Source organism: Streptomyces sp. NPDC085944, from assembly GCF_040686295.1.
Classification (GTDB): Bacteria; Actinomycetota; Actinomycetes; order Streptomycetales; family Streptomycetaceae; genus Streptomyces; species Streptomyces salinarius.
The window spans coordinates 1-56,548 of record NZ_JBFBJX010000022.1 but is presented as its reverse complement, the minus strand read 5'-3'; the positions used below and the strand labels follow the sequence as shown (position 1 = coordinate 56,548).

The 56,548-nt window shown below is 70.0% G+C and carries 52 protein-coding genes, 1 tRNA gene and 2 pseudogenes (1 of these 55 cut by a window edge); 17 read left to right on the top strand and 38 right to left on the bottom strand.

Going from position 1 to position 56,548, the window contains the following annotated elements; genetic code table 11:
• Together AB0P07_RS32165 and AB0P07_RS32160 are read left to right on the top strand one after the other, a co-directional pair.
• A protein-coding gene (locus tag AB0P07_RS32165) for a helix-turn-helix transcriptional regulator (protein ID WP_365556756.1) crosses the window boundary here: on the top strand, positions 1-240 show its 3' end. 1,152 nt of this gene lie to the left of the window's left edge; the window shows 240 of its 1,392 coding nt (coding positions 1,153-1,392); its start codon lies off the left edge, out of view; its stop codon occupies positions 238-240.
• 82 nt (positions 241-322) lie between these two features.
• A complete protein-coding gene (locus AB0P07_RS32160) occupies positions 323-730 on the top strand; it encodes a thioesterase family protein (RefSeq protein WP_365556754.1) in 408 nt (135 codons plus the stop codon).
• Between the two features lie 138 nt (positions 731-868).
• Here AB0P07_RS32160 and AB0P07_RS32155 read toward each other — a convergent pair whose 3' ends face one another.
• The 16 genes and pseudogenes from AB0P07_RS32155 to AB0P07_RS32080 form a co-directional block, all read right to left on the bottom strand.
• Complete coding sequence (locus AB0P07_RS32155) at positions 869-1,771, bottom strand: HEXXH motif-containing putative peptide modification protein (RefSeq protein ID WP_365556752.1); 903 nt, start codon at positions 1,769-1,771, stop codon at positions 869-871.
• A gap of 95 nt (positions 1,772-1,866) precedes the next feature.
• A complete protein-coding gene (locus AB0P07_RS32150; RefSeq protein ID WP_365556750.1) occupies positions 1,867-2,040 on the bottom strand; it encodes a hypothetical protein in 174 nt (57 codons plus the stop codon).
• A gap of 79 nt (positions 2,041-2,119) precedes the next feature.
• Complete coding sequence (locus tag AB0P07_RS32145) at positions 2,120-2,833, bottom strand: 2OG-Fe(II) oxygenase (protein ID WP_365556748.1); 714 nt, start codon at positions 2,831-2,833, stop codon at positions 2,120-2,122.
• Positions 2,830-4,701: a radical SAM protein gene (locus AB0P07_RS32140; RefSeq protein WP_365556746.1), complete on the bottom strand. Its 1,872-nt coding sequence runs from the start codon at positions 4,699-4,701 to the stop codon at positions 2,830-2,832. The genes AB0P07_RS32145 and AB0P07_RS32140 overlap by 4 nt, the downstream gene beginning before the upstream one ends.
• A gap of 32 nt (positions 4,702-4,733) precedes the next feature.
• Entirely contained in the window at positions 4,734-5,642 is a 909-nt protein-coding gene (locus AB0P07_RS32135) for a nucleotidyltransferase domain-containing protein (RefSeq protein WP_365556744.1), read from the bottom strand.
• Complete coding sequence (locus AB0P07_RS32130; protein ID WP_365556742.1) at positions 5,639-6,574, bottom strand: NAD(P)-dependent oxidoreductase; 936 nt, start codon at positions 6,572-6,574, stop codon at positions 5,639-5,641. The genes AB0P07_RS32135 and AB0P07_RS32130 overlap by 4 nt, the downstream gene beginning before the upstream one ends.
• 5 nt (positions 6,575-6,579) lie before the next feature.
• Positions 6,580-7,266, bottom strand: a complete 687-nt coding sequence (locus tag AB0P07_RS32125) for a TylF/MycF/NovP-related O-methyltransferase (protein WP_365556740.1) — start codon at positions 7,264-7,266, stop codon at positions 6,580-6,582.
• 2 nt (positions 7,267-7,268) lie between these two features.
• Positions 7,269-7,739: an NUDIX domain-containing protein gene (locus AB0P07_RS32120; RefSeq protein WP_365556738.1), complete on the bottom strand. Its 471-nt coding sequence runs from the start codon at positions 7,737-7,739 to the stop codon at positions 7,269-7,271.
• 103 nt (positions 7,740-7,842) lie between these two features.
• Positions 7,843-8,718, bottom strand: coding sequence for an isocitrate lyase/phosphoenolpyruvate mutase family protein (locus tag AB0P07_RS32115; protein ID WP_365556736.1), 876 nt, complete (start codon positions 8,716-8,718; stop codon positions 7,843-7,845).
• The gene (locus AB0P07_RS32110; RefSeq protein ID WP_365556734.1) at positions 8,715-9,377 is read right to left on the bottom strand and encodes a dTMP kinase; all 663 of its coding nucleotides are present in this window, start codon (positions 9,375-9,377) and stop codon (positions 8,715-8,717) included. The genes AB0P07_RS32115 and AB0P07_RS32110 overlap by 4 nt, the downstream gene beginning before the upstream one ends.
• A gap of 3 nt (positions 9,378-9,380) precedes the next feature.
• Entirely contained in the window at positions 9,381-10,130 is a 750-nt protein-coding gene (locus tag AB0P07_RS32105) for a hypothetical protein (protein ID WP_365556732.1), read from the bottom strand.
• 83 nt (positions 10,131-10,213) lie between these two features.
• Positions 10,214-11,419: a bifunctional class I SAM-dependent methyltransferase/NUDIX hydrolase gene (locus tag AB0P07_RS32100; RefSeq protein WP_365556730.1), complete on the bottom strand. Its 1,206-nt coding sequence runs from the start codon at positions 11,417-11,419 to the stop codon at positions 10,214-10,216.
• A gap of 27 nt (positions 11,420-11,446) precedes the next feature.
• Positions 11,447-12,349 (bottom strand): NUDIX domain-containing protein, encoded by a 903-nt coding sequence (locus AB0P07_RS32095; protein WP_365556728.1) that lies wholly within the window; start codon positions 12,347-12,349, stop codon positions 11,447-11,449.
• 125 nt (positions 12,350-12,474) lie between these two features.
• The gene (locus AB0P07_RS32090) at positions 12,475-13,740 is read right to left on the bottom strand and encodes a M15 family metallopeptidase (protein WP_365556726.1); all 1,266 of its coding nucleotides are present in this window, start codon (positions 13,738-13,740) and stop codon (positions 12,475-12,477) included.
• Positions 13,737-15,905 (bottom strand): methyltransferase, FxLD system, encoded by a 2,169-nt coding sequence (gene fxlM, locus AB0P07_RS32085; protein WP_365556724.1) that lies wholly within the window; start codon positions 15,903-15,905, stop codon positions 13,737-13,739. Before fxlM (AB0P07_RS32085) ends, AB0P07_RS32090 begins: the two co-directional genes overlap by 4 nt.
• Before the next feature lie 94 nt (positions 15,906-15,999).
• Positions 16,000-16,314: pseudogene (locus tag AB0P07_RS32080) on the bottom strand (ABC transporter); the annotation flags it as partial.
• 72 nt (positions 16,315-16,386) lie between these two features.
• Here AB0P07_RS32080 and AB0P07_RS32075 point away from each other — a divergent pair.
• On the top strand, positions 16,387-18,441 hold the full coding sequence (locus AB0P07_RS32075; protein WP_365556881.1) for an ISAzo13 family transposase: 2,055 nt from the start codon (positions 16,387-16,389) through the stop codon (positions 18,439-18,441).
• A gap of 15 nt (positions 18,442-18,456) precedes the next feature.
• On the opposite strand, the pseudogene AB0P07_RS32070 reads toward AB0P07_RS32075, so the two are convergent.
• The 18 genes and pseudogenes from AB0P07_RS32070 to AB0P07_RS31985 form a co-directional block, all read right to left on the bottom strand.
• A pseudogene (locus tag AB0P07_RS32070) lies at positions 18,457-20,115 on the bottom strand (ABC transporter ATP-binding protein); the annotation flags it as partial.
• A 233-nt stretch (positions 20,116-20,348) separates the two neighbouring features.
• Entirely contained in the window at positions 20,349-21,461 is a 1,113-nt protein-coding gene (locus AB0P07_RS32065) for a hypothetical protein (protein ID WP_365556722.1), read from the bottom strand.
• Between the two features lie 4 nt (positions 21,462-21,465).
• On the bottom strand, positions 21,466-23,511 hold the full coding sequence (gene fxlM, locus AB0P07_RS32060) for a methyltransferase, FxLD system (protein ID WP_365556720.1): 2,046 nt from the start codon (positions 23,509-23,511) through the stop codon (positions 21,466-21,468).
• A 27-nt stretch (positions 23,512-23,538) separates the two neighbouring features.
• Positions 23,539-24,609, bottom strand: coding sequence for a lanthionine synthetase C family protein (locus AB0P07_RS32055; protein ID WP_365556719.1), 1,071 nt, complete (start codon positions 24,607-24,609; stop codon positions 23,539-23,541).
• Complete coding sequence (locus AB0P07_RS32050; RefSeq protein WP_365556717.1) at positions 24,606-26,645, bottom strand: lantibiotic dehydratase family protein; 2,040 nt, start codon at positions 26,643-26,645, stop codon at positions 24,606-24,608. Before AB0P07_RS32050 ends, AB0P07_RS32055 begins: the two co-directional genes overlap by 4 nt.
• Before the next feature lie 89 nt (positions 26,646-26,734).
• Positions 26,735-26,920 (bottom strand): FxLD family lanthipeptide, encoded by a 186-nt coding sequence (locus AB0P07_RS32045; protein ID WP_164247210.1) that lies wholly within the window; start codon positions 26,918-26,920, stop codon positions 26,735-26,737.
• Between the two features lie 129 nt (positions 26,921-27,049).
• A complete protein-coding gene (locus AB0P07_RS32040) occupies positions 27,050-27,517 on the bottom strand; it encodes a DUF6082 family protein (RefSeq protein ID WP_365556715.1) in 468 nt (155 codons plus the stop codon).
• A 74-nt stretch (positions 27,518-27,591) separates the two neighbouring features.
• Positions 27,592-28,167, bottom strand: coding sequence for a DUF6624 domain-containing protein (locus tag AB0P07_RS32035; RefSeq protein ID WP_365556713.1), 576 nt, complete (start codon positions 28,165-28,167; stop codon positions 27,592-27,594).
• Positions 28,164-28,814, bottom strand: coding sequence for a hypothetical protein (locus tag AB0P07_RS32030; protein ID WP_365556711.1), 651 nt, complete (start codon positions 28,812-28,814; stop codon positions 28,164-28,166). Before AB0P07_RS32030 ends, AB0P07_RS32035 begins: the two co-directional genes overlap by 4 nt.
• The gene (locus AB0P07_RS32025) at positions 28,811-29,293 is read right to left on the bottom strand and encodes a DNA-binding protein (protein ID WP_365556709.1); all 483 of its coding nucleotides are present in this window, start codon (positions 29,291-29,293) and stop codon (positions 28,811-28,813) included. Before AB0P07_RS32025 ends, AB0P07_RS32030 begins: the two co-directional genes overlap by 4 nt.
• Before the next feature lie 129 nt (positions 29,294-29,422).
• A complete protein-coding gene (locus AB0P07_RS32020; protein WP_365556707.1) occupies positions 29,423-30,676 on the bottom strand; it encodes an acyl-CoA dehydrogenase family protein in 1,254 nt (417 codons plus the stop codon).
• Between the two features lie 54 nt (positions 30,677-30,730).
• Positions 30,731-31,363: a GAF domain-containing protein gene (locus tag AB0P07_RS32015; RefSeq protein ID WP_365556705.1), complete on the bottom strand. Its 633-nt coding sequence runs from the start codon at positions 31,361-31,363 to the stop codon at positions 30,731-30,733.
• Positions 31,363-31,947: an ATP/GTP-binding protein gene (locus AB0P07_RS32010; RefSeq protein ID WP_365556703.1), complete on the bottom strand. Its 585-nt coding sequence runs from the start codon at positions 31,945-31,947 to the stop codon at positions 31,363-31,365. Before AB0P07_RS32010 ends, AB0P07_RS32015 begins: the two co-directional genes overlap by 1 nt.
• 55 nt (positions 31,948-32,002) lie before the next feature.
• Entirely contained in the window at positions 32,003-32,416 is a 414-nt protein-coding gene (locus AB0P07_RS32005) for a DUF742 domain-containing protein (RefSeq protein ID WP_365556702.1), read from the bottom strand.
• Positions 32,413-32,925: a roadblock/LC7 domain-containing protein gene (locus AB0P07_RS32000; protein ID WP_365556700.1), complete on the bottom strand. Its 513-nt coding sequence runs from the start codon at positions 32,923-32,925 to the stop codon at positions 32,413-32,415. Before AB0P07_RS32000 ends, AB0P07_RS32005 begins: the two co-directional genes overlap by 4 nt.
• A 72-nt stretch (positions 32,926-32,997) precedes the next feature.
• The gene (locus tag AB0P07_RS31995) at positions 32,998-34,533 is read right to left on the bottom strand and encodes an ATP-binding protein (RefSeq protein ID WP_365556698.1); all 1,536 of its coding nucleotides are present in this window, start codon (positions 34,531-34,533) and stop codon (positions 32,998-33,000) included.
• An 11-nt stretch (positions 34,534-34,544) separates the two neighbouring features.
• A complete protein-coding gene (locus tag AB0P07_RS31990) occupies positions 34,545-36,455 on the bottom strand; it encodes a glycoside hydrolase family 15 protein (RefSeq protein ID WP_365556696.1) in 1,911 nt (636 codons plus the stop codon).
• A 228-nt stretch (positions 36,456-36,683) separates the two neighbouring features.
• Positions 36,684-37,079, bottom strand: a complete 396-nt coding sequence (locus tag AB0P07_RS31985; RefSeq protein ID WP_365556695.1) for a DUF6415 family natural product biosynthesis protein — start codon at positions 37,077-37,079, stop codon at positions 36,684-36,686.
• 378 nt (positions 37,080-37,457) lie between these two features.
• On the opposite strand from AB0P07_RS31985, the gene AB0P07_RS31980 reads away from it, so the two are divergent.
• Both AB0P07_RS31980 and AB0P07_RS31975 read left to right on the top strand, forming a co-directional pair.
• Positions 37,458-38,243 carry an aminotransferase class IV family protein gene (locus AB0P07_RS31980; RefSeq protein WP_365556693.1) on the top strand — a complete coding sequence of 262 codons (786 nt, stop codon included), beginning with the start codon at positions 37,458-37,460 and terminating at the stop codon, positions 38,241-38,243.
• Between the two features lie 18 nt (positions 38,244-38,261).
• Positions 38,262-39,170: an SUMF1/EgtB/PvdO family nonheme iron enzyme gene (locus tag AB0P07_RS31975; protein ID WP_365556691.1), complete on the top strand. Its 909-nt coding sequence runs from the start codon at positions 38,262-38,264 to the stop codon at positions 39,168-39,170.
• 68 nt (positions 39,171-39,238) lie between these two features.
• Here the strand turns inward: AB0P07_RS31975 and AB0P07_RS31970 are convergent, their stop codons facing one another.
• The gene (locus AB0P07_RS31970) at positions 39,239-39,628 is read right to left on the bottom strand and encodes an ATP-binding protein (protein WP_365556879.1); all 390 of its coding nucleotides are present in this window, start codon (positions 39,626-39,628) and stop codon (positions 39,239-39,241) included.
• Positions 39,629-39,995: 367 nt separating this feature from the next.
• Here AB0P07_RS31970 and AB0P07_RS31965 point away from each other — a divergent pair, with 367 nt between their 5' ends.
• The 7 genes from AB0P07_RS31965 (at position 39,996) to AB0P07_RS31935 (ending at position 46,353) form a co-directional block, all read left to right on the top strand.
• Positions 39,996-40,898 carry a helix-turn-helix transcriptional regulator gene (locus AB0P07_RS31965; protein ID WP_365556689.1) on the top strand — a complete coding sequence of 301 codons (903 nt, stop codon included), beginning with the start codon at positions 39,996-39,998 and terminating at the stop codon, positions 40,896-40,898.
• Positions 40,899-40,912: 14 nt separating this feature from the next.
• On the top strand, positions 40,913-41,122 hold the full coding sequence (locus AB0P07_RS31960; protein ID WP_078844744.1) for a DUF397 domain-containing protein: 210 nt from the start codon (positions 40,913-40,915) through the stop codon (positions 41,120-41,122).
• A 212-nt stretch (positions 41,123-41,334) separates the two neighbouring features.
• Positions 41,335-42,732 (top strand): XRE family transcriptional regulator, encoded by a 1,398-nt coding sequence (locus tag AB0P07_RS31955; RefSeq protein WP_365556687.1) that lies wholly within the window; start codon positions 41,335-41,337, stop codon positions 42,730-42,732.
• Positions 42,729-43,613: an aminoglycoside phosphotransferase family protein gene (locus tag AB0P07_RS31950; RefSeq protein ID WP_365556686.1), complete on the top strand. Its 885-nt coding sequence runs from the start codon at positions 42,729-42,731 to the stop codon at positions 43,611-43,613. Before AB0P07_RS31955 ends, AB0P07_RS31950 begins: the two co-directional genes overlap by 4 nt.
• A gap of 446 nt (positions 43,614-44,059) precedes the next feature.
• Positions 44,060-44,380, top strand: coding sequence for a MarR family transcriptional regulator (locus AB0P07_RS31945; protein WP_365556685.1), 321 nt, complete (start codon positions 44,060-44,062; stop codon positions 44,378-44,380).
• A 384-nt stretch (positions 44,381-44,764) separates the two neighbouring features.
• Positions 44,765-44,962 (top strand): helix-turn-helix domain-containing protein, encoded by a 198-nt coding sequence (locus tag AB0P07_RS31940; protein ID WP_365556684.1) that lies wholly within the window; start codon positions 44,765-44,767, stop codon positions 44,960-44,962.
• Positions 44,959-46,353: a tyrosine-type recombinase/integrase gene (locus AB0P07_RS31935; protein ID WP_365556682.1), complete on the top strand. Its 1,395-nt coding sequence runs from the start codon at positions 44,959-44,961 to the stop codon at positions 46,351-46,353. The genes AB0P07_RS31940 and AB0P07_RS31935 overlap by 4 nt, the downstream gene beginning before the upstream one ends.
• A gap of 260 nt (positions 46,354-46,613) precedes the next feature.
• Here AB0P07_RS31935 and AB0P07_RS31930 read toward each other — a convergent pair.
• Positions 46,614-46,689: transfer RNA gene (locus tag AB0P07_RS31930), tRNA-Arg, on the bottom strand.
• A gap of 329 nt (positions 46,690-47,018) precedes the next feature.
• Between AB0P07_RS31930 and AB0P07_RS31925 the strand changes: the two genes are divergently transcribed.
• From AB0P07_RS31925 to AB0P07_RS31905, 5 genes are all read left to right on the top strand, one after another.
• Positions 47,019-48,626 carry a dynamin family protein gene (locus tag AB0P07_RS31925; protein ID WP_365556681.1) on the top strand — a complete coding sequence of 536 codons (1,608 nt, stop codon included), beginning with the start codon at positions 47,019-47,021 and terminating at the stop codon, positions 48,624-48,626.
• 954 nt (positions 48,627-49,580) lie between these two features.
• The gene (locus AB0P07_RS31920) at positions 49,581-51,425 is read left to right on the top strand and encodes a YfjP family GTPase (RefSeq protein ID WP_365556876.1); all 1,845 of its coding nucleotides are present in this window, start codon (positions 49,581-49,583) and stop codon (positions 51,423-51,425) included.
• 223 nt (positions 51,426-51,648) lie between these two features.
• Positions 51,649-52,140 carry a single-stranded DNA-binding protein gene (locus AB0P07_RS31915; protein ID WP_365556679.1) on the top strand — a complete coding sequence of 164 codons (492 nt, stop codon included), beginning with the start codon at positions 51,649-51,651 and terminating at the stop codon, positions 52,138-52,140.
• A gap of 263 nt (positions 52,141-52,403) precedes the next feature.
• Positions 52,404-53,810: a Cys-Gln thioester bond-forming surface protein gene (locus tag AB0P07_RS31910; RefSeq protein WP_365556677.1), complete on the top strand. Its 1,407-nt coding sequence runs from the start codon at positions 52,404-52,406 to the stop codon at positions 53,808-53,810.
• A 4-nt stretch (positions 53,811-53,814) separates the two neighbouring features.
• On the top strand, positions 53,815-54,429 hold the full coding sequence (locus tag AB0P07_RS31905) for a hypothetical protein (protein WP_365556675.1): 615 nt from the start codon (positions 53,815-53,817) through the stop codon (positions 54,427-54,429).
• 571 nt (positions 54,430-55,000) lie between these two features.
• Here AB0P07_RS31905 and AB0P07_RS31900 read toward each other — a convergent pair.
• Positions 55,001-56,263: a tyrosine-type recombinase/integrase gene (locus AB0P07_RS31900; protein ID WP_365556673.1), complete on the bottom strand. Its 1,263-nt coding sequence runs from the start codon at positions 56,261-56,263 to the stop codon at positions 55,001-55,003.
• Complete coding sequence (locus AB0P07_RS31895) at positions 56,263-56,409, bottom strand: DNA-binding protein (protein ID WP_365556671.1); 147 nt, start codon at positions 56,407-56,409, stop codon at positions 56,263-56,265. The genes AB0P07_RS31900 and AB0P07_RS31895 overlap by 1 nt, the downstream gene beginning before the upstream one ends.
• Positions 56,410-56,548: the final 139 nt, after the last annotated feature.

Below are 56,548 nucleotides of genomic sequence, written 5' to 3'. Positions count from 1 at the left end.
GTGCAGCCTGCCACCGTCATCGCTCGTGTGCCGCGCGAGGCTGTACACGGCGCGTGCCTTGCCGAAGTACTTCGACTGGTACGTGCCGCACTGCCGGCCGGTGCGGACGCAGCTGCTGCTCGGATCGGTCGGCTCCTGGACGACCGTGCCACGGAGCAGCGTGTGCTCCGCGAGGTCCTGCGGCTAATCGAAGCTGGCGACCACGGCGAGACCGCGGCCGGGGACACAGACCAGCCCTGACGCTCTCGACAGGATCTGCCAGCGGCGGCACTCCCTCGACGCAGGTTTTCACTGCGTACCCTCCCCTGCATAGGAAGACCTCATGCCGAAGTTCACCTACCCCCTCCCGCTGCGCTGGGCCGACGCGGACAGCTACGGGCACGTCAACAATTCTCGCTACCTGACCTACCTCGAAGAAGCACGGACGAGGATGGTTCAGGAATTGCTGCCTGCCGATGAGGCCGAGCGCCGAAGGCACGCCTTCGTCGTTCAGCAGGCTGTGGTCGACTACAAGATGCCGTTGGACTACCGCGACCAGCCTGTTGACGTGGATGTCTGGGTCGTCGTTTGCCGCGGGGCGCGGCTCGAGCTGAGGTACACGATCAGGGACGGCGAGCACACGTACGCCGAGGCGACTACGAAGATGGCGGCCTTCAACCTGGAGACGGGGGCCCCGCGCCGCATCTCGGAGGCCGAGACCGACTTCTTCGCTCGCTATACGGAGAGTTGATCAGTTTCACAGTTCGGAGCGGCACGATCACCCCGGTCGGCTGACGCTCCGTGCTTACCGTCACGCTCGGGGTGTTCCCGTCGCATGATCACGGTCCCTGCAGCCGGAGCCTCGAAGTCGCTGCGGTCTATGCGCGGTTCAGAGCGTGCGGGCGTGCTGGAAAACGCTGTCGAGGCGTTCACGCAGCCCGGGGTCGGAAATCAACTTCACAGCGCGGATGAAGTCGTCCTGGGCGGCGACCAGCCGGGGTCGCTGCTGGCGTTCATGGTCGGCGAGGACTGCATTTCCGGCGCCGGTGGTGTGGAGCCGCGCCCGAGCGGCGTAGATCATCGTGAGGGGGAAGGCGAAGCATGCGTGGAGAAACCCGTACGCCGGCCGCTGGGTGCCACGCCACGGAGAGAAGTACGTCTCGTCGTCGGGGATGGTGATGTGAAGCGCGGCGAGGGCGTCGTTGAGCCAGTTGTGGGCGGCTTCGTGGACGAGGTCGCGGCCCAGCACGGCGGCGTCACCAGTGTGGTCGGTGAAGACGGTCGCCGGGAGCCGAGTGATCGCGAAGCTGCGCAGGGTCTGGTCGGGCCGGCGTCGGCCGGTCAGGCAGATCACGGCAGCGTGCGCGCCGACGAGCTCGTCGAGGCCGGTGACGGCGATGTGGCCGGAGGCGTCGTCGACCAGGGACGGGACGCCGCCGGTCGTGCCGGGGCCGAGGACGTAGTACGGAGTGTCGGAGTGCGGGCCGCGGATCATGTCGTCCTCGTCAGGGGCGACCACGATGCGCGGGCCAAGGCGAGTGGAGTAGGCCAGGCGAGCCAGGGCGGGACCGGCGGCGTTGCGGTACCAGTCAAGGGTGGTCGTGTCGCGGCGGCGTGCGGCGTTCTCTGCGCCTTCGAGCCGGTGGTGTGCCAGGGCGTAGGCCAAGGGCAGCGCCTCGTCGTCCGCCGGAATGACGGAACCGCGGTCGAGCAGGGTCAGCGTGGCCGCGGTGCGTTCGCGGCGGTGGACGGCGATAGCGTCCAGATCCAGGATGGCAGCGATGTCGTTCATGTCGGGAGGCTCCTTAGCAGCGGGCCCCGGTGCCGGGCCGTGGGGCGCCGGCACCGGGGCTGTGATGTGGGGTTGTCCGGAACGGGCCGGCCCGATCAGATGGCGCTGTCTGTCTCCGAAGTGACCGGAGCCGAATCGGCGCCGGTGGCGGGGGCGTTCCAGGCGTCGGCGGAGACGCTGGACGTGTGGGCGGTCAGGCGCACGGTGCCGCCCTCGTCGCGCAGCTGGTCCACGGCGGCGAGGAACTCGCCACACGCATCGGTCGTCATCTTTTCCTCCGTGGGTTGCAGGGGCTGGTCGGGTTGAGTGCCCGGGGGGCGGGCTGCGATTGGGCGGGGGCATGGTCGGTCAGGCTTCGTTGATCAGCCAGCTGATGAACTTGCGTTCGCGCCCCTTGCGGACCGGTTCGGTGCCATGGGTGACCTGGGATCCGTACAGGACCGCGGTGCCGGGCGTGGGGCGGACGTTCCAGCGGGTGCGCGGCATGGCGCGGAACCAGTCGGCGGAGTGGTCGGCGCCGTCGTGGGTGAACGCCATGGCTGGGTCGTATCCGTCGCCGCCCTTCTGCTCGCTCCACAGGGCGGGGTGGGAGGTGCTCTCGACGAAGAACTCCCCTCCTTCCCGGGCATGTTCGAGGACGACGCTGATTCCGGCGAGCTGGCGTACGGGATCGGTGGGGTGCGGGGCGATGCCGTCGACGTGCGCGGTGATGTGCTGGCCGGGCGCGTACTCGACGTACATCCATTCGCGGCAAGACGTCAGGGAAGGCAGGGCGCGCCGCAGGGCGGGCATCGCCCGCTCGACAGCCTGGTCGAGGACCGTGGCGGCGAGTGCGGGCGGCGGGTGGATCTCGAGGCGGCCTGCCGGCTCGTAGACGGCCATGGCCTGTTCGCTGGTGTGGCCGGGGATGGAGTGCAGGGTGGTGGTGCGCTCGGTGTCGAAGCGGCGGACGCCGTCGTTGCCGAGGACCTCGTCCACGGCGGTGATGAGGGTGGTGACCTCGTCGGAGGTGAGGAAGTTCTCGATACTGGAGACGGTGAGCGTCTCCGCGATGTGGATCACTGTGCCTCCCGGGAGGGGCGGGGCGGGCGGGATGCGCAGGCGCATTCGATGTCCGCGGGGGTGTGGCGGGCGATGTGGGTGAGGGTGCGCACGGCCTGGTCGAGGCCGGCGAAGTAGCGGGCCCACGTGCTGGTAGGGGACGGGGTGAGCGTCAGGTTGAGGACAGGGTGGCGACGGCCGGTTCGGTCGGACGTCAGCTCGGTGCGGACAGCCTCCGCGGTGATGGCTGCGGGCAGATAGCCGTCGGCGGAGGCGAGCACGTGGCACAGCCGGGCGGCGAGCGCTGCGTACTCGGCGCGGGTGCGTGGCAGGATGCCGACGCGGAAGACGGACGGGGCCAGGCCGGTGCCCTGGTGGGCGTGGCCCTGGCAGGAGTCGTAGGTGACAGCCCGCCAACTTCGCGTGATTGTGTCGAGAAGGGGCCACACCCGGTCCTCGATACCCTCGCGCCATTGGGGGTGGTGCGGGTCGAGGTCGTCGGCTTCGTGCCGGCCGGGCAGCCCGACGGAGTTGATGTTGCCGTGGTCGCTGATCCGGACCCGGGCCGGGTTACGGAGAGCTGTCGGATCGTCCCAGCGGGCGAGGAAGGCGTCGGCGTCGGCCATGACGTTCGGGGCGGCTGCTCGCCAGTGGGCGCGTAGGCAGTGCGCACCGGCCGGCTGGTCGGGGGCGGCGAGCAGGTGGGCCATGCCGTCGATGAGGCGGGCGCGGTGGTCGCAGTACGCGTCGTCGCTGCCGGTCGCCTTCAGCATGCGCCAGCGGGTCGCGGTGCAGCCGCCGCCGCACACCGTCCGGTACGGGCAGGAGGCGCACTTGGTCATCAGCTGCCGCCCGGCGGCGAGCAGCGGGTTGGTGTGTTGGGCGTCGGTGACGTCCGCCTCGCTGTGGGCAGATGTGAGCGGCAGCAATTTCGCTTGTGGCCAGGGGAGTTCGTCGCAGGAGCCGAAGCGGCCGTCGGGGTAGGCGGTGAAGACGTGGGAGCACTTATGGGCGCTGTAGTGGCAGTGGGAGGTGTCCAGGCCCTTGAGCCGGCGGATCGTGGCTACGGCCGGGTCGAGCTTGATGCGGCGGAAGTGTCCGGCGCTGATCCATTGGGCGGTGGCGTGGAGGGTGAACTCCGCGTACTGCACGGGTGTGATCGCCCAGGACGCGCCGTCGTCGCCAACCGCGTCAGCTTGCAGGCGGCGGCTCGGACTGGTGCGACGGCCGGTGGCCGGGAGCGTTGTGGTGACGGTGGCGTCGAAGGCGGGAATGAGGTGCACGGCGCGCACCGCTTCGAAGGAGGCGATGTGGTCGATGATCTCGGCGGCGCGTCCGAGGACGGTGGGGGTGACCACGGTGACGATGCCGCATGTGCGGTCGCGTTCGGCGAGCAGGTTCAGCGCGTTCACGATGTGCGGATAGATCGGGTTCCCGTCGTAACCGACACGCCAGGAGTTGCCCTGTTCGTCGCCATCCAAGGAGATGCCGATGTGCAGGCCGGGGTAGTGGGCGTCGAACAGGTCAAGCCATTCGCTGTCCAGGCGGACGGCGTTGGTCTGCAGGTGGACGCGGCGCACGGTGGGCTGGGCGGCTAGTTCGTCCAGGATCGCCGGCATGGCCTGCTTGCCGACCGTGAGCGGGTCACCGCCGTGCAGCTCGATCGCCAGCGGCCGACCGCCGAAGATCTGGCCGAGTCGGCGTATGTGCCCTGGGGTGATCTGGGCGCCGCCGGGGGCGACTTTGCGTTTCTCGAAGCAGTAGAGGCAGTCGGCATCGCAGGTCTCGCCGCGCAGTTTGAGGACGACGGAGACAGCGGCTTCTTGATCGGTGTCTTCCAGGGGCCGCCACATCTCTTCGCCGATGATTGTGGTGGGGGTGGTGGGCATTGGACCTCCCCGGTTGCGGGTCAACGGATGAGTCAGGTGCGGGAGCGGCCCGCCGCGTCCTGTTGCCAAGTGCGCATCTGCCCGTCGGAGAGCGGGCTGCGGACGTCGCCACGGCGCAGGAACCAGCCGTCGTGGTAGCGCTGGGGTAGCCAGCCGAAGCCGTCGAGTCCGGCCTCGTGGACCGGTTCGGGATCGGCGTCACTGGGCCAGAGCGCGAAAAGGACATCGGCGAGCCGCGCTTGGACGATGGCGAAGAAGCTGCTGTGGTCGGCTGCATTGGACCACCGAGGTTCCGGCAGTTCGGGGACGGCCTTGAACCGGGCGCCGCGGTGGCTGCCCAGCAAGCTGGGCAGCCACTTCTCACCCAGCAGAGGTGCGCCGGCGGCAACGGTTTCGGCCTGGGCGACGACACGGGCGAGCTGGTTCCACACCAGGTCGGCGTGAGGGTGCATGCCTGCCTGAACGAGGCCGAGAAGATCTTCGGCCAGGCTCGCCGCTGCTTCGCACCGGTCCGCGAGCGCCCACCGTTGGTAGGTGAGGAGCTGCTTGGGCGTCAGGATGGGCAGCAGGTCCGGTGCCGGGGCGAGCGGGCGGGCCGTGCGTAGGAGGGTGAGGTCGCTCAGCCGGGTTCGGACGGCGCGGAACGTTTCGATTCCTTCGCGGGTCACGGTGAATGAGTCGAGCAGGGAGCGCCAGGCATGCACCCTGTCCCAGCTCACCGCCCGTACATCGACGCGGATGCTGTGCAGGAAGCGAGAGCGCGGCTCGGCGACCGGTTCGTGCGTGACTAGGAGCAGGTCCACGTCGCTCTGCTGGTGAGCCAGCCCCTCCGCGAGCGCGCCCACCAGCCAGACGGTGGCGTCGGAGAACTCGTCGGCCAGCGTGGCAGCGGCCTGCTCGGCCACCATCAGGCGCGCTTGAAGCCACGGCGTGTGAGTCATGTGGCCGTTCTCCCTTCGCGAGCCAGGACAGCCGCAGCAGTCGTGGCGACCCACTGGTCAAGGACGGCCCGGACGTCGTTGCGTTGGGCGCCGATGTGCGGGGTGACCAGGAGATTCAGAGGCCCGAGCGAGTCCGCACCCGGCCACAGCGGTAGATCGGACTTTTCCACGGGGTCAAGGGCCAAACCGGCGAGACGACCGTCGGTGAGGGCGCGAAGACAGGCACCGGCATCGAGGGTGCCGAGGCGGCCGACGCAGATCAGCAGCGGGGACTTCGTCCTCGCTGCGGCGAGGAAGTCGTTCCCGAACCGGCCGCGGTTCTCGTCGGTGAGCGGGAGCGCGACGACGTGGGCGTCGGCCCATCCGGACAGTTCGCTGCCGGGGCGTGCGGGCAAGGTGTCCGGCAGGGTCGGCCGGGCTGCGAAGGCGAGCCCGGCGACATGCGGGGCGAGCACCTTGGCGCAGGACCGGCCGACAGGGCCGGCGCCCCAGACCGCCACTCGCATCTCAGAGAGGGGTGGAGCGAGGCACTGCTGCTTTACGTGCTGTCCCCCCAGCAGGGCGGCGTGCCCGTACGGGATCCGGCGGGCGAGCGCGAGCAGCGCGGCCAGCGTCCATTCGGCGACCGCGTCGGCGGCGGGTTCCGGGTTTCGGTGCACGATGACGCCGCGCGCGGCCAAGTGGGCGACGTCGATGCCGTCCAGACCGGATCCGGCCCGGATCACATGCCGCAGGTTAGGCCACTGCCGCAGGCGCTCGGCGTCGAGCTGGTGCCCTGACCGCAGCACCAGTACCACCGCTTGGGCGGCGAGTTCTGGCTCGGCGGAAGCGGGTGCGGTGATCTCCCGGATCGCGCAGCCAGGAAGATGGCGCTGCAAAAGCCTGGTGTCGGCCGCGCCCCGTACGCTCAGCAGGAGCGGCTCCTGGCGCATACCGTTCACCGCTCGCCCCCGACCGGTGCGACGTAGCGGCCGAAGGCCAGGTCTCCCGTTCCGAACATGACCTCCAGCGGGGAGGGGGCGTCGAAGTAGTCCTCGCAGGCCGCCTTCACGCCGGGCAGCCCGTTCCACGCCTTCGGGTTCGCCTCCAGGTCGGCATAGTCGTCGACGATCAGAGTGCCACCGGGGGCCATACGCGGGACACAGGCGCTCAGGCTGGTGTGGATGGAGTCGTAGTAATCGCCGTCCAGGTAGGCGAAGGCGATCGTCTCGGGGAGTTGTGCGGGGAGGGTGTCAGCAAACCAGCCGCGGTGGATGGCTGGCGGGGTGCAGTCCCACCGAACGTGCAGGGCACGCACTTGCTCAGGCTCGGCGCGCAGGTAGCCGACCTCGAACAGCTCCGGGTCCCGCTCACCGCGTTCAGGTAAGCCCTGGAACGAGTCGTAGACGTGGACGTGACGCTCGTGCTGGCCGGTGGCGTCCAGGACGGCACGCATCCACAAGGCCATGGCGCCCTGGTAGCAGCCGAGTTCCACCACGGCGCCGGGCACTGCGCGGGGGCCAAGTTCTTCGAGTTCCCTCCGGATGGCGGGCAGGCGGTCGGCATCGACGGTGTCGCCGTGGTGTTGCAGGAGCCAGTCGCGCAGTTCGGACAAGCTCAGCGGCTTCGAAGACGGGTACTGCATGATCACCACCGGTCCACGAGGACATCGCGGTCAGCCGGTTCCCCAGCGAGCGCCTGGAGCAGCTGCTGGTTGACCCGCGGCAGCAGGTACTTTTCTCCGAAATCGGACAGTGGTACCCACTCGAAGCCGACTTGGATCGGGTCCGGCGGGTCGGACTTGCGCGGCTCGGTGTCCTCGTCGAGGAGTTCGGCGAGGAAGTTGTGCTGGGTCTTATGGACGGTGCCGAACTCGTCCGCGTACTGCTCGGGGACGTACTCCACGACGAACAGCAGGCGTGAGGTGCGCACTCGCAGCCCGGTCTCCTCCTCGACCTTGCGGACGACCGCGTCGCGCAGCGGTTCGCCGACCTTGGCCTTGCCGCCAGGCAGGTTGTAATGGAAGCCCGAGTGGTCGTCATACGACATGAGCAGGATGCGGCCTTGGTGGACGATGGCGGCCTTGACCGAAACGCTGATCCGGGGCAGAGGTGTCATGGTGCGGTTGATCCTTCCCTCGACGAGCCCGCCACGGTCGGCGGCCGGGCTGATGCTGGTGGTACGGGGGTGGAGCAGTGCCAACTGGTGACGCAGTCGCAGTTCACAGGCAGGCGCGTGCCGTCGGGTCAGCGACTTGGAGGAGGTCGGCGACCTCGCTGAGCGGGGTGCCGCCGGAGGTGAAGGAGCCGGTGGCGGCGAAGGAGGCGGCAGCCTGGCGCATCGCGGCGAGCGCGGCCCGCGAGAGCTGGTTGGCGTAGATGGCCAGGGCGAAGCCGGCTTCGCCGAGCTGGTCGGGCTCCAGGTGCGGGAACGCGGTGGGGACCGTCACCAGCGGCGCGGCACTCGTCCAGGCTGCGCCGATGGCCAGAGCCTGATCACCGCTGGTGTCCTTGGAGTGGATCAACACCGCGTCCGCGCCGGCTGCCACATACGAAGCAGCTCGCTCCATGGCCTCGTTCAGACCCATGCCACAGATCAGTGCTTCGGTCCGGGCGATGAGCAGCATCTCATCGCCCGTGATGGTCCGCATCGCTGTTAGCTGCTCACGCATCAAGGCCACGGGGGTGAGCTGTTGGGTGCGGTGCAAGGCGAAGGAGTTGGCCTTCGGGTAGGCGCTGTCCTCCAGACACAGGGCTGCGGCTCCGGCATGGGCGAGGTCGTCCGCGAAGCGTCGGGCGGTCGCGATCTGGCCGCCGGCGTTGTCGACGTCGACGATGACCGGCAGCGGCGCGGTGCGGGCAAGTGCGCGCACGGTGTCGGCCAGGTCGCGCGGGCCCAGTACGTTCTCGTCCGGCAGGCCCAGCGCTGTGGAGACCTCCAGGCCCGATACCCACAAGGCATCGAACCCGGTCTCCACCGCGACCTTGGCGGCGACCGCGCTTGTTGCGCCCACGGCCCGCAGCGGACACCGAGTGCGGGCGGCCTGTTCCAGGCGTCCGCCGAGTGAGGCTATGTCCGCCTCTGTGTGGATGTTCACGCAGTTCCTCCTGGGAGTTTCGGAAGCAGGTCATACCGGTCGAGGGCCTGCCAAACGGTGTGCAAAACCGCAGCGCGGTCCTGGGCGGCGTCGATGAGCACCACCCGCCCCAGGGCAGGGAAGGCGTCGGGCTCGTCGGTGACCGTCTGGTACACCTCGCGCACCCGGGCCTGTACGTCCAGGACATCCCAGTCGGGTCGGGTGGCATCGCCCGAGCGGGCGGCGGCCCGCTCCATTGCGTTTTCGGGGGTGATGTCCAGGACGAGGGTGAGGTCAGGGGCGATGCCGAGGTCCTGGGTCAGGACGGTGTAGGTGTTCCTCGGTGGCCGGCCGTGCTTGACGGAAAAGAAGGCGAGTTCGGACAGCAGCCACCGGTCCACGACCACTGGTCGCGCAGGAAGTGATGCCGTGATGAGGCGGGCTGTGGCCTGTTTGTCCGCGGAGAGCGCGGCCAGGTATCGGTGCTGATTGTTCTCGGTGGGCTGGTACTTGCCGGCCACCAGGTCCCCGGCGACCGCGGCGTCGAGGAAGTTCGTGGTCAAAACGGCGAGCGGAGTGATGCGAAACACGCCCTCGAAGAGCCGAAAGAGCCCCTTGCGCAGGGTGGTCTTTCCGGTGCCGTCCAGGCCCTCGATGACGATGAAGGGGTTGCGGTTCATGGGCTACTCCACCTGCCCGGCGCCAGTGCCTCCGGCGTACTTCATGAACCGGCCGCGCCACGGGATCGATGTGGACACCAGGTCCACGAGCCGCAGCTCACCCAGCTGTTCCAGGAGCGCCGGCAAGCTCGGTTCGGTGACGATGCCCTCGGTGACGGCTCGGCAGTAGGCGAGCCGGACCGCGTCGTCGGTGGCATCGTGGCGCAGGTGGTGAATGAGGATCCGCTGGGCGGTGCCGAGAGCGACGACGCGGACGGCCGCGCGCAACGTGTCCAGGCTGACCGTGTCGCTGGCCTCGATCGGGGTGAGGCGGGCGTGGTGCACGCCCAGATGCCGGATCGCGGCAAAGGCGCCTACCCACCAGGACGAGGCGGCGCTGACCGCCCGTACGGCCTCGCGTAGCGGCTCGTCCGTCACCCCGTCCAGGAGCAGGACATCGACCTGTTCGGCGGCTCTGGCCAGGGGGCTTGCCACGGTACCGGGTGTTCCGTGTTCAGAAGGCAGGTTCACCCAGGCGCTCAGGTTCGCTGCTTCAACCAACGCCAGGGCGGGTGGGTCGGACAGCGCGGCCGGGCGCGCGACTAGCGCACTGGAGATCGTCCCGGACACCGCGCTCGTCTCGGCTCTTCTTGCGCTGGTCTGGTCGCGCAGTTGCGGCAGGTGCAGGGCGAGTCGCTGCACCTGCAGGCCGTCAGCAAGCGCCTCCCACGACTCGTAGAGGGTCGGCGCGGCGTGAGGTGGTGAGGGGGGCACAGGGACTCCTTCAAAATCGGGGGCATGAGGCACGCAGACAGCGAGGCGATGGGCCGGAGCTGTTCGTGGGACCCGGCGTTTCTTCAGGCAAGCCTGTCCACAGCCCTCGGAGCCGGTGTGCAGTGGGCGAATGAAGTGAAATGAGCGGGGGTGTGGTCGATGGGCAGGTCGGGACGCCAGGCTGTGAGGATCTGGGCGCTGCATACGAACAGTCCGTCGGGGAGCTGATCGAGCGGGTACCACGCCCAGTCGCCGACGCTTTCGTCCGGCTGCGTGGCCGGCTGCCCTCGCCAGGCATGGACGAGCGCGCCGACGGTGACACGCAGAACACCATCGACGTGGTCGACGAGCGTGCCCAGCAGTTCCACGTCGCCGGTTCGAGCGATCAGGCCAGTTTCTTCGCTGAGTTCGCGGACGACCGCGTCCTCGAAGGATTCTCCGGCGGCCTCCACGCTGCCGCCGGGCAGTTCCAGGGTGCCGCGCTGGTGCCGGCCGAGCAGGATGCTCTGCTCGCTGAGCAGAATTGCGCCGACGCCGACGGCCGCGTGTGCGGCCGGAGCTCGGGTGCTGCGGGGCCGGCTGGAGACGCGCGCCGGCCCATCGGGAAGGCGTCGGGCGCGGATGAGCTGCTGGACCACCGAGGCGTCTTCGTCCGGGTGCGGGAAGAGGTCGATGGCTTCGACGCGGAAGCCGTACTCGGTGAGCAGGTCCTCCCATAGCTGCGGCGCCAAGACCCACATCTGGGTCGGCAGTGGCGGGTCGTCGCGCAGTAGGATCGTCTGCTCGCGTGGCGCCACCTCGGTGGACGGGCCGACGCCATGCAGGTCGGTGTGCAGGAGCGAGAGGATCAGCGGGGCACCGGGACGAAGGCCGTCGCGCAGTGCCGGCAGCGAGCGGTGCGGGTCGCCAAAGGCGAGCGTCCCGATCGCGTACGCGGCGTCGAACGGCTCGGCTTCGGCCAGGTACTCGGCCACGTCCGCCTGGACGAACTCGATGTCGGGCACGTCCGAGTGGGCGGAGACGGCGCGTTCGTGCTGGGTCGGGGACAGCTCGATGCCGGTGACGAGCGCTCCGTGCGCCTGGGCGAGGTGGACGGCGTGGTGGCCGGCCCCGGAGCCGATGTCCAGGACGCGGCGGCCGGAGATGTCGCCGAGGACCTCTGCCCCCGGACCGATCCCTTCCCAGGGCGTCCAGCCGAGCCGGCCTGGGATGGGCGGGGAGTACGCGCGGTCGAGCTGCCTCTGCCCGTAGATCTGCCACGCTCGGTCGTTGGTCTTCTCGGCGAGCACAGTTGCCTCCTGGGTGGGGTGTTGGGGTCAGGTGTGCGTGATCAGGTAGGCGGGGCCTTCGCCCAGCCGGGCTCGTTCGATGGCGTCGAGGCGAGTGAAGGCCCGCGGTGCCATCAGTTCCTGCCAGGTGGCGAGATCGTGGACGGCCCACATGTCGTGCTCGGCGGGGTCGAGACGGATCCGATCGAGCTGGTCGGCGGTCAGGCGCCCTCCGTCGAAGATCAGCCCCACCTTGTTCAGTGGCAGGCTGGGCCCGGCGTGCAGGAAGTGCGTCAGGAGGAGCTTCGGCGTACCCAGACCGAGTTCGAGGCACGTCTCCTCGACCGCCTCGCGCCGGGCGGTCTGCAGGGGGTCCTCGCCCGGGGCGTCGAGGTTGCCGCCCGGGAAATGCCACAGTCTCGAGCCGTACACCGAGCGGAGCTGGACCGGCCGGTCGGCCTCGTCGCGGATGTACAGGCAGCCGTACACCGTGTGGTGGGGCACGGTCTGGGCGTACGCCTCGGCCGTCATCGGCATGGGGCGGCCGGGGCGAGCGGGACGGTGGTCGAAGGCGAACGCGAGTACGCCGAGAGCCTCCTTGGCCGGCGGGTAGATGTCGCGGAGGCTTGCGAGCAGCTCGCCAGGTTGCCCGTCCGGGTCGATGAGCGCGGTGTCCTCCGAGCGCAGCAGGTCCTCGAAGGAGGGGTACGGGGTGATCCGCTGCACGACGACGTCGAGTTCGCGCCCGGTGTCCCGGTCGTGGAAGACGACCGTGTCCCCGATGCTGATGTCGCGCCTGTTCGGTGTGGCCACCCTCACTTCGATCATCTTGCGACCGGCTTCCACCTGCCAGTAGTACCGCGTGAGCAGGTGCATGTGGTGCTCGGGCGGTACGTCTCCGGCGGAGGGGCTCGGGACGGTGGGAATCGCCTGCTGGGTGTGGTCGGGCATGCATGCCTCCGTTCGATGCTTTCCGTCTGCCTGTTCGTGGGGGCGCGACCGTTCACGGAGCAGTGGTCCGCTCCTGTGCCTTGGATCGGAAGGCGGGCGAGGTAGTGGACGGGTCCGCGGACGCGCTAGGGCAGTTCGATCGGTCCGTAGCGCGCGTACGGCTCCCGCCGCATCAGTGCGTCGTACCGGTCCGCCGCCGAGAAGTGCCAGAACTCGGTCCCGTAGTTCGTAAAGCCCGCACTCTCCATGGTGCTGAGCAGCAGAGTGCGGTGGTGGCGCGCCTGGTGGCTGAGGGTCTGGGCGTGCGTGAAGCAGGCCCCGCCGCTCTCCTCCGGAGAGGCGTTGACGCGGGTGCCGAGGTCGAGTTCGTGGCCATCCTGGTCGACGAGGGTCACGTCTACGGCTGCGCCCGCGGAGTGGGGCGCGATCTCGGGCGGCGACACGTACCGGCTGGCGGCCTGATGCAGCTGCTCCGGTGTCCAGTCGGGCTGGGCGGCGGCCAGCTCGTCGCGGTACTCGGTGAAGTAGCGCCGCTGGAGGGCGAGCGGCCGGTAGCCCTCGATGAACAGCAGGTCGATGCCGGCGGGCAGGAGCGAGCGCGCGTGCTGCAACCGGCTGAGGACGCCCTGGCGGACGTGGGCGTACGCGCCTCGCGGATCTTGCTTGCGAGGATCGACGCGCAAGTCGTGTTCACGGACGTCGACAAGCGGCTCTCCGCACTCGCGCACCGGGATCTCCGCTACCTGCGGATCGGACATCAGCACCAGGTTCATCGAGTCTCCCTGTGACGGCTTGTGCTGCGGGGGCCTGCCAGGGGCGGCAGCGGTCAGATCGGTGTCGCGCACGATCCGGGCGACGGTCTCCTGCAGAGCGCTGTCGGACGGGATCACGGTCTCCAGTCCGCCCGGCAGCAGATCCAGCTCCCGGTACCAGGAGGTGAGGTGGGTATCGGTGACCTGTTCCAGGTATGCGGCATCCGCCTTCGAGGCGTGCCGGGCAAGCGTCGCCTCCAGCGGCACGTCCAGGTAGAAGCAGGCCGAGACGCCGCGGTGGTCCCGTACCAGGGACGAGATCATGTGGCTGTAGCGGTCGGCGTACAGGATCCCTTCAAGCACGACGTGAAAGCCGGCGTCCAGGGCGTGGCGGGCGATCCTGCCCAGCAGAGCGATGTTGGTGCCGCCCGTGGTGTCGTGCTCGCGCAGCACGTTTCGGCGGATCACGTCCTGCCCCACGATCGCGACGCCGCGGCCGTAGTGATCGCGCAGGCCCTGGGCCACGCTCGACTTGCCCGAGGCAGAGTTCCCGCGGATCACGACGAGGCGGGTATCCGGACGTCCGGCTGCTGAGGACGCGGGCACGCGACTGGGTGCGTTGGTCGGAGTGCTGGTCATGCGGGCCACCCCGTCTCGCTGTACAGCTCGCCGTTCTGGATGCCTTCAATCGCCGTCCGCGTGTAGGGGACGAGGTCGTCGGGAAGGGCGGTGGGGTCCCAGAACTTCCACTGGGTGCACTTGTCCGGCTCGCGCAGCTCCGGCTCGCCGCGCCAGGTGCGGGCGCGGAAGAACAGGTCCATGCGGGGCCGGTCCCCGGCATAGTCGATGTGGTGGACGACGTGGACGAGTTCGACGTCCTGGCGCTCGATGCGCAGGCCGGCTTCCTCCCGGGCCTCCTTGATCAGACAGGCGATGGCGTTTTCCTGCTCGCAGTGGCCGGCCAGGGCATGCCACGTGGACGGCGCGAAGGCGCTGCTGGGGTGGCGCAGTCCGAGCAGCACCGTCCCGTCGGGCCGCTCCAGGTAGAGGTGGACGCCGACGACGTTGAGAACCGTGCCGTGCGGCGAGGACCGGCGTTCCTCCTCGGAAGCGGACTCGCTCCTCATCGTCGGGAGGCTGGCGGCGTGGCGGTGTACGAGGTCGCTAGTGGTGTCCGCGATGCGCAGGCGGTGGAGGTCGTCCGGGGCGAACCAGGCGAGCATCACCCCCTCGGTCAGGTGGAGATCGCGCGGGTCGCCGTTCCAGCGGCCGGCGTAGATGGCGATGGGCACCGTCCTGCCAGCGTCATCGGAGGCGTACTCGGCTCCGAACGGGGTCAGGTCGGCGAGGTCGAGGCCGGCTTCCTCGGCCAGTTCGCGGCGCACGGTGTGCTCCAGGGTGGCGTCCTGGGGTTCTCGGCCGCCGCCGAGCAGGGACCACATGCCCGGCTCCCAGATCTCGCCGGGGAAGTAGTCGCGCAGGTGGAGCAGGTACTCGCCGCGGTCGTTGTAGATCAGGGCGGAGGCGTTGGCCGTCTCTGGTTCGCAGACGGTGACGGGCGCGACCGGCCATTCCACGCTGACGCTGGTGTGCTTCTTCGCGAAGACGTGCGGATTGCCGTCGAGGCCCGCCGGAGCGCCGTCGACCGCCGGTCGGACGGTGACGAGGGGACAGCGGGCGCCGCGGTGGATGCGATGCCAGGTCTTGACCCGCTCGGCCATTTCCTGCGCGGCAACGTGTCCTTGGTCCCCGTAGCCCTGGACAACGAATTCGTACCGGCCCTTGCCGTCGTCCCCGTCGCCGATGCGTTCATGCGTCATCCGGGCAAGGGAAGTTCCGCGGACGATCGCGGCGGCGGGCCAGTGCGGGGGCGGCGGGTTGAGGATCTGGTGGTCGCTGTCGGGGTCGGCTTCCAGGCGGCAGAAGCCGGGCAGAGCGCCGGCGAGGTAGAGCTGGAGCAGGTCGAAGGGCTCTTGGCCTCCGACGGTGATGCCGGTTCGCGTGACGGTCGGCTCGCGGGTGAGGGCGGGGGCGAGTTGGTCCACGGGCAGAGGGGTGCCGTCTTCCCAGGAGAGGTGGACTCCGGTGCCGGGGACGGCGCGGCGGTTGCGGTTCCAGGCGCCGTCGCCCTGCATGGCGACGAAGCCGCAGACGACGAGCGGCTCGTCGCTGCGCAGGACCCCTGCCGCCTTGGTGAAGCCGATGGCCCAGTGGTAGCCGTGCAGGCGCAGCGGCGCGACGAGTCGGCCGCCTTCGGCCAGGGCGTCGATCCAGGGCAGGTCCCAGGTGTCGACGGTGACGATGATGGCGTCGAATCCGCCCTCGGGCACCACCTCGGCGGGCAGATGCTCTGCGTCCGTGGTGACTACGTTGACGGTGTCGTACTCGGTTTCGGCGAGGAAGCAGAGCGCCCTTTCGGTCACGGCGGGGTCGATGTCGAGGGTGGTGACGTGGCCGGTCGGACCGACGAGTTCGGCGATCAGGGCGGCGTTGTATCCGCCGGAGCCGATCTCCAGGACACGGTGGCCGGGTTGGATGCGGGCGGATTCGAGCATGTCGGCTTGCAGCCAGGGTGCGGAGATGGAGCTGGTGACGGTGCCGTCGTCGCGGCGGCGGGTGGCGACGATGTCGTTGGCGTACGCCGCTTCCACTGCGGCTTCGGGGGCAAAGGTGTGTCGGGGCACGGTGCGGAAGGCGCGCTCGACGGCGGCGGAGCAAATGTGCCCAGCGGTTTGGAGCTGCTCGACGAGCTGGTGGCGCAGCTCGCTCGCGTCGCTGACGTCGGTGGTGGGTGGAGTCGTCACCGCATTCCTTCCGGGAGTGCTGAGGAGGTGGGGCAGGGAGCAGGAGATCGGGCCGGTCTCTGCCCGGCAGGGGGGAGGGCCGGCGCAGCAGGCGTCAGGAGGTGTCGCCGCTCATCCGGCGCTGCAGTTCCCACAGAGTCCGGAACAGGCCCGGCTGCTGCGTGAGTTGGGCGTAGGTGCCCTCTTGGACGATCCGGCCTTCGTCCAGCACCACGATGCGATCGGCGACGGCAACGTTCGTGAGCCGGTGCGTGATCAGGAGGATGGCCCGGTCCTTGGCGAGTTCACGCAGACCGGCGAAGATGCGGTGCTCGGCGCGGGCGTCGAGGGCGGCCGTGGGCTCGTCCATCACCAAGAGCGCTGCTTGCCGGTGGAACGCGCGGGGAAGCTGTCCGGAAACAACGCGTTGCTTCGCAGGCCCCATGATCGTTGATCTTTCGTGCTCATATCCCGGTCGGCGACCCGCCAACTTGCGGCGCGATTGGGCGCGTTGCTCCCGCATCTCAACGAAAGACAGCGGCGTCTGCTGCTGGCCGCAGAGGCCCGCGAGTTGGGGCATGGCGGCATACGCGCGGTGTCCCGGGTTGCGGGTGTCAGTGAAACGACGGTCCGCAAAGGAATCGCCGAACTCGCCGATGCGCCGACACCGTTTCCGGCAGGTCGCATTCGGCGCCCAGGGGGTGGCCGCAGGAAGGCGACCGAGAAAGACCCCGAACTGCTGCCCGCCCTGTTGGCACTGGTCGAACCGGACGAGCGGGGCGATCCCATGTCTCCCTTGAGGTGGACGACCAAGTCCCTGCGAAATCTCGCCGCCGAGCTGACCGAGAAAGGTCATACGGTCTCCGCGACTACGGTCGGAAAGCTGCTGCGCGAGAACGGGTTCAGCCTCCAAGGCAACGCCAAGACCCTTGAAGGAAAGCAACACCCCGACCGGGACGCTCAGTTCCATTACATCAACGATCAAGTCAAAGAGCATCAGGCGGCCGGCGAGCCGGTCATCAGCGTGGACACGAAGAAGAAGGAAATGATCGGCGCCTACCACAACCCGGGACGCGAATGGCGGCCCAAGGGTGAGCCGATCGACGTGGAGGACCACTCGCTGTTCTTCCGCGGAGACATCCAGCAGGCCATCCCGTACGGGATCTACGACATCGCGGCCAACACCGGCTGGGTCAACGTCGGCGTGGACCACGACACATCGGCCTTCGCCGTCGCCTCGATTCGCCGGTGGTGGGAGAAGAGAGGCCAAGACGTCTACCCGCGCGCCAAGCGCCTCCTGATCACAGCAGACTCCGGAGGATCGAACTCTCCTCGATACCGACTGTGGAAATCCGAGCTTGCGGCCCTCGCCGAAGAATCCGGTCTGGCCATTACCGTCTGCCACTTCCCGCCCGGAACATCGAAATGGAACAAGATCGAACACCGGCTCTTCTCCCACATCACGATGAACTGGCGTGGACGCCCGCTGACCAGCCACGAGGTCGTCATCAAGACCATCGAGTCCACGCGCACCCGCTCCGGACTGCGCGTCGAGGCCGAACTCGACACCGGCACCTACCCGACCGGGATCACCGTGAGTAAGGAGTATCTGGACTCTCTGCCGATTCAGCCGCATGAAACCCGCGGTTCCTGGAACTACACCGTTCAACCACACGGGCGCTGCACCGCCGCCCAAACAGGCGGAAGCGGCCCCAGGGTGATCCCTTCGGAAGTACTGGAGATGCTGTCCCATCCGGTTCTCACAGGGATGAGCCGCGAAGAACTCAACCGCCTGATCGAGCTTCTCGCGCCGGCTCAGGCGGCCAAGGCCGAGCAGCGGGCCTACAACCGGCGGGGCGGAAGAAGACGCCGGGCGAAGGGCGCAGGCGGATGGACGGTGATGACGCCTGAAGCTCGGATTATTGCCACCCTCGTCTACGTCCGCGAAATCTGTCCGATGCCCGTACTCCAGGACTTGCTCGGAGTCGCCCGAAGTGCCATGCAGAAGGCCACTCGTGAGACACGAACCCTCCTGACGGAACGAAACTACCCGGTGCGAGCCATCGCACTCAGACTCACCACCGCGCAAGCGGTGAGAGATTACGTCGCCTCCGCCGGCTCCCTTCAGGAGGTCGACCCGCAAGAAGCGTTGCGGCACCCTGCTCTGACCGGAATGAGTCGCGACGAACTCGATGCCATCACTGCCCGCCTGGCCACGAGATACCAAGCTCGCCTGCAGGAAATTCGACGCAAGCATCGAGGCGCTGAGCTGAAGAAGGACCCGGGACTGGTCGTCTACAGGAAAATCACCGATGAGGGCCGGGTCCTGGCCGCGATTCTCGCCATGCGCCAGATCGCCACCCGTCCGACGATCGCCGCCCTTTTCAACGTGAGCCCCCGGACTATCGGCAACGCACTCGTGGAACTCCGTCCACTCCTTCAAGAAGACGGGTACAACCCAACCCCAGTCCACAGAACGCAACGGCTCTACAGCGCAGAAGAAGTCCTCCGCTACGTCGAGTTCATGAAGGAATCGAATGCCCATACGGAACCGTGACGTTGTTTCCGGACAGCTTCGGGTGAGGACCAGGCGCTGCCACTGTCCGCCGGAGAGCTGCTGGCCGCCGAACCATTCGCTGGTCAGCAGGGTGTTCAGCCCGGAGCGCAGGCCCGGCAGCATCTCTGCGGCGCCGGATGCCTTGCAGGCAGCGAGCAGGGCCGCGTCGCTGGTGTCACCCTGCCCGAAGGTGATGTTGTCCCGCATGGTCAGCGGCAGGTACGTGAACTTCTGCGGCACCAGCGCGACGTGCTCCCACGACTTCCACGGGTCCAGGTCCGCAGTGGAGGCGTGGTCCCAGGCCACGTCGCCCTCGGTGGGCAGCAGGAGCCCGCACAGCAGGCGCGAGAGCGTGGTCTTGCCGGAGCCGTTCTCCCCCACCAGAGCCACGATCTCGCCGCGCCGGATGTGCAGAGAGACGTTGCTCAGGCTGTCCTTGGGGGCTCCGTCGTAGCGGTAGGTGACGTCGCGGACTTCGAAGCGCTCCGGGGGCGCGGTCACGGGTGAGGTGCCACGGGAGTCGGCCATGGCCTGGCCGTGCGCGTTGTCGAGGAAGTTCTGCCAGTCCTGGACGTACCAGCCGGTGCGGACCAAGCGAGCGCCGCCGTTGATGATGCCGCGTACCGAGCCGGTTGCGGTCTGCAGGGCGAAGACGGCGCCGCCGCCGGCGGCGAGGCTCATCTTCCCGGAGGCCAGGAGCCACAGCAGCGCCGCCCACACCGCGGTGGAGGCGACGCCGCCGGCCACGGCGCCGGCCAGTCCCATCCAGGCACCGGTGTTCGCGGCCGTGCGCTCGGCGGTGTTGACCGAGGCGGCCAGCCGCCGGTAGCGGGCGATCAGGAAGGGGCCGGCCAGGCAGGCGCGCATCTCCTCGCTGGATTCCTGGTAGGCCATGTGCCAGCGCAGTTTGCCCAGCATCCGGCGTCGGCCGGAGGTCTCGAGTCCGGCCAGGTAGATCACGCGGGCGGAGCGGACGTAGGCGGCGGCCTGCGGCAGGCAGGCGAGGAAGAGAAGGGGCAGGAGCAGGGGGTGCAGGACGGTCAGGACGGTAGCGCCGGCGGCGAGCGTGGCGGTCGCCGCAAGGACGTCCTGTGCTTCTTCGACGAGGTCGGGGGTGACCTGGGCGCCGCGGTCGGCGATGTCGTAGGCGTCGTTGTAGCCGGGCTTGTTGTTCGCGGCCAGTTCCGCGCCGAGCGCGGCCTCGATCATCGTCAACTCGGCGGCCCGTCCGAGGACCGGACGCAGCCGGCCGGTCAGCCAGACCACGGTGATGCCCAGGAGCGCACGCAGACCGGCGGCTCCGGCGATCACGGCCAGCTGCGGGGCGGCGTCCCACAATCGCTCCGTGATGTCGCCGGACGAGATCAGCGCGTTGATGGTGCCCGTGACGGCCAGGAGGCCGAGGGCTGCTAGGACGCCGGTCGCGGTCTGGCACACCAGCAGTCCGATGGTCGCCCCGCGATCCACGTGCCAGGCCATCTGGACCGAGCGCCGCACGAGCGAGGGGAGGCGTCGAGCCATGGTGCGGGAGGTCAGCAGGGAGCCGGCCTGGAGTCGCGATGCGTCGCGGTAGAGGTATTCCTCCTCTCGAACACTGGCCCCGTGGGTTTCGTCGTCCGGCACGGTTCCCTTCTCCGGTTGCGGCGGCTGGTCCTGCGTGATGGCCGAGGTCATCGTTCCCCCTAGGACGGTCGCGTCGGCAGAGTCGTGAGGTCTAACGACAGGGCTGCGATATCGAACACACGTCATTCGGTCGTGCTGCCAAGCCCGCTATCTCCTGCATCCGGCAACCCCGTGGGCGCGAGATCCCTGCTCTGGCTTGGAGCGGCTGCGGGCAGGAGATGGCCGAAACGCCGATGCCCGCCGCATCACCGGTGTCGGCCAGCGAGCCGGCCGGGTTCACGCCCCTATCCGGGCGCCGGTTCCGCCTGCAGCAGCTGTTCCAGTTGGGTCTCTGCGTGATCGACTGCGCACGTCAGAGCCTCGTGGTGGTCGGCGGACAGGGCGCCGGATCCCAGTCCGGCTGCGGCGGTCACCGCGTTCAGTACGTCTTTCGCCTCCTCGTCCAAGGCAGGGGCGGCGACGGGGTGGCGCAGGACCTCTCGGGCGGCGTAGCCGTCGAGGCGCGCCGCGGCGGCAAGAGCGCAGGCCAGCGATTCGGCGGGCGGCTCGCCGCCGGCGATATCGAGAGCGGCCAGGCCCGCCCGGGTCTGGAACGCGGCGTACGAGGGTTCGGGGTCGGCGAGGAGCGCGGCGGCTGAACGCTGAGCTTGGTCGAGGTCGGCGGGCAGAAGGTGTGCCGGGCCGAGGCGGCAGTGGGCGCGCAGGAGGTCGGCGACGTGGTTCTCCCACGGCTCGGTGGGCTGGGTGGTGTCGATCAAGTCGCGGGCCTGCTGGTCGCAGTCCTGCTCCATGAGGGCCATGATCTTGATCTGGCGACCGTCGAGGAGGCGATTGCCGATGCCGCGGTGCTGGGCCATGGCGTCGGCGGCCTCGGTCCAGCGCCCGATCTGGGCGAGGGCGCGGGCTCCGTCGACGAGGACACTGATGTACAGCTCCTGGCACACCGCGCGGTGGTCCTCTTCCGTGGCGGTGAGGTCCGAGAGGTCGACGATGTGGCCGTCGATGTCGGTCTTGTTCCGGTGTCGGGCCGCGTCGTTGAGGCAGTGCAGCAAGCTGTAGGCGAGTTCGCCGTAGCCGGCGCGGGTCTCCAGCCGGGAGAGGTTGACCAGCGGCATCAGCGACATGATGGCGATCCGGCCGCTGAGGCGTCCGGCGTCGGCGAAGACCTGGTGCTGGCGCCAGCACAGCTCCTGGGCCACGCGGGGCAGGCCGACGTCGGAGGCGATCAGTGCGGCGTAGTTGAGGACCCCGCAGGCGCGGGCCACCAGGTCGTAGTGGCTCGCACCTGCGGGCGCGACGGTCAGCCCGGTGAGGTGGTGGATGCGCTCCTCCAGGGGGAGCGCGGGCGCCTTGGTGCGGCGGACCAGGGGGATGCGGCTGGCTATCGCGGGGATCATCGGATCAGCCCTTGCGCGCCCAGTCGACGACCAGTCGGCTGTAGGGCTTGTCGATGACGAAGCGCGGGTCGCTGGCCGTCAGCCGGTCGCGGGACTCGGCGGTGGCCATCCGGAATCCCGGTGCGGGAGCGTCGTTGCCGCCGCTGGCGTCCCAGGCGCGGATCTCGTCCACGACGCGCTCGGCGAGGCCGCGGCCCGCTTCGCCGTGGCCGATCACGCCGACCTCCCAGTACCGGCCCTTCTCGTCCTCGCCCTCGCGGATGGTCAGGTACGCGAGCGATGCGCCGTCGAGGGCGGCCATGGAGCCCCAGCCGAAGTGCGGGGTGAACCCGGGGCGCTGGCCGGGCAGGCGGGAGAGGCCGTTGGGCAGCACGCAGGCCAGGTACAGGTACAGCCACTCCCACGCGGAGCCCTGCCGGAACTTCACCCCGGTGTACAGCTTGGTCTGCTGCTCGTCGAGGACGGTCCGCAGGGCGTCGCGGTCGACGTCCTGCTCGCTGAAGGTCTCCAGGCGCACGGTGCCTTCGCCGGCCATCGGGACGAGGGTGTACGCGTCGTCGCAGACGCCCTTGCGCAGCGGGACGAAGGTGGCCATCTCGCAGGAGACGGTCTTCCACGTGTCCCCGTCGCGTTCGAAGGCGAAGGAGCGGGAGATGCTGCCGCGGATCCGCATCGGCAGGACCAGGCGTCCGTCGGGGGCGAGCTGTTCGAGGATCTTGGCCGGGACGTCGCCCGCGCCGACCGTGAACTGGATGCGGTCGTAGGGGGCGTGCTCGGGCAGCCCGGCCGCGCCGTCCGCCATCACCGCGGTGGCGTTGTCGATGCCGGCCTCGGCGAGGTGCTTGCTCGCGCCGGCGACGAGGTCCTTGTCGACGTCGAGGGTCCACACCTGCCCGCCGGGGGAGACGATCTTGCCGAGGAGGGCGGCGTTGTAGCCGGTGGCCGCTCCGGCTTCCAGGACCTTGTGGCCGGGCAGGGCCCCGAGCTGTTCGAGCTGGGTGGCGACGACGGACGGGGCGGAGATGCAGGAGATCATCTCTCCGTGCTCGTCGTGCTTGATCGGTACCGCGTCTTCCTTGTACGCGCGCTGCAGGTCGACGCCGGGCAGGAAGGCGTGCCGGTCGGTGGTGCGGAACGCGTCGATGGCCGCCTGGCTGCGCAGGTGGCCGCTGTCGACGAGCCGTTGGGCGAGGGCTTCGCGCAGCTGGGCGGGGTCGGTTTCGGGTGTCACGGTGGTCTCCATTCGAGGGAGGTTAGGGTCCGCTGATGCGGACTTGCGGGTAGACACGTCAGCTCCTTCTGCGGTGGAGAAGGCGACGTGACGGCCGAGCCACGCGGTGGCGGCCTGCGCTTCGACAGGTACGCCCGCGCGGTTGAACGCGAAGATCGCGTGGTGGGCGAGGACCGCCCGGATCCCGCGTATCAGCCGGCCGTCGGCGGCGAGCCGGCGCAGCTGGCGGCCGGCGTCTTCGAACGCGGCGACGCGCTCGGTCCAGCCCGCTTCCGGATCGGGGCGCAGAGCGGCGTCGGCGTTCATGAGCCGACGCATCGCGGAGACGGCCTTGTCCAGGGCGTGGCCCTGGGGCGGGGTGATGGGGTGGCGCAGGGTGGCCCACCGGGCGTAGACGTCTCCGGCTTCGAAGGGGTCCAGCCCTGCTTCGCGGATCATGGCGGACAGGAGCATCACGGCGCGCTCGCGGGCGCCGGGAGCACCGGTCTCGGCGAGGGCTGCCGGGCTGTCGGCGCAGAACACGTCGTGCGCGACCGCCATGCCCTCGGGCCCTCCGAACGCATGGGTCTCCGGCTCGTAGATCCCGTCGGTCCAGCCGGTGAGCACACCGTCGGAGACGAGCTGGTCCAGCAGTTCGGGGGCGGGCTGCTCGGTGCGCAGGCGCACACCGGCGTCCTTGCGCAGGAAGTGGAAACGGCGGCCGGACAGTGCGGTGGCCAAGACCCGCGCGGCGTCCTTGTGTGGTTGGGGGAAGGCCACGGAGGCGTGCCACCAACCGGTGTCCGGGGAAAGGGGCAGATGCTCGTCGTCGAAGGCCATGGGCGGGGACTCCTTGAAGGGGCGGGGTCAGGTGAGCAGCAGGGCACGGGCCCAGCCGGAGGTGGCGGCGTGATGCAGGGCGAGTTGGGCACCGGCCCGGCCTTCCAGGAAGCCGGGTTTGTGCAGGTGCTCCCAGCCGGTGGCCAGCCGCCGGCGCAAGTCGCGGACGATGGGGGTGAAGCGTGCGGGGTCGGGGCTGTCCGCGGCGACCGCGCGGGTCAGGGTCAGCAGGCCGGCCCAGCCGTGGCAGAGCGTCGAGTCGGTGATCCGGGCGAGCTGTTGCGGGTCGGTCAGGATGGTCGCGACCGTGTCCTCGGCTGCTCGGCGGCGTCCGGTGTCTTCGAGGGCGAGCGCGGCGAGCTGCTGCGCGCGGGCGATGCCGGGCTGGCCGTAGCACCAGGACTGGCGGGCCGGCTCCGCCTCAGGCGGCTGGTCGTCGCCCAGGTGGGCTGCGGTGGACCAGTAGTGGGTGCCGTGCCGGTCGAGCCAGGTCGCGAACGTGCCGATGGCCTCCTCCTGGCCGGGGACGCTGATGCCTTCGCGTAGGGCAAGGGAGAGCACGGACAGGGGCCCGGCGATGCCGTGGGCCATGCCGTTGTTGCCGTGCCCGCCGGCCATCTCCTTGCCGTCAGGGCCGAGCGCCGACCACCACCCCGGCAGCTCCTGCCCATTGCCGCGGGCGGGGCGGGCGAGACTGACGAGGCAGCAGAGCACGTCGGGGAGCCGGGGTGCGACGGGGCGGCGGGACAGCAGCAGCGCCGCGAGCCCGGTCAGGCCGCGGATGAGGTCCCATTCGGCGAGGTCGGGCAGCGTGCCGGCGGCCTGACGGTGGTGGGCGGCGGCGAGCCGGGCGTCCACGACGTGGTCGACGGCCGCGCGGATGTCGTCGCCGGCCCCGTGGGCACGGGCCAGGACGAACTCCAAGGCGGGGGCGCCGTGGAAGAGGCTGGCGTTGCTGCCGGTGCTCACGCCCTGGGCGGTGGCCCGGGCGAGATGGCGGCGCGCCGTGGACAGGTCTCGGCGCTCGATGTGGAGCAGGGCCATGCCGAGGGCTCCCTCGGACAGGTCCTGTGTGCGGGGGACGGTCGTTGTGGTCATGAGCGCCTGGCCAGGGGGACCACGATGCTGTGGGCTCGGCCGCCGATCCACCCGTCGGCATCGGGCGGCGGCGCGTCGTGCAGGGTGGCGATACCGATGGGGCTGGCATCCAGGTGCGCCCGGAGCAGGTCCAGGTCGACGTCGCGGGTGAGATCGAGCGGAAGCTGCTGGTCGTCCTCTGCCAGCAGAACCTGTTCCGGCACCCGGAATCGGTCCCGCCAGGCGTGGAGTTGCTCTGTCCACTGGTGCAGTGACGCGGTGCGGGCAGGCAGTGCGCGACTGCGGATCTTCCACCGGGCGGTGGTGAGGATGGTTCGCCGGTAGGTGAGGGCCGGGGTAAGGGGCAGGGCCCAGGCTGCGCCCCAGTCGAACCAGGTCACCTGCGGCGATGCCGCGCGGCTGATCTCGCCGAGGAAGCGCGCCATCGGCGGGGTGTAGTTGTTCCACAGGAAGTTGACGGCGGTGGGCGCCAGCAGCTCCAGCGGCTGGCCCGTGGCGGTCTCCACCAGCTGGGGTCGGCCGTCGGCGGCGGTGACCGACAGGTCGCGGGGGAAGAGGACGTTCGGGGCGGGGTGCCGGAATTCGCCGACGCTCACGACGCGGGGCAGGGCCTGCGGCGCGCGGGTGAGCAGGTCGGCATGGACCCGCCCGGCGTGGAAGGAGAGCTGCGCGAGTTCCGCCTTCGGATCGACCGTGGGCAGGGTCGCGTACGCCGTCTCGGTGCCGGGGAACAGGTGCCAGAACCGGCCGGTCATCGATCCGGCCGAGCGGGAGACGGTCAGCACCCGCAGCCGGAAGTCCCCGCGGTCCAGGGCCGGGACGGAGGAGGCGTGGAGCTGGGCGGCAAGTTCGAGGTGGGGCGCCAAGCTGTGGGGCTTGTCGCCGGCGGCTGCTTCCAGTTCCTCGATCATCGTCCCGGTCAGTGCGACGGTGCGGCGGCCTTCGGCGGCGGCGGTGCCGGCCAGCTCCAGCAGCCGCCGGTCGCGCCGGGACATCGGCCGGGGCGGCTCGCTCGCCGTGAGGAACCCGTCCGGGAAGCCCACACCCCGGTCCGGATCCGTGGCCACGTCCACCGGCACCATGTGGTGCTCGCCGTAGCGCTCGCTGAAGCGCTCGATCCATCGCTGCCACGTCGGGGTTCCGGTCGGGTGGTTGGCCAGGCGCGCGAGGACGGTCGCCGCGGTCTCGACTTCCGTGAGGACGTTCTCGGGCAGCCGCACGTCGGCATCGAGCCGCAGGTCGCGCGCGGTCGGCAGCTCGGCCGCTCGAACACGCGCCGCAGGCGGCAGGACCTCGGTGGGGTCGGCGACGGTGGCCGGTGCGCGAAGCGACGAGTGCAGCAGCCGTACCCGGAGCAGTTCACCGAGCAGCCGGTCGCAGGCTGTGGCACCCACGTCGGGGAATTGGGCTGCCAGCTTGTCGGACAACTGGCGGTACTCGATTGGAGTTTGGGCCAGGTAGAGCACGAGACGTACCGCGGGGCCTAGAGCGACGCGGAACTCTGAGTCGCCCTCGGAGGGCACATGGACGTGTTGGTCGCGCCGTGCGATCAGGTTGTTGACGCAGACCTCCGCGTCGGCCATGCGCGCGGCGTCGCTCTCCCAGGTGGTGAGCATGTCCTCGAGGCCGGTCGGCTCGGGGCGGGCCACAGCCTGGTGCTCGTCACCGATGTGGACGGACGTGGTCTGGGCGAAGCCGAGCGGTGCGACGCCGGCGAAGAGGCCGTAGGGGGTGGAGCGGCGGGCGTAACGGATCGCGTAGCGGGCGGTGGACAGCGCCGCCCGGCGCATCCGGCGTACCTTCGGCGTGCGGCCGTCGATGATGGCCTGCACCTGGTCCGCCAGGTGAGGGCTCGCCTGCGTCACGGCGCGCTGGAAGGCGGTGTCGGACCACACCGTGCGCAGCCACGCGCGCCACTCGCCAGTGGGTGCCGCGGTGTTCGGCCAGGGCGGCATGGCGGGCTCGGCCGTGTGGACCGCAGCGCGCAGCATGGCTTGTCCTGCGGCCTCGTACAGGCTGGGCCGGTGCCGTGTCATCAGTGCTTTCCTCACCTTCTGGGTGTGACGGGCGGGGCGGGCCGGACGGGGGGAGCCCCGTCCGGCCCGCGCTGCCGGGGTGTCCCGGCTTACGAGGTGGTGCAGGCGCTGGGGCAGGAGCTGCCGCAGTTGTCGCCCGTGCCACACATCAGCGCCGTCTCGGTCGCCGGCGTGCCCTCGATGAAGGTGATGTCGAGCCCGAACGGGTCGTCGTCGTTCTTCACGAGGTCCGCCTGCGCGGGGGCGGTCGGCCTCTCGGTCTGGATGGCGGTCATGCATGCCTCCTGGGAGTGGTGGATGGTGCGGGATACCGGGGCCCGGTTGGGCCCCGGGGCCTGTCGCCGGACGGTGGCGGTCGGCGGAGTTTCTCGGCGGTCACGCGTCCGGAGTCGGTGGTGGTGCCGTCAGGCCGGGGCGGGCTGCGCCTGCGGGTGATTCTTGGCGGCCTCGTCCAGTGCCTGGGTGAAGTGCTGAGCCTGCTCATCGCCCTCGGCCTCCTGGGCGCGGAGGTCTCCGAAGCGCTTCCAGTAGCGCCAGCAGACTTCGAAGTCCATGACCATGGCGGCGTAGAACGGCAGCTGTCCGTCCCGGATGCGGCCGAGGCAGTGGCGCAGGCTCAGGGCGCAGATGAGTCGGTTGGCCGACATGAGCTGCATGTACTCCTCGGCCTTCATGTCCTCGGGCTTCCACAGTTCGGCGAGGTCAGCGTTGGTGGACACCCGGCTCAGCCAGTCGAGCTGGTTGTGCGCGAGGAGCGCTTCGTTCCGCTCGGCCTGGTGCCGCGCGTCCTGCCTGAGCCGAGCGGCTCCGACCAGGGCGGTGGTGAGGGAGAGGGCAGCACCGGCAGCGACGACGGCGGCGGTGAGCTTCATCGGTCAACAGTCCTTTCGCAGGGCCAAGTCGCGGCCAGCAGGCCGCCTGGTGGAGAGCCCGGGGGGCCGTGTGTTCACGCGGCCCCCGCGAGGACGACGGTCGGGGTTTCGTCGGCGCAGCTGTCTGCCGCGTAGCGGCGGCGCACCGCCGTGAGAGCGAGAGCGATGGGTGGCAGGCCCACGGTGGCCCTGCGTGCGTCGACCGACGCCGGCGCGGTCAGCGGGCACAGCTCGATCCCGTCGGCGCTCAGCAGGAGCTGGGTCCCGTACTCCTGGTCGCGTCCGCTGGTGATGAGAGCGCGGTCGTGCAGGTGGGCCCAGTGCGTAACCAGGGCGTCGCCGGCTTGGACTGCGCGACCGAGCAGGGTGGTGGCGGCGCGCTGGAAGGCGGGATCGTCGTCGCTGTGCAGGGCGATGCTCCAGGCGGCGCGGGCTCCGTCGGGGCCGACGAGACGATGGCCGGGCCAGTCGTGATCGGCCAGGATGCGGCTCAGGATCTTGGCGTTGGCGTGGTCGGTATGACGGCCCTGGCCGACCTGGACGGCGTCGAGCTGGTTGCGTACTCGTTTCGCCCGGTGCGCGGCCGACTGGGCTGCGCGGGCGATCAGTTCGCGGGTGAGGTCGGGGCGCTGGGGAGCGGAGGTCGTCACGCGCTTCCCCGCTCGTCCGGGGCCGTCTCCGGCGCGTGGACACGGCAGGCGATCAGGGTGCTCAGCCCGGGCCGGTGCTCGGCGGCGAGTTCGAGGCGGGCGACTCGTTCACCCTCGCGTCCTGTCCCGGAACCCCGGATGACCCAGCCCATGTCGGTGAGCCGACGCAGAAGGGCGGCGATGGGGTCGGCATCCAGAGGGTGGCGAGCCAGGGCCTCGGCACGTACGGCGGGCAGGCCCTGCCGGGCGGCGAAGTCTGAGGCCCACAGGGTGATCAACCGCATGATGTCGTCGGGATGGTCAGGCAGGGTGTGGACGCAGCCGAGGAGGAGGCAAGGACCCTCGCCCCAGCCGAGGCCGGGGTCGCGCTCGGGGATCAGGCAGGCCAGCAGCTTCCCGTCCTCGAACAGCCCGGCCGGCTTCGCCTGCGGGTAACGGAAGAGGGCCGGGACGTCGGCTTGAGCGGGCACGGGCAGCTTGCGCATGGCGAGCCAGCGCTGGCGGTCCTGGACGAGGGCCGCGGCCTCCTCGCGCTCGGCGTCCGTGCGTAACGTGCGCATCTCGTACACGGCGGCCGAGGGCACCGTGGTGAAGGGTGCCGCGGTTGGCCGGCCCTGGTGGGTCGTGGTGGCCGGGCGCCGGTTCACTGGCTCGCTCCGACGCGCGTCGGCTCGGCCGTCAGCAGGTTCCATCCGAGCGCCAGGATGACCAGCTGGGTGGTGTCCTTGGCGCCCGTATCGGCGAGCAGTTGGTCGAGCGCGGCGCGCAGGTCGGCGGGGGCGAGGTTGGCGGCGAGGGCGACGTCGCGGGAGTCGCTGTGCTCGGCGACGGCTCGCACAAGCAGCAGATCCTCCGGACTGAACTGCGGCGCCGGCCGGTCGGGCGCGGGAACGGCCACCTGCCGGGTGGCGAACAGGCGGTGCACGATCACCGGGGGCTTGCAGCGCGGCGGGCAGTGAAGGCTCTCGCGGATGTCGCGCACGTACTGGCGGACGGTTTCGGCCGACAGCCCGGTCTGTGCGCCGATCTCCTTGGGCGCGAGGCCGCCGGCCAGGTGCTGGGCGACGCGCAGCAGGGTCGGCGTCAGCGGGGTGATGGGTGCGCTAGTCGCTTCGGACGGGGTCACGATGTCTCTTTCTCGGCTGGGTTGGGCGGTCACCGGGGGAGGTGCCGCCGGTCCCCGCGGGGGACGGGGCCGGCGGCACGGGCCCGTGCGCGGCGGTGCGGATTCACGGGGTGCCCCGCGCACGGGGGTCTAGGCGGCGGTCGGGCCAGGGCGGGCCCACGCGGCCTCGGCGGCCAGGCGTTCGGACCACTGGATGTGGTCCTCGTCGAAGGCGGCGTCCGCCAGGCGTATTCGCTGGACTTCGCCGGTGCCGGCCGGGGGGTAGGTGTGCTGGATGTCGCGCCAGAAGCGCTGGAGGACGTACGCGCCGTCGAGGGCGTGAGCGCCGTGCAGTTCCATGGCGTCCTGGGCGGACTGCGCGGCCCACTGGTGGCCTAGGTACTTGGAGTTGATCAGGTCGGCGTCGCAGGGCAGGCCCTGGTCGAGAAGGTGCACCGCCTGGTAGGCGAGTATCCGGCCGGCACGCAGGCGGGCCTCCATGGCGCCGACACGGTCCCTAAGAACGGGCAGGTCGGACAGGGTGCCCCGGTAGCGGGGGCGGGTCTTGAGCCGCGTGGTGGTGGTGTCGACGACGGCCTCGTGGATGCCGAGGCTGACGGCGGCCAGGTTGGAGCGGCCGTACAGGATGCTGCTGCTCTGGGCCACGGCCAGGCCCTGGCCGACCTCGCCGACCACGGCGTCCTGGGGAACGCGAACGTGGTCGAGGTCGAGTCGGCCGGCGGAGAAGCCGTGCAGGCCGAGAGCGGCCTGGTGGCCGGGGACGGACAGGCCGGGACGGTCGGCTTCGACCATGAACGCGGTCAGCGCCTGGGAGGTGCTCACGCCGGGCCCGGCGGTGCGGGCGACGACGAGGTGGGCGCCGGCGAGGTGGCTGTTGCCGATGTGGATCTTGCTGCCGGTGATCACCCACTCGTGGCCGGCGCGTTCGGCGGTGGTCGCCATGCCGCCGATGTGTCCGCCGGCGAGCGGTTCCGTCACAGCGATCGAGAGCAGCAGGGAGCCGTCCGCGACCCGGGGAAGCCAGCGGCCCTTCTGCTCATAGGTGGCGAAGTGGAGGAGGGCGCCGACGGGGATCAGGGTCGCCTGCAGGATGGCCGCGGCAGCCGCTGAGACCCGCGCGATGCGGTGGATCAGGATGGTCCTGGCCACGTGGCCGGCGTTCAGCCCGCCGAAGGCGGCCGGGACGGTGACGGCGAACCAGCCCCGCGCGGCCATCAGGTCGGCGGCCTTGCGCTCCACTTTGCCCGGGGCGGCCTCCATCCGTGCAGCGCGCGGCGCGATGTGTTCCGCTACGAAGACATCCGCCTCCTGCCACAGCAGGTCGTGGCGGGCGGTGAGGTAGGGACGCAGCGAAGGCGGCGGTGCGGTGGGTGTGGCGGACATGGTCTCCCTCTCCCTGGGTGAAGGTCGCAACGCGGAGCGGGTGGGGGGAACGGCTTAGCGGACGGGGGCGCGGGAGATGTGGTCCATCACCTGCGCACTGGCGTTTATGACGATGTCCCGCAGACGGCGGGCTTCGGCCAGGGGCCGCTTCTCGGGGTCGATGACGCACACCGTGCCCAGCACGGTGCCGCTTTCGTGGATGAGCGGGGCGCCGAAGTAGGAGCGGATCCCGACGGCGTCGACCACCGCGTTGCCGCTGAAGCGCGGGGACGCGTGCACGTCGTGCAGCGGCAGGGCCTTCCGGCGCGCCATGACCTCCGGGCACCAGCCGTGGTCGCGGCTCATGGTGCGTCCGACGATCACGAAACCGCTGTCCGCCGGGGGCTGGTGCAGCCCGACGAAGGTCTGCTGCTCCAGGAAGAGGTTGACGAACCCGTACAGGAACCCGGCCTGTGTGGCCATGTCCCGGGCCAGGTCGTCGAAGTCCTCGTCGGCCGTGGTGGGAACGCCCAGGCGGTGCAGCAGTTCGTAGCGCTGCGCCAGCTCCGGCGCCTGCTGGGCCGACTGGCTGGGGAGGGCGGTGTCCGGCGGGGTGAAGGGGCCGCGTGCGGCCTCCCGCATGTCGCGTCGCGGAAGAGACTGCGCGGGCGGTGCGGCCTGCGGCGTGCGGTAGGGGTGCTGGGACATCAGGCTTCCTGGAGGGTGGTGGGTGCGGAGTAACCGCGCCCGGCGGAGGTGCGGGTCTCGGCGTGGCCGACGAGGGTGAGCAGGACGCCAGCGACGTGGTTGCGGTCGCGGGCATCGCAGGCGACCACCGGTACAGAGGAGGGGAGTTCGAGGGCGATGCGGACCTGCTCGGGGTGGTAGCGGTGGGCACCGTCGAAGTGGTTGACGGCGACGACGAAGGGCAGGCCGATGTCCTCGAAGAAGCTGACGGGGGTGAAGCTGCTCTCCAGACGGCGGGTGTCGACCAGGACGACCGCCCCGACGGCGCCGCGGGCCAGTTCGTACCAGAGGTCGACGAACCGGTCCTGGCCCGGCGTGCCGAACAGGAACAGCTCCAGGGGCACGGGCGCGTCGGGCAGGCTCAGACGGCCGAAGTCGAAGGCGACCGTGGTGGTCCGCTTGGTCTCCAGGCCGGCCAGGCTGTCCACGTCCGCGCCGGCCTCGGTCAGGTACTCCTCGGTGCTCAGCGGCGTGATCTCGCTGACGGCACCCACGGCGGTGGTCTTGCCCGCGCCGAAGCCCCCGGCGATCAGGATCTTCAGCACGATCGGCGCGGTGCTGGCAGGCGGGCGCGGTGAAGGACGCAGGACCACGCGGGAGTCATCCGGCCTGGGGGTAGCGGGTGGCATTGGGGAACTTCCTCTTCAGGCCGGCGGAAACGGCCGCCAGCAGCTGGGTGGAGGGGCCCGCATCCGAGTCCGAGCCGGATGCGGCGTAGGGGGCGGTGACGGGGACGACCAGGGCGTCGGCGTCCAGCAGGTCGGAGACGAGGACCTTGACGGCGGTGACCGGCCGGCCGAGGCGGCCCGCCAGCTCGGTCACCGACCGTCGGTGGGCCCGGCACAGGGCGAGGATCTCCGCGCACTCCTCGGCCTGTGCCGGGCCGGGCCGGCCCGACCCCGCTTCCAGCACCGTGTCCAGACTGAGCAGATGCCTCGGCTTGGTGCGCCCGCGCGTCAGGGTGTAGGTCCGCACGAACGTCGCTTCCTCGGCCGCGCGGCCGAGCCAGGTCACCGGACGTCGCCGCTCGTGCCGACCCGGACGGGGATCTTCATGTAGGGGGCGAACTTCGACACCAGGCGGCCCATCTCGAAGCCCACGGAGCCTGCGTCGGCGTCCGTGGTGGCGACGACGGCGAGGATCGTCTCCACCTCGCCGCGCTCGTTGCCGGGGCGGTTGTCGAAGGCGGCGCTGCACCCGGCGCTCTGGACGAAGTAGAGGCAGTCGTCCCGCTCGATGATGATCTGCCGGGTTGGCCGCTTCTTGTGGCTGGGGCCGGAGATGTTCGAGGCGAGAGAGGCGACGCCGCAGATGGCGGCCGACAGCTCGTCCGCCCAGTCCTTGTCCACGTCGCTGTCCAGGAGACGCAGCCCGTCCCGTGACAGCAGGACGGCGTGCGTGACGCCCGGGGTGTCGCCGGCGAACTGACGCAGCAGCCAGGCCATGTTGTCCCGCTGGCCGCTCGGGCTGCTCTCGGACGCGGACACGCCGGTCACGGTGCCGGTCTCGTGGTGGGTGCTCATAGGGATCGCTCCAGAAGGGGGGAAGGGTCCGACGCGTGGGAGTGGGCCGGCAGGAAGGGGGGCGTGCGTGGTTCAGGGGTGCGGGTGCTCGTTCGGAGCAGGGCGAGAGGGGGTGGCGCCGCCGGCCTGGATGCCGGAACGGAAGGCGGCGGCCAGCCCCGGCGTCGGCGCGGCCACGGGCGCTTGCTCGCGGGGTGGTCGGAACGCGCCGGCCTGACGGGTGCGGGTTGGCAGGGCGGGCGCGCTCCCCGGATGACCTGCCGCCGCGGGGCTTGGCGTGCCGGGGGGCCCGGGGCGGGTGGCCTGGCCTGGAGAAGGGGCTGCGGTGGTCTGCCGCACCGGCGGAAGGGCGGACCGAGACTGCCCCGCGGGCATGCCGGCGTCCTCGACGGGGGGAATCGCGACGAGGAGTCGCCCGGGGATGACGACGAGGGCGGTGGTGCCTCCGGTTGTGTTCTCCTGCAGCACGACGGAAAAGCCGTGCGATTCGGCGATCTTCGCCGCGACCAGCAGCCCGAGCTGCCCGGCCCGCACCTGGCCGCTCACGTCGACTTCGCTCGGCGCCTTCAGGAGGCGGTTCATCTGTGCCCGCGTCTGCGGGTGCATGGGCATGGCCCGGTCCTCGACCTCGACCGCCAGTCCGTTCGCGACCCGCTGCGCACGCACCATCACCTTCGTCGCCGGGTCGGAGCTCTCACAGGCGTTCTCGATCAGCTCTGCCAGCAGGTGAGTGAGGTCCGGACCCACATGGCCGGGGAGGCCGAGCTCGGCGCCAACGGACCCGGCGGCGACGGCCACGCGCGGATACTGCACGACCTCGGAGACCGCCCCGCGCAGCGTGGTGGTGACGGGCACGGGCTGACGTGTGCTGCGCAGGGACTGCCCGCCCAGCACCGCCGTGCTCTCCACCTGACGCCGCATCCGCGTCACGAGGTGATCGATCTCGAAGATCTTGGCCAGCAGCTCCGGGTCGTCGGTCAGCATCTCCAGCCGACTCAGCGCCTGGAGTGCCTTGCCGACCAGGGCGTGCTCGCGCATGGCCAGGCGGCGCAGCACTTCCAGCAGGACGACGGACTGGGACTCGTCGTGGACGCGTATCAGGGAGGCGATGGCCTGCACCTGCAGTGCACCCAGCGCGTTGTTGATCCCGTCGTTCGCGCCGGCCGGTGGCGGCGTCTGTGGGTCCTGCAGCGTGGGGCGCCCGCCGCGGCACAGCTCGTCCGCCGACCACTGCACCGACTTCTCGACGGCCGCCGCCGCCTCCGCCACCCTCGCCAGCGCCGCTGCCCGAGCCCCCTCCACGGCCGTCTGCGCTGCTGCCTGGGCTTCCTCTGCTGCCGTCTGCACAGCTTGGGCGAAGGTGCGTGCCTGGCGAGCCGCGATGGCTGCGACCCCACCCAGCCCGCAGACCAGACCGGTCAGGAGCCAGCCGGGGCCCACCGCGGAGACCGACCGGAGGGCGAAGGCGGCTACCAGCAACGTGCCAAGGAGCACCAGGGGCACGGCCACGGCGCGGCGGGCACGGTGCAACGTGATCGCGTCGACCGGAGGCCGCCGTCTGCGGTGGTCGGTAGCGGCCGGCCGTGCCGGGAAGGCGCTGTCAGGCATGAGGATCCTCGTCAGGCGTGGGTGGCGTGCTGCGGCGTCAGGTCGGGGCTGATCGTGCGCGTGCTGGAGGCGGCCGAGCGCGGCGATGGCACCGAGACCGGGCCGTGGCGGTGGGCAGGCCCCTCCGTCAGGACCTGAAGGAGCCGGGCGCTCTCGATCAGCCCCATGTGGCTGAACGCCTGCGGGAAATTCCCGAGCTGGCGCCGCTGGACCGGGTCGTACTCCTCCGCCAGGAGCCCGAGGTCGTTGCGCAGTTCCAAGAGGCCCTCGAACAGGGCACGGGCCTCGTCGATGCGGCCGGTCAGGGCCAAGCCGTCGACGAGCCAGAAGGAGCACAGCAGGAAGGCGCCCTCATCACCCTTCAACCCGTCCACCCCGGTGCGGCTGCCGCGGGTCGGGTATCGGCGCACGAGACCGTCAGGGGTGGAGAGTTCGCGCCGGACGGCGTCCACCGTGCCGACGACGCGCGGGTCGTCGGGCGGCAGGAAGCCCACGCGGGGGATCAGCAGCGTGGCGGCGTCCAGCTCCTGGGAGCCGTAGGACTGCGTGAAGGTGTTGCGCACCCGGTCGAAGCCCTCGCTGCAGACCTCGTGGTGGATCGCTGCTCGCAGTTCGACCAAGGGAGCCGGGTCCATGTCGAGGGCACCGGCTTCGGCCAGACGGATGGTGCGGTCGACGGCCACCCAGGCCATCACCTTGGAGTGCACGAAGTGCCGGCGCGCTCCTCGGATCTCCCAGATCCCCTCGTCGGGCTCCCGCCAGCGCCGGGACAGGTGCTCCACGAGCCGCCGGTGCAGCACGGCGGTGTCGGCGCAGTGGGCCACACCGCTCTGGTGCGCGAGGTACAGGGTCTCGATCACCTCGCCGTACACATCGAGCTGCAGCTGGTCCGCCGCTCCGTTGCCGACCCGTACCGGGGCCGAGCCCTCATACCCGGGCAGCCAGGGAAGCTCCCGCTCGCGCAGGTCACGCTCCCCCGTGATCCCGTACATGATCTGCAGGTTCTCCGGGTCCCCGGCCACCGCCCGCAGCAACCAGCGCCGCCACGCCTGAGCCTCCTGCCGGTATCCGGTACCCAGCAGTGCGGCCAGCGTCGTGGAGGCATCGCGCAGCCAGGTGAAGCGGTAGTCCCAGTTCCGGTCGCCGCCGATCAGTTCGGGCAGGGAGGTCGTCGGCGCCGCGACGATCCCGCCGCTCGGCCCGTACGTCATCGCCTTGAGCGCGATCAAGGACCGGACCACGGCCTCGCGGTAGGGACCCTCGTAGGTGCACTCCGTCGTCCAGTCCTGCCAGAAGGCGAGCGTCTCCGTGAGCGCGGCCTCCGGGTCAGGGACGTCCGGTGCGGCGGCGTGGGACGGGCACCAGCTGAGCACGAACGCCACGCTCTGCCCGGCGGCGACGGCGAAGGCGCTGACGACGACGCCGTCCTTCTCCACCTGCGGGACACAGGTGTCAAGCCACAGAGCGTCCGCGCCGGCCTCGGCGACCATGCGCCCGCCGACCTCGTGGATCCACGGGCTGACGCTGCCGTACCCCGGCTTGGGACGCATGGCCGAGACCATCTCCACTACGCCGGACACGCCCTCGACGATGCGGATCACCTGCGGGGTACCGTCGCGCGGCGGCATGAAGTCCAGGACGCGGACCGACCCCGTCGGGGTACGCCACAGCGATTCGAGGACGAGCGAGTCACCGCGATACCGGCGCTCATCCACCGTCCCGGAACCGTCCCGGCCTACGGACGAGGCCGGTGCGATCCGCCAGGTGCCGTGCTTCTGTGTCCCGAGCAAGCTGGCGAAGACGGCCGGCGAGTCGAACCGGGGCAGGCACAGCCAGTCGATCGAACCGTCGTCACGGACGTGGGCGCTGGTCTGCGTGTCGCCGACCAGGCCGTACTGCTCGATCCGTGGAAGCTGTTTCATCGTGTGGATCTCCGTGAGCCCTGCGGGTGCGGGGTGATATCGGGGCCGCGGCAGCGGCCGGGGACGGTAGGCAGGAGGCTGAGCGGTCCTCACCGTGGTGAGGGGGAGCGCTGCCGGGCGGGGGCAGGTTCTCGACGGTCCGAGCCCGCCTGGCGGCCCGATCGCCGCGCAGCACCAGCCAAGCCACAGGCCCGAGGACCAGAGCAATGACGACGGCACCGGTCACCGTCATGTCCGCGGCACCGAAGCAGCGAGGACCAGGCAGACCAGGGCGACGGCGAAGACGGCCCCACGCAGTACGTTGACCGGGGGCTTTCGCCAGTGCCACCGACCTTTCACCCTGCCTGCGCCGGCAGCGCCGCTCGCTACGTGGGCCGTCAGCTCACGCGTGGCCTCGGCGAGTCTGACCAGGTACACCCTGCTCGGCATATAGCCCTCGGGGATGCTCTCGGAGCAAAGCTGCTGCGCCCGCAGCAGCGCGGATGTCCCCTGAACGGAGCGCGCGCCCAGTTGGGCAACGTGGCCGCGCAGAAGGCGTACGAGGTCCTCCACATCGGCAGGGCTCTCGGGCAATGGCGAGTCCTCGCCCAGCACCAGCGTCACCGTCTCTGACGCGGCCACCACGTGATCACGCTCCGCCGCCGGCGCTCCAGCAACAGGTGCTTGCCGCCCGGGCCCGCCCGTGAACTGGCCGCTGGCTCGGCGAGGGGCCAACGAAAGGCGCATGGCGCTACTCCTCTTCACATCAGGCCAACCAGGGCTGGCCGCGACTCGTGCAGGGCTCATCGGGGTCCTCGGAGGTGGGCTGTGCAGCGGTGGGCGGCACACGGCGCCGTTGCGGCGTGCGGCACCGACCTCGCCGTCGATCACTCGAAGTGACTGCGCGGTGACTAGCGAACACCTCGCCGTGAAGGCTTGGGAATGACTCTCAGATGACGTTGACCCGTCAGTAACCTGAATCGGGGTGCCGCCCGACCGGGCGGTCCTGCCATGCTGGGCGCCATGGCGACTCTCGATGGCAAGCCCGTATCCGCAGACGACCTGCTCTCCCTGGCGCTGACCAACGTCGGGCACTTCACGTCCATGCGCGTCGACACCGACGGGAGCATCCGTGGCCTGACGCTGCACATGGAACGCCTCGTACGGGATTGCAAGATCGTGTGGAACGCAGCCCTGAATACCGACCGTGTGCGCGACTACGTCCGCCAGGCGCTGGAGGGACAGACCCTGCCGTGCGTCGTGCGCGTTTCGATCTATGACCCCAAGGTCGAGATGGGGCACCCGGCCGACGCCAACGAGCCGCACGTTCTCGTGTCCGTACGCGGCGCCGGCGCACTGCCTCCTGCGCCGCTGCGCGCACAGAGCCTGGTGTACGAGCGCGATCTCCCCCAGGTGAAGCACGTCGGCCTGTTCGGAGCCCTTCACACCCGAGGCGCAGCCCAGCGCGCAGGCTTCGACGACGCCCTCTTCGTCGGCCGCGACGGCTTCGTCTCCGAGGGCGGAACCTGGAACGTGGCCTTCGTCGACCAGGAGGGCACCGTGGTGTGGCCCGATGCTCCTGTGCTGCCCGGCGTCACCATGGCCCTGCTCCAACAGCAGCAAGCCGAACACCGCACGGCCACGGTCACCTTGGACCAGGCGAGGGGCATGGCCGCTGCCTTCGCCACGAACACCTCGATCGGTGTCCGGCCGCTTGCCGCGATCGACGACACCGAGTTCCCTGTGGACCATCCCGTCCTGCGGCAGTTGCAGGAGGCGTACCTGTCGATCCCTGGCGAGACTCTGTAAGGCGACATCGTGGCGGGGGTGACTAGGTGGACCGGCCGAGAGGCCGAGTTGCTGCGCATGGCCATGCGCAAGAAGCAGAAGGACTTCGCCGACCTGGTTGGTGTGAACCCGCGCCAGGTCCCACGGTGGAAGCGAAGCGGGGAGACCATCGAGCTTGGGCTCGACAACCAGGCAGCTCTTGACACGCTCCTGGCCCAAGCACCGCCTGACGTCCAGCAGCGGTTCGCTGCGCTGCTGACCGAACGTGCCGCTGCCGAGCACGACGAACGAGCCGAGGAACTGCTGCGCAGGGAGCCGAGTACCCGCCGGCACCCGGTCGACAGGAAGGTGATGGCCCTCGTTGAAGAGGGTATTTACCTCTCGGGGCCCGACAACCGCTCGGTGTGGCTGGAGCCGTTCCTCATCGACGTCTACCCGACGACCAACGAGGACTACGGCAGGTTCGTGCTTGCCACGAATCACCGGCCACCACAGCACTGGCCGGATGGCCGCTGTCCCGTCACTCTGGCCACCCACCCGGTGGTATGGGTCACCTGGCACGACGCGACCGCATACGCCCGCTGGGCCGGTAAGTCGCTGCCCACTGCGCGGCAATGGGAGAAGGCGGCTCGTGGACCACGGGGGCGCATCTACCCCTGGGGCAGCGAGCCGACCGCCGCGAAGGCGAACACGGCTGAGGCCGGCATCGACGCGACGACCCCCGTCTCCCGCTACCAGTCCGGCGTTAGCCCGTTCGGCATCTTCGACCTCTGTGGCAACGTCTGGGAGTGGTGCTCCACCGAGGAAGAGCCTGGCAACGGGCGTTTCCACTTGAAGGGTTCGGCCTTCACCTCTCCGTTCGAACGCGCGGCGCCGTCCCTGCAGAACACGGCCGCCGCGTCGATGAAGGACAACGACACCGGATTCCGCTGTGCCGCGCTCGCGTAATTGGGACTCCTGGTCGATGCTGTTCCACGGGCCTCGGAACGGTGTTCTACCTTCGGCCACCAGCGCCCTCATCGCAGGTGCCCCGAGAGGGGAAAGGCGACAGTGGTGGTGTAGCCGTCGTCGCTGACCTCAATGCGCTGCGCGAAGACCGCGGCCAGGAACATCCCGCGGCCCGAGATGTCGTCCGGGCCCGCGTTCTTCACCATGGCCGGCTGCGGGTTGCTGTCGGTGACCTCCACCCGGATCTCGTTGGCGACCTGCCGAAGGACGAAGCAGACCGATCCTTCACCGTGGACTACCGAGTTCGTGACGAGTTCCGACACCGCGAGGGTGATGCCCTCGGCGTCCCGCTGAGAGATCTTCCACGCCTGGAGTCGGTTGGCTGTGCGGCGGCGCATCTCACCGACTCGCGAGGGGCAAGGAGGAAAGGTTGCTGCGAAGCCAGGGCTCGGGTCCATGCGCAGGTCGGCAGCGGCGCTGAGAAGCGCAGTTGTAGCTGGGCTCATCGGCAGTCTCCCAAGTGACGTGCATGGGGGCGCTCGGCGTCAGGGGTGCGAGTGAAGCGGCGTCGCTACGGTGGTCTCGCGTCCAAGGGTCTGAAGCGGACCGTGAAGCGCGCCTGCTCAACTGCGGTGCAAGTCGATCGAGTTGGAGTATGGGCTCGGGAACGCTCTCCATGTAACGCTCACGGCGGAAGTGTCCGCATGAGACTTCCGGGCTCCATCTGGTGCGTAACCCGGCCTCTGTTCCGCCGTGTAACGTCCCTTGTGGTCGCTACGCGCCAGACAGGACACTGGTCGCACTCGTTCAAGGGGAGCCGCCAGCATGACGAACGCGTCGAAGAGTGCCGCGCTGAACGGCGAGATCGAGTCGGGTCCGACAGCCCGACGCCGCCAGCTCGGCTTTCGCCTGCTCGCGCTGAGGAAGGGTTCCGGTCTCTCGGCCGAGGAGGCTGGCCGGCGGGCAGGCATATCAAAGGCGACGGTCAGCCGATATGAGCAGGCCAAGGGAAATGTGCGGTGGAATCAGGTCAAGCAGCTCGGCGAGGTATACGGAGCCTCACCAGAGGAAACGGCAGAGCTGATCGACCTGGCACAGAACAGTAAGGTCACGGACGGGTGGTGGGTACCCTACGCGGGAAAGCTCTCGGATCCCATGAGGGTGCTGCTGCCGCTTGAGAATGAGGCCAAATCGATCTGGCACCTTTCTAACGGCGTGGTGCCGGGCCTCCTTCAGACGAGGCGCTACGCCGCCGCCATCAAGGCGACGCCGGGCAACACCCTTACGGCGGAAGAGGTGACGGAGTATCTGGACATGCGAATGCAACGCCAACAGATCCTTGCGCGCGTGACGCCACCGACCTACCACTGCGTGCTCGACGAGAGCGTGCTCCGGCGCAACGTCGGGGGCCCCGAAGTCATGGTCGAGCAGCTTGACCTGCTGCTGGACCGGCGAGCAGAGCCGACCATCACGATCCAAGTCCTCCCGTTCAACTCTGGCGCGTACAGCGCAACACTCACCAGCTTCATCGTCTACGGCGGGCCAGATCCGTCCCTCGATGTCATTTTCATCGAAAACGCCGTAGGTTCCCTCTTTCTGGAAGAAGAAGGTTCGCGAGCCGCCTACGAGCGTGCTCGCGCTTTTCTTAGCGAAGAGGCGCTAGACCCCGATTCTTCGGCCGAGTTGATCGCCGAGGCCCGCAAGAGGCACCTGCAAGATCAGAAGTAGCGAGGACAAAATCCGTGGCCGAACAGCCCCAGGAAATCACATGGTTCAAGAGCAGTTACAGCGCCTCACCCGACAATGAATGCGTGGAAGTAGCCAACACGCCGCTGCTGACGTTGGTCCGGGACTCCAAGTGCCCCGACGGCCCGCACACCGGATTCTCACCGGACGCGTGGGCCACATTCACTACCTGCATCGGCTCCATGACGTCGCCCCTACTCAGGTGACGGTGCGCTCGCGCTGTGCGGCCCGGCCCTCGCCATGGGTGCCGGGCCGTCGTGTTTGCGCCACGGGCGCGCCGTTGATGGAGCACCAGCACCGCTGTGGTCGGAGTCGGTTGAGCTCGACCAGTCTCGAAAAAATCCTGTGAACGAGAACCGGGATGCGGACAATCGAAGGGCAGCAGTGCTGTCCGCATCAGGGCGCCGGAGGAGAAGTCATGGCACAGAAGCCCAAGCCCCTGGACGAGACGGCGTCGGTACGCGCATGGTGGGGCAAGGAGCTGCGCAACTGGCGCAACATGCGCAGGATGTCGACGCGCGAGGTCGGCGCAAAGGTGCACCTCAGCGCCACAATGATCGAGCGCATCGAGAAGTGCGAGCGCGAGTGCGACGGCGCGCTGGCCAGCCTCTTGGATGGCGCCGTTGAGGCCGGAGGCGCGCTCACGAGGTTGTGGCGTCTCGTCGAGGAGGAGGCAGCCAGGGAGGCTACGCATGCGGACAAAGTCGCTAGCGAAGTCGATCAGGGTGCCAATGGACCCCGGGCGGAGGGCATGCTGGAACTGAACCCGCCTGTGCTTTCGGAACGGAGCCAGTCAGCTATGGAGCGCCGCGCCTTCTTCTCGCTGGGTGGAGTAGCCGCCCTCGCCCCGACTGCATTCGTCGACCTGCTCCCGTCGTCCGGACCAAACGCACTCCCCAAGTCCGTCCGACCCGAGGACATCCGCCAGGTCCTGACGGCGGCGGACACCCTCGCTGGCTGGGACAACCTCTACGGAGGTGGAGGAATCGTCGGCAGCTCATCCCTGGGTCTGTTCATCTGGGCCAAGGGGCTGCTCGCCGCGAAGTACCCGACTGAGCTGAAGGACGGCCTCTATACCGCTGTCGGGCGTCTTTCCGTCGTGATGGGCGCCAGTGCCTTCGACGCCTACGCCCACGATGACGCGACCGAGCTGCTGCGGTTCGGCACCTGGTGCGCTGAGCAGGGCAACAACTGGCACTTGCGCGCATCGGCACTCAACTGGCGTGCGCGTCACGAAATTTGGCGCGGGCGCCCGGATGAGGGCCTCACCTACGCGGAGAGCGGCCTTCTGCGCTCAGATCGCCTCACGCCGCGTGAGCAGTCCATGCTCCATAACGCCAGGGCGCGGGCGTGGGCGAAGATGCGGGAACCGGATGAGGCGTTGGCCGCGATCAATCAGTCCGACAAGATCTTCGGGCGAGCCCGCGATGGCGAAGACGTACCTTGGATGTCCTACTACGACGACGCGCAGCACCACGGGGACACCGGTCACGCTGCCTTCGATATCGCGCTCATGTCTGGACAGTCGACCGAGTTGGCGATCTCTCGACTCGAGACGGCGATCGAAGGCCATACGGACGCCTATGTACGCTCCCGCGCCCTGTCCGGCACCAAACTGGCCACGCTGACGATGGTCACGGGCGACCCCCAGCAGGCCGTGGCCATCGCGAACCGAGCCCTGGACGAAGTCGGGAAGCTCCGCTCCAAACGCGCAGTCACTGACATGGACGATCTCGCGAGCGCCTCCGCCCGGTATGCTCGCAGGCCCGACGTGGCTGAACTCCGGAGCCGGATCACCACTACGGTCAACGCATGACCACGACGCCCACCGAGGAGTCCTTCGCCGTCCTCGAAGAGGTGGCTGCGGCTGCCGGTCTGTCCGCTGACGGCGCTGAACCCATCCGCCTCGCCGAGAACGACCTGTGGAAGCTCGCTAGCGACGTGGTCGTGCGCATCTCCCGACCGGGCCAGGACGATGTCGCCGCCCGCGAGGTAGCCGTGGCGCGATGGCTTGCCGAGAACAACGTGCCGGCCGTGCGGCCGATATCGAGAGATCAGCCCGTCCAGGCACGTGGTCGCGCGGCGACGTTTTGGGAACTTCTTCCGCCCCATCGGCAGGGCAGTGAAGCTGAACTGGCCCCGCTCCTGCGGCGGATGCACAAACTGCCCAGGCCGACGTTTCCCATCGGGCAGCTGCAGCCGTTCGTTCGTATCGCCGAGCGACTCAGCGCTGCGCGCTGTGCGACCGAGGGTGATAAGACCTGGCTCCTGGGTCGCCTTGACGAACTGAAGGAGCAGTGGTCCGAGCTCCCGCCGGGGCTGCCGCACTGCGTGGTCCATGGAGACGCATGGGGTGGCAACTGTGCAGTGACCGACCAGGGTGCCCTCCTCCTGGACTTCGAACGCACGTCGATGGGGCCGCCCGAATGGGACCTGACCTCAACGGCGGTGGCCTTCGATACCTTCGGCACCCTTTCCGCCGCCCAATACGCCGATTACAGCGAGCAGTACGGCTTTGACGTACGTGACTGGGCGGGGTATCCGACTCTGCGGGGTATCCGGGAACTGCGGCTGGTGACATTCGGGATGCAAACAGCGGACCAGGACGCCGAAGCGCGAGAGCAGGCGCAGTACCGAATCGACTGCGTAAGAGGTCGGGAAGGACGCCGGCCCTGGCATTGGACCGCGGTGGGCTGACGTGTGTCGGCGTGCGCAGGGCTCAGATCGCGGCTGGCCGGACTTCGTCCCCTGGCCGCTGGGATGCCTGCGTACAAGGGTGCAACCGACGCGAAGCGTTCGGTTCCGATGCGACCAGTCCCTAATCGGCGAGGTGGTGCAGTTGCTTCGCGCTGAAGGCGTCGCCTCCCTCCTCCCGCCGAGATGGCCAGACCCCGCCTCGTAGGCCCGAGGTCAGATTCGCCCACGGCAGACGAGAAAGAGCCGTGGGGGACTGGAACCACCCCCGGAGACCATGTCAACGTACAACCTCCCCGGAAAACACCAGGTCAGAGACGCTTCCAACGGTGCGGGTGCCAGCGTGCCGCGCTGGCTCCGTCTCCCGTCTCGCGCCCTGGGCCCTAGCTAAGGAGGCCCACCTGCCGAAGGCCGCACTTCGATCGGTCCGCGTCACTGCTTCGATCCTCATGGCGCTCGGCGCCATGAACGCATGGACCGCCCAGACGAAGGCCGACTACGCCGCCCTCTCCACGGCCCTGTGCCTCTGCGTCTGCGCCGCCGGCCTTTTCGGTGAGGACTTGGCGCAGCGTGGGCATCGCCAAGACCTGGTGGTGCTCGCGCACGTCGCGGCGCACCCCGGCGCCGAAGCCCGAGGTATCGCACGAGCCGTCGGCGGCCCCGAACGCGTCGTGGCTCGCAACCTCAGTCGACTCACCGAGGGCGGGCTTCTCGCCCTGGTGGATGACCACGCGCACCCCGCGCTCAGGTCCTACCGGCTTACCTCGTAGCTCGCGGTTGCGGGGGCGGAATGTAGCCGACGATCCCCGGTTACCGAAACCGGGGATCGTGCAGACCATTGAGGGAGTTCGCACCCGACTGTGCTTGGCGGTGGAGTCGGGGGCGGGCGTAGTCGATCGCGCCGTAAAACGTAAGGAGTTCATGTTCGGCGCACGGTCGCTATTGCCCTGAATCGCGACTCCAATCGGCTCTAGTCAGCGACGCCTCGCTGTGCCGCTGGGGTCTGGCGTTTTGTCTCTGCTCCATCGCGCTCCGCGCCCGTCTGCTAAGGACCTCACTCGCATGTGCCGACTTGTGATACCCCCTGCCCATTTTCATCTCGAGGCGGTAGGCCGTTGCCGCCACGATGCTCGCAGCGGCAACGGGGTGAAGTCATGGCAGTAGCAGTCCGGCCTGGAGCGAAGCTAACCGTCGATGAAGTGTGCGTCGAGTTGGGGGTCGCACGCAGCACCTTCTACGACTGGCGGCAGAAGGGTCGCGGGCCGCGTTGCATCCGACTTCCCAATGGCTCCCTGCGAGTGCGACGTAGCGATTTCGAAAACTGGCTTACTGATTGTGAGGACGCATCTTGATTGATGGCACGTTTGACGTACGGATCTACAACATCGAGCGCCGGACGCGAGCGAACGGATACACCTACAAGGTGATCTGGAAGGTCGGTACCAAGAAGCACAGCAAGACGTACCCGACCAAGGCACTCGCGGATGCCCGTCGCTCCGACCTGTTGACCGCGGTCAAGCGTGGTGAGCCCTTCAGCCACGAGACCGGCCTGCCGATCTCGTACGCCAGCAAGGCGGCAGACATCAATTGGTATGACTTCGCGGTCGAATTCGTCGACAAATCTTGGCCGCGCTTCTCCGCCAACACACGAAAAAACGTCGCCAAGGCTCTGACCCCTGTGACCATCGCCCTGCTCCGCACGCCTCCGAAGCAGTTCGATCCGGTCAAGGTGCGGATGGCACTGCGCGAATGGGCCTTCAACTCCAAGCGCCGGACGAACCCCGAGGAAACGATGCCCGACGACGTGCGCGTCATTCTCGACTGGGTTCAGCGCAACACGCTGTCCATGTCGGCGTGGGAGCAGTCGGACCACGTCGACTCGGTCATATCCGCTCTCGGGACGCTTCTGGATGGCACCGCCGCAGCCGCCAGCTCCGTGTCCCGCAACCGTCGGATCATGAACCTGGTGATGGAGTACGCGGTCCGCCACGGCGTCCTCCGCCAGAACCCACTGCCCAAAGGCAAGGGAAGTGGAGGCGGCGCCCCCAAGGTCGCTCAGGCTATCGACAAGCGGTCTCTGCTGAACCCCGAGCAGGTCACCGCCCTCCTGGCCTGGATCGGCACACGTCCCCTGCGGCGAGGTCCGCTCTACCGAGCCTTCTTCGCGACGCTCTGTTACGCCGGCCTCCGCCCCGAGGAAGCGGTCGCACTTCACGTGAGCGACGCCACGCTGCCGGAAGAGGGCTGGGGCGAGTTCATCGTCCACAGCGCCCGGCCGGAGGTCGGTAGTCAGTGGACCGACAGCGGAGAGCCCCACGATGACCGTGACCTGAAGGGGCGGGCGGAGGGCGACACCCGGACCGTGCCGATCCACCCTGATCTCGTCGCCTTCCTCCGCGAGGTCATCAACAAGTACAAGCTCAAGCCGGCAGACCTCCTCTTCCCTGGAGAGTTCGGCGGCAGGCTGGCGGGCTCGGTCTTTCGGCGCGTCTGGGACAAGGCCCGAGCGGAGGTTCTCCAGCCCCACGAGTACGAGTCGCCGGCGGGCAAGCGCGTGTATGACTGCCGCCACACCTGCCTCACTGCGTGGCTCAACAAGGGCATACCCCCGGCCCAGGTCGCCGAGTGGGCGGGGAACAGCGTTCCCGTGCTGCTGGCCATCTATGCGCGGTGCATCGTCGGCCAGCGGGATAATTACCTGAAGCAGATCCACGACGTCAGGTATGTCAGCGAGGCCGATTAGCCCGGAGCGAGAAGGGCGGTGCCGGGCCCCAGCCCCTGGGGCCCGGCACCGCCCTTTGGCGTTGCCGTGCGGGGCCATTTGGATGCATTTGGCCCCTAGGGACTGGGGGACGCATGGGGGACAGCCACCCGTAGAACCCCGGTCTCAGCCGGTGCCAGCCGGACTCCAGCGCCGTCCGCTGAGCGGCCGTACGCTGGAGGCGCGCGAACGTCAGGCACAGTCTGACCAGGCAAAACGCGGTCCAGCTGACGTGATGCCAGTGGCGCCCCCGGCAGGACTCGAACCTGCGGCCAAGCGCTTAGAAGGCGCCTGCTCTATCCGCTGAGCTACGGGGGCCTGGTGTGGTGGCCTCGGTCGTGGGGTCCGGGTGTGACCGGCCCCTGAGGTCGCCGGGGACAAGGATAGGGCTCCCGGCTCCATGTCCCGGATGCTTCCCCTCCGTGGCTCTATGTGGAGGTTCGGTGAAGCGGTCCTGATAATCGCAGGCAGTTACGAATCGTGCATCGCTTTTGGCTCCTCGCGCATCGGGTGTTGTCCACTCGTTATGCCTGGACTGTCCTCGTGTCCCGGTAGTCCCTTCCGTCCGGAGTATCCGGTCGGCGCGCAGACATGCTCATCATGCCCATATGCTTCAGAATTCCCTCAAAATTGGGCATTCTTCACATGTGGTGACCTTGGACGTACGGCCTCAGCTGCTCGACGCACTCTCCGCCCTGCGCGACCGTGTCGCGGCCGCACGCTTCCCGCTGCCCCTGCCGGGAGCCCCACGCGCGCGTGCCAACCGCGACGAACTGCTCGCCCAGCTCGACGACTACTTGGTACCCCGACTGAAGGAACCCGAGGCGCCGCTGCTGGCCGTCGTGGGCGGATCCACCGGCGCCGGGAAGTCCACCCTGGTGAACTCCCTGGTGGGACGCCGGGTCAGCGAGGCGGGTGTCCTGCGGCCCACCACCCGCACGCCGGTCCTGGTGTGCCACCCGGAGGACCACCACTGGTTCAGCGGCATGCGGGTGCTGCCCGACCTCACGCGCGTGTGGGTGCCCCACCGTGACCCGGACGACGACCTGCTGCTGCCCGGCGAGAATCCCGCGCGCGTGCTGCGCGTCGAGACCGCCGACACCCTGCCGCCCGGCATCGCCCTCCTCGACGCACCCGACATCGACTCCCTTGTCGCCGACAACCGCGTCCTGGCCGCCGAACTGATCTGCGCCGCCGACATCTGGGTGATGGTCACCACGGCCGCCCGATACGCCGACGCCGTCCCCTGGCACCTGCTGCGCACCGCCAAGGAGTACGACGCCACCCTGGTCACGGTGCTCGACCGGGTGCCGCACCAGGTGGTGTCCGAGGTGTCGCGGCAGTACGCGGCCCTGCTCACCAAGGCCGGGCTCGGCGACGTCCCCCGCTTCACCGTCCCCGAACTGCCCGAGTCGGCCTGGGGCGGCGGCCTGCTCCCGGCCAGCGCCGTGGCGCCGCTGCGGACCTGGCTGGTCCAGCGGGCCCAGGAACTCGAGGCCCGGCACCACGCCATGGCCCGTACGGCGCACGGCATCCTGGACTCGCTGAAGTCCCGGATGCCCGAACTGGCCGGCGCCACCGCCGCGCAGTACGCCGCCGCGCTGCGGCTCACCGCCGCCGTCGACGGCGCCTACGACAGCGAGCACGCGCGCGTACGGGGCCGGTTGCAGGCGGGCGCCGTGCTCGCCGGGGACGCGCTCAAGCGCTGGCGGGCCTTTCCCCTCGACTGCACCCCGGAGGAACTCCTCGACTCGCTGGTGGAGAGCCTGAGCGCCCTGCTGCTGTGCGCCGTCACGGCCGCCGACGAACGCGTCGACGAGGCCTGGCGCCAGGAACCGGCAGCGGACGCCCTCGAACTCGCCGCACCCGCCCCCGCGACGGAGAGCGCCGAGCACCGCATCGGGCTGGCCGTACGGCGGTGGCGGCGCGAGTTGGAGGAGTACGCCGAGGAGGAGGTCCGCGAGCTGGACCGCAACCTCGCGCCCGACCCCGGGGTGGTGGCCGGCCTGGTCGCCACCGTGCTGCTGGGCGGCCGGCGCGCGCGTGCCGCCGGGGAGCGGCTCGCCGAGCGGATCGGGGCCCACGGCGCGCTGCGACTGCGCGACCGGGGCGGACGGCTGCTCGACCAGCACGTCGACCGGGTCATGCACGCCGAACGCGAGCGCAGGCTGGCTCCGCTCGACGCCCTGGAGGTGCACCCCGAGCCACAGGCAGAGCTCATCGCCGCGCTGTCCGTACTGCAGAAGGAGAGGTGACCGGTGACCGCCGTCACTGACCAGGACCCCACCGAGCACACGACGAAGGAGGCAGCACGGACGAACCCCACCGACGCTTCCCACTCCGGCGACGACCGGGACAAGGGGGGCGACGGGGGCCATCGGGAAGAGCGGGGCGAGCTGGACTCCCGGGGCGAGCCGGATACCCGCGGGGAGCAGTCTGTCCGGACGGAGCAGGCTGTCCGGGGCCGCCGGGGGCGTCGGGAAGTGGCAGACGCCGGGGATGGACGGAGCGACCTCGAACCGCGAGGCGCCCGGGACCGCGGGACCGGCCGGGGAGAGTCGGACGCCGGGGGAGAGCAGACTGCCCGGGAGGAGCGAGGCATCCGGGGCGCTGCTGTCGAGCGGGACGGGCGGGACTTCCGGGATGCCCGGGACCTCCGGGACGGTGGGGATGCCCGTGACAGCCGGGACTCCCAGGATGCTCGGAACAGCCGGGACGGCCAGGATGCCCGGGACCTCCGGGACGGTCGGGATGCCCGTGACAGCCGGGACTCCCAGGATGCTCGGAACAGCCGGGACGGCCAGGATGCTCGGGACGCCCGGGACGCCCGGGACGCCCGGGATACCCGGGATACCCGGGACGCCCGGGATACCCGGGACGACCTCGAACCGCGAGGCCTGTGGGACCGCCGGAGCCATCGGGACGAGCGAGGCACCCGGGGCGACGCTTCTGTCCAGTGGGACAACGGGGACAACGGGGATAGCCGGGATGACCGGGTCAGCCGGGCCGGCCGGGATGGCGGGGCCGGTCGCATTGACGGGGTCCGCCGGGACGGCCGGGACGACCGGAGCCAGGGCGTCCCTGCCGACAAGGCGGCCCCCCGCGACCACGCCGTGAGTGACCGCGTCGCGCGGGCGCACGTCGACCGCGAGGACGCCACCGGGGAGCGTCGGGGCGCCCGGGAGACCGGGGTCGGCACCGGACGCGGGATGCGTCCGCGCGAGCACGGGAGCGACCGCCCCGGCGGCTCCCGCTCGCGCGTGCGGGACGACGCCGCCGGTGGGCACCGCCGCGCGGACCGTGCCGGGTCCGCCTCGCCCGACGGTCCGTCCGGCGCCGGTGACGGAGAGGGCGCCTGGGGTGACGGGCTGATCGCACGGCGGGTGGACGAGAACGGCGGAGCCGAGCCGTACGCCGTCCTGCCGAGCAGGCCCCCCGCTTCCTCGGCCGCCCTCATGCCGCTCGCCTACGACGGCAACCTCAGATCACGCCTCGACGCCCTGCGCGAGCTGGTGGGGCTCTCCCGGGCCCGGCTCGACAGCGGCACCCTGGCCGAGGCCGGCCGGGTCCTGGACGAGGCCGCCGCGCGGCGCAGGCTCTCCGGGCAGCACACCGTCGTCGCCGTCGCGGGCGCCACCGGCAGCGGCAAGTCACAGCTGTTCAACACCCTCGCCGGGGTGACGATCTCCGAGACCGGCGTCCGCCGGCCGACCACCGCCGCGCCCATCGCGTGCAGTTGGAGCGACGGCGCGGCCAGTCTCCTCGACCGGCTCGGCATCCCCGGCCGGCTGCGCCGCCGTCCGCTCCAGCACCCGGACTCCGAGTCGCCGCTGCGCGGCCTCGTCCTGATCGACCTGCCCGACCACGACTCGGCGGCCGTGCAGCACCGTGAGCAGGTGGACCGCATCCTGGCACTCGTCGACGCCGTCATCTGGGTCGTCGACCCGGAGAAGTACGCCGACGCCCTGATCCACGAGCGCTATCTGCGGCCGATGGCGGGCCACGCCGAGGTCACCTTCGTCGTCCTGAACCAGGTCGACCGGCTGCCCGGCGAGGCCGCCGAGCAGGTCCTCGACGACCTGCGGCGCCTGCTCGACGAGGACGGCATCGCGTTGGGCGAGTACGGCGAACCCGGCGCCGCCGTGCTCGCCCTGTCCGCGCTGACCGGCGAAGGCGTCGGCGAACTGCGCGAGGCACTCGGCCAGTTCGTCGCCGAACGGCAGGCCCCGGCCCGCCGGATCGCGGCCGACGTCGACGCCGCCGCACGGCATCTGCGCCCCGTGTACGTCACCGGGCGGCGCACCGGGCTCAGCGAGGAGGCGCGGGAGGAGTTCGCGGACCGGCTGGCCGACGCGGTCGGCGCCACCGCGGCGGGCGAGGCCGCCGAACGCGCCTGGCTGCGCAACGCCAACCGCGCGTGCGGAACACCCTGGCTACGGCTGTGGCGCTGGTACCACGACCGGCGCGATCCCGTCACGGGACGGCTGCCGTCGCGCACCCAGGCGGACGAGGAGGCCACCGCCCGTCAACGCGTCGAGCACGCGGTGCGCACGGTCTCGGAGCGGGCGTCGGCCGGACTGCCCGCGCCGTGGGCGCAGGCGATGCGCGAGGCGGCCCTCCGCGGCGCCCACGGGCTGCCCGAGGCCCTCGACGAACTGGCGGGACGCACGGCGCCGCCGCCGGGGCGTCCGCCGCGGCCCGGCTGGTGGCCGGTGGCCGTTCTCGCCCAGGCGACCATGACCCTCCTCCAGGTGGTGGGCGGCCTGTGGCTGCTGGGCCAGATCATCGGCATCGTGCCGCCGAACCTGGGCGTACCGGTCCTGCTGATGGTGGCCGGCATCGTCGGCGGCCCCCTCATCGAGTGGAGCTGCCGCCTGGCGGCCCGCGGACCCGCCAGACGCTACGGCCACGAGGCGGAACGCCTGTTGCGGGAGGCGGCCGCGGGGTGCGGCCGGGCCCGGGTGCTGGACCCGCTGGCAGCCGAGTTGCTGCGGTACCGGGAGGTGCGGGAGCAGTACGCGCGGGTCACAGGGGTGGGGGCCGTGCCGAGGTAGGAGGCGCGGCCGCGGTCTTGACGGGCTGTCGGCCACCCGCACGGGTGGCGGAGTTGTCCACAGCCGCCGGGCCGGTCCACAGCCCCCGGCGGACCGGCCCGATCGCGGGCAGTCTGGCCTTCGCGGCGATCGCGAGGGACGCGGTCGCCCCGGCCGTCGTACGGGAGATGCCCGTACGGAAGGCGCCGTACGGGAGGTGCCCGTACGGGAGGGAGGACTCGCGATGAACGAGACGATGATCTGCGCCGTGGGCAACGTGGCCACCCAGCCGGTCTTCCGGGACCTGGCGAACGGACCGTCGGCGCGCTTCCGGCTCGCGGTCACCGCGCGCTACTGGGACCGCGAGAAGAGCGCCTGGACGGACGGCCACACCAACTTCTTCACGGTGTGGGCCAACCGGCAGCTCGCCACCAACGCCTCGGCGTCACTGGCGGTGGGCGACCCCGTCGTCGTGCAGGGCAGGCTGAAGGTGCGCACCGACATCCGCGAGGGGCAGAGCCGGACCTCGGCCGACATCGACGCGGTGGCGATCGGCCACGATCTCTCTCGCGGCACGGCGGCGTTCCGGCGCACCGGCAGGACGGAGGCGTCGGCCTCCCCACCCCAGCCGGAACCCAACTGGGAGACCGCGGCACCGGACCCGGCCGGGGAAGCGACCGGGGAGCCCGCCGCCCCGGCCCCCGAACGGCAACCGGAACCCGTCCCGGTGGCGTGACACCGAGCCCCGGCCGGAACCGCCCGAAGCACGACTTATCGACCCATGCGCCCGAGGCGGTCCCAAGTGGATTTGTCGATAAGCCCTGCTCAACGAGGCTGTCGGCGATAACGATTCCGATTCGGATCACCGTGAGGGCGACGATCACCGGCGGCCCCGGTCCGTCACGTCCTTAGGATGCCGAACGAGCCTTGTACGGCTGCCGATTCTGCTGGTGGGACCGTTCCCCCCACGCCAACGGGTCCTGCTCGAAGGGGAATGTGGTGTTTTCTTCGCTCGCTGTGCCGTCTCTGCCCGGTCGAGGGGCGGTGCGTCTCGCCGCCGGTGCGCTGGTGTCCGCGCTCGCCGTCGCCGGTGTGGTGGTCGGCACGGCTCCGGCCACCGCCGCCCAGGACGGTGCGGCGCGGGGGCAGGGCGGAGCGACGGCCACCATAGGCGGCCTGAAGACGCACGGCACCGCGGTCATTCACGGGGAGGACGGCGACCAGCAGGTCCCGGCCGGCCTGTTCGAGATGTCCGTCGAGGGCGGCGGCATGCTGCAGACGTACTGCGTCGACATCCAGAACCCGACGCAGAAGGACGCCAAGTACCGGGAAACGTCCTGGAGCGCCACGTCACTGGGCACCAACAAGGACGCCGGCCGCGTGCGGTGGATCCTGCAGCACAGCTACCCGCAGGTCAACGACCTCGCCGCGCTCGCGAAGAAGGCGGGCGTCCGCGCGCTCACCGAGGAAGAGGCGGCGGCCGGTACCCAGGTCGCCATCTGGCGCTACTCGGACGACACGGACGTCGAGGCCGTCGACCCGCAGGCGGAGCGGCTCGCCGACTACCTGGAGAAGAACGCCCGCAACCTGGCAGAGCCCGCGGCATCCCTCGCCCTCGACCCGCCGGCCGTCTCGGGCCGTCCCGGTGAGAGGCTGGGCCCGGTGACGGTCCACACCAACGCGGGCGGCGCCGCGGTGACGCCCCCGGTGGGCGCCGCCGACGAGGACGCGGTGCGGATCGTCGACAAGAAGGGCCGGCCCGTCACCGAGGTCACCGACGGCACCCAGCTCTTCTTCGACGTGCCCGAGGACGCGGAGGCCGGCACCGCCCAGCTGTCCGTCCAGGCCTCCACGACCGTGCCGGTCGGCCGCGCCTTCGCCTCGGACAGCCGCAGCCAGACCCAGATCCTGGCCGGCTCCAGCGAGTCGACGGTCGCGGCGACGGCCACCGCCACCTGGGCCGCCGAGGGGGCGGTACCGGCCCTGTCCGCGACGGAGAACTGCACCGAGGGCACCCTGGACCTCACGGCGCTCAACAAGGGCGACGAGCCCTTCACCTTCCAACTCCTGGACACCGAGTACACCATCGCGCCGGGCGAGACCCGTACGGTGCCGGTCCCGCTGCCGGAGGACCGCCCCTACGACTTCACCATCCGCGGCCCGGCCGGCTTCGAACAGCGCTTCGCCGGCGTCCTCGACTGCCGCACCCAGAGCGCCGCCCTCGCGGACACCACCCACCCCCTCAGCGAACCGGCGCCCGCCACGGTCGTCACGCCGTCCCCCAACCCCAACCTCGCCGAAACCGGCAGCTCCGACACGACTCCCCTGATCGGCGGCGCGGCCATCGGCCTGGTCGTGATCGGCGGCGCGGTCCTGCTGCTCGTCCGCCGGAAGAACGAACAGTGACGACGTGCCCCCGTGGCAGAGCGGCCTGATGCAGCCCCACCCGCCGCCGCGGACCCCGACGGCAAAGGACCTCCGCCCCGGGCGTCACTGGTACCTCACCGCGGCCGCGATCGCCGTCGTCCTGACCGCGCTGGGCCTGGTCATCGGCGCGTACCGGCTCGACAACGTGCTCGACGCGGTGGACACGGGACACCAGTTCGCCAACGGCGACACCGTCACCGTGCGGCTCGACCCGGAGAACGAGCGGACGATCTGGGCCAAGTACCCGGGCGTCTCACCCGGCCCGGAGTGCGACATCACCGGCCCGGGCAGCCCGCGTCTCACGGACCCGGGGGCCGACCTCTTCACCACCTACGACGAGACCTGGACCCCGGTCGGCGCCACCGACGTGGAGCGAGCGGGCGACTACACGGTCACCTGCTCCTCCCACGCCCTCTCCCGTTACGCCTTCGGTGACTCCGGAGGCCTCATCTCCTTCGCGGTCGACCTGATCCCGGCCGTCCTCCTCCCCGTCCTCGGCATCACCACGGCCGCCGTCATCATCCTCGTCACCGCAGTCCGCCGCAGAACCCACCGCAACCACCTGCTCACCGCGCCCTCCGCCCCGGCCCACCACTGAACGCCACCCGCGCCCCCGCCGGCCGGCTCAGTCGACAGCCACGCCCAGGCTTCGGCGTATGGCCGCGGACGCTCCCTCCTGCCCCGAGTGCAGGCAGCCCCTGAAGTCGGGCGGTCTTGTGCTGGCCCGAAGAGACGACGACGGCCGGAGGGCCTGCCGATCTCTGTGGCGGTGCGCAGAGCGGCACACCTGGTGGCGGTGGGCCGACCGGCCGGAGAAGCCGCTGGAAGTCTGCGCGGTTCCTGAGGCGTTTTGCTGACATCCTGCTCTGACGCCGCGCTCACATCGATGCCACGGCATCGAGCCGTCGGCGAGCGCGCTGAAGGTGGCGGAGTGCGCGACACCCGGGGGCCGGGCGTCGGTGGGCCGTGCGAGGGTGCCGGAGCCGGTCGACGGCAACCGGCAGTGACAGGTGAGGCTCCGGCGGCGTCCAGGAAACCCCAGGTCAGAGCCCCCGCCCGGAACGCGTTTCCTCACAGCGGTGGCGGTGCGGCAAGATGGGGTGTTACTTACCGCGAGAGGGCATGAAAAGGCCCCTCACCAGCAGGTTTCCCGCCGATGAGGGGCCGTCTCAGGCAGCCTGGGCCGTCTCTGGGCCGTCGTGAGCGTGACCGGCGGCCCGGTACATCGCGGAGATGGCTTTCCGGGTCCGCGTCTCGCTGGACGGCATCAGGTGCGTATAGACCCGGAGGGTGAACCCCGGATCGCTGTGGCCGAGGTAGAGACTCAGTGCCTTGATGCTCTCCCCGGCATCCAGGAGGACCGAGGCATAGAAGTGCCGGAGCGCGTGCATGCCGTGTTCGCGGGCGGCGGCGTAGCGCTTGCCCTTCTCGGGGGCCGGGATGATGCCGGCGGAGGCGAGAGCGGGCTTCCAGGACTGGTCGTTGAACGCCTGGCTCCAGATGGCTGCGCCGATACCGCTGGTGAAGAGGAGCCGGTGAGTGACCTTGGGACCGGTCGGGGTCAGCCAGGGCAGGGTGACGTCCACGGGCGCGAAGGCTGCCATGTGCTCGCGGAGCGCGGTCGACACCTCCGGGTCGAGGGGCACGTCACGGAGCTTGCCGCGCTTCGGCGGGGCGAAGACGAGCGTGCCGCATACTTTCTTGACCTGCTGGCGGACGTAGAGCCAGCCGAGGTCGCCGATGTTGTCGACGGCCAGGCCGAAGATCTCACCCTGTCGGAGTCCGCATCCGGCACCCAGGTCGACCATGGCCCGGTATCGCTTGGGGAGGCCAGCCCGTACGCCGAAGACCTGATCAGCGGACCATGGATGGACGCGTAACGGCGCGGGACGAGGTGCTTTGACAGATCGGGCCCGGCATGGGTTTGAGGCCAGGAGACGGTCATCCACGGCCGCATTGAGCACGGAGGACACCGCGTCGAAGATGAGCCGCCGGTACTGGGCAGACGCCACGGCGTCTTCGAGCTGGCGGTTCCAGTCGCGGATGTGCTCGGGCTGGAACGATCCGATCGGGCGTGTGCCGAGATACGGCAGGGCATGGAGGCGCAGCCTGCCCTCGACGGCGGCCCGGCTCGTGAGGTCGGTTGTAAGCGCGGCGAGCCAGCGGTCCGCGTACTCGCGGAAGGTGACACGGGCCGCCCGCGGGTCGATGTACTGCCCGCGCGCCATGTCGGCTTCGATGTTGGTCAGCCAGGCGTCAGCCAAGCGCTTCTGCTTGTCCGGGAAGCTCTTGGACTTCTCGGTGCCGTCGGGTCCGATGTAGCGGGCCCGATAGCGCATGCCCGATCCGTGGCGGTCGGTCTTGACCCTGCGAGTCTTGCCGTCTGCGCCTACCTCGGTCCGATACCAGCGGTCCTGGATGTGGCCGGCCATCAGGCAGCCCTCCCAAGCTGTGAGTCGACCCAGCACCGCACGTCGTTCGGGTCGAAGCGGAGATGCCGGCCGACGCGGAAGCCGCGGGGACCGGTGCGCTTGCGTCGCCACTGGTAGACCGTCTCGACGCTGGGAAGCTCGAACATCTCGACCAAGTCCTCAGGGGTCAGGAACCTGTTCGGCAGCTCTGAGAGGGCGTTAAGTCCGTTTCTGGTAGCGGCCGCGTCCCGGTTGCTCGAGGAATCCCTGGCGGACGAGTCGTCCCAGGCGGGAGCGGGTTACGTT

What these genes read in the sequence shown, in the direction of transcription:
- AB0P07_RS32160 (WP_365556754.1), top strand. Translation starts at nt 323, where the DNA reads ATGCCGAAGTTCACCTACCCCCTCCCGCTGCGCTGGGCCGACGCGGAC.
- AB0P07_RS32155 (WP_365556752.1), bottom strand. Translation starts at nt 1,771, where the DNA reads ATGAACGACATCGCTGCCATCCTGGATCTGGACGCTATCGCCGTCCAC.
- AB0P07_RS32150 (WP_365556750.1), bottom strand. Translation starts at nt 2,040, where the DNA reads ATGACGACCGATGCGTGTGGCGAGTTCCTCGCCGCCGTGGACCAGCTG.
- AB0P07_RS32140 (WP_365556746.1), bottom strand. Translation starts at nt 4,701, where the DNA reads ATGCCCACCACCCCCACCACAATCATCGGCGAAGAGATGTGGCGGCCC.
- AB0P07_RS32135 (WP_365556744.1), bottom strand. Translation starts at nt 5,642, where the DNA reads ATGACTCACACGCCGTGGCTTCAAGCGCGCCTGATGGTGGCCGAGCAG.
- AB0P07_RS32130 (WP_365556742.1), bottom strand. Translation starts at nt 6,574, where the DNA reads ATGCGCCAGGAGCCGCTCCTGCTGAGCGTACGGGGCGCGGCCGACACC.
- AB0P07_RS32125 (WP_365556740.1), bottom strand. Translation starts at nt 7,266, where the DNA reads ATGCAGTACCCGTCTTCGAAGCCGCTGAGCTTGTCCGAACTGCGCGAC.
- AB0P07_RS32120 (WP_365556738.1), bottom strand. Translation starts at nt 7,739, where the DNA reads ATGACACCTCTGCCCCGGATCAGCGTTTCGGTCAAGGCCGCCATCGTC.
- AB0P07_RS32110 (WP_365556734.1), bottom strand. Translation starts at nt 9,377, where the DNA reads ATGAACCGCAACCCCTTCATCGTCATCGAGGGCCTGGACGGCACCGGA.
- AB0P07_RS32095 (WP_365556728.1), bottom strand. Translation starts at nt 12,349, where the DNA reads ATGCCCGACCACACCCAGCAGGCGATTCCCACCGTCCCGAGCCCCTCC.
- AB0P07_RS32090 (WP_365556726.1), bottom strand. Translation starts at nt 13,740, where the DNA reads ATGACCAGCACTCCGACCAACGCACCCAGTCGCGTGCCCGCGTCCTCA.
- AB0P07_RS32065 (WP_365556722.1), bottom strand. Translation starts at nt 21,461, where the DNA reads ATGATCCCCGCGATAGCCAGCCGCATCCCCCTGGTCCGCCGCACCAAG.
- fxlM (WP_365556720.1), bottom strand. Translation starts at nt 23,511, where the DNA reads ATGGCCTTCGACGACGAGCATCTGCCCCTTTCCCCGGACACCGGTTGG.
- AB0P07_RS32055 (WP_365556719.1), bottom strand. Translation starts at nt 24,609, where the DNA reads ATGACCACAACGACCGTCCCCCGCACACAGGACCTGTCCGAGGGAGCC.
- AB0P07_RS32050 (WP_365556717.1), bottom strand. Translation starts at nt 26,645, where the DNA reads ATGACACGGCACCGGCCCAGCCTGTACGAGGCCGCAGGACAAGCCATG.
- AB0P07_RS32045 (WP_164247210.1), bottom strand. Translation starts at nt 26,920, where the DNA reads ATGACCGCCATCCAGACCGAGAGGCCGACCGCCCCCGCGCAGGCGGAC.
- AB0P07_RS32040 (WP_365556715.1), bottom strand. Translation starts at nt 27,517, where the DNA reads ATGAAGCTCACCGCCGCCGTCGTCGCTGCCGGTGCTGCCCTCTCCCTC.
- AB0P07_RS32020 (WP_365556707.1), bottom strand. Translation starts at nt 30,676, where the DNA reads ATGTCCGCCACACCCACCGCACCGCCGCCTTCGCTGCGTCCCTACCTC.
- AB0P07_RS32015 (WP_365556705.1), bottom strand. Translation starts at nt 31,363, where the DNA reads ATGTCCCAGCACCCCTACCGCACGCCGCAGGCCGCACCGCCCGCGCAG.
- AB0P07_RS32000 (WP_365556700.1), bottom strand. Translation starts at nt 32,925, where the DNA reads ATGAGCACCCACCACGAGACCGGCACCGTGACCGGCGTGTCCGCGTCC.
- AB0P07_RS31995 (WP_365556698.1), bottom strand. Translation starts at nt 34,533, where the DNA reads ATGCCTGACAGCGCCTTCCCGGCACGGCCGGCCGCTACCGACCACCGC.
- AB0P07_RS31990 (WP_365556696.1), bottom strand. Translation starts at nt 36,455, where the DNA reads ATGAAACAGCTTCCACGGATCGAGCAGTACGGCCTGGTCGGCGACACG.
- AB0P07_RS31980 (WP_365556693.1), top strand. Translation starts at nt 37,458, where the DNA reads ATGGCGACTCTCGATGGCAAGCCCGTATCCGCAGACGACCTGCTCTCC.
- AB0P07_RS31970 (WP_365556879.1), bottom strand. Translation starts at nt 39,628, where the DNA reads ATGGACCCGAGCCCTGGCTTCGCAGCAACCTTTCCTCCTTGCCCCTCG.
- AB0P07_RS31965 (WP_365556689.1), top strand. Translation starts at nt 39,996, where the DNA reads ATGACGAACGCGTCGAAGAGTGCCGCGCTGAACGGCGAGATCGAGTCG.
- AB0P07_RS31955 (WP_365556687.1), top strand. Translation starts at nt 41,335, where the DNA reads ATGGCACAGAAGCCCAAGCCCCTGGACGAGACGGCGTCGGTACGCGCA.
- AB0P07_RS31950 (WP_365556686.1), top strand. Translation starts at nt 42,729, where the DNA reads ATGACCACGACGCCCACCGAGGAGTCCTTCGCCGTCCTCGAAGAGGTG.
- AB0P07_RS31945 (WP_365556685.1), top strand. Translation starts at nt 44,060, where the DNA reads ATGGCGCTCGGCGCCATGAACGCATGGACCGCCCAGACGAAGGCCGAC.
- AB0P07_RS31940 (WP_365556684.1), top strand. Translation starts at nt 44,765, where the DNA reads ATGGCAGTAGCAGTCCGGCCTGGAGCGAAGCTAACCGTCGATGAAGTG.
- AB0P07_RS31920 (WP_365556876.1), top strand. Translation starts at nt 49,581, where the DNA reads ATGCGTCCGCGCGAGCACGGGAGCGACCGCCCCGGCGGCTCCCGCTCG.
- AB0P07_RS31915 (WP_365556679.1), top strand. Translation starts at nt 51,649, where the DNA reads ATGAACGAGACGATGATCTGCGCCGTGGGCAACGTGGCCACCCAGCCG.
- AB0P07_RS31900 (WP_365556673.1), bottom strand. Translation starts at nt 56,263, where the DNA reads ATGGCCGGCCACATCCAGGACCGCTGGTATCGGACCGAGGTAGGCGCA.
- AB0P07_RS31895 (WP_365556671.1), bottom strand. Translation starts at nt 56,409, where the DNA reads ATGTTCGAGCTTCCCAGCGTCGAGACGGTCTACCAGTGGCGACGCAAG.